General features: G+C 66.2%; 49 protein-coding genes, 1 tRNA gene and 4 pseudogenes (1 of these 54 only partly in view). 27 read left to right on the forward strand and 27 right to left on the reverse strand.

What is annotated here, in order from left to right; translation table 11 throughout:
* The 10 genes from GQ56_RS0116800 to GQ56_RS0116850 all read right to left on the reverse strand — a co-directional run.
* A partial coding sequence (locus GQ56_RS0116800) for an efflux RND transporter permease subunit (protein WP_031399759.1) occupies positions 1-2,546 on the reverse strand: 2,546 nt, incomplete at its 3' end.
* Between the two features lie 130 nt (positions 2,547-2,676).
* On the reverse strand, positions 2,677-3,837 hold the full coding sequence (locus GQ56_RS0116805; RefSeq protein WP_235212707.1) for an acyltransferase family protein: 1,161 nt from the start codon (positions 3,835-3,837) through the stop codon (positions 2,677-2,679).
* A 210-nt stretch (positions 3,838-4,047) separates the two neighbouring features.
* On the reverse strand, positions 4,048-5,211 hold the full coding sequence (locus tag GQ56_RS0116810) for an efflux RND transporter periplasmic adaptor subunit (RefSeq protein WP_031399761.1): 1,164 nt from the start codon (positions 5,209-5,211) through the stop codon (positions 4,048-4,050).
* A gap of 168 nt (positions 5,212-5,379) precedes the next feature.
* Positions 5,380-6,582: a serine hydrolase domain-containing protein gene (locus GQ56_RS0116815; RefSeq protein WP_200877989.1), complete on the reverse strand. Its 1,203-nt coding sequence runs from the start codon at positions 6,580-6,582 to the stop codon at positions 5,380-5,382.
* Positions 6,583-7,488: 906 nt separating this feature from the next.
* Positions 7,489-7,564: transfer RNA gene (locus GQ56_RS0116820), tRNA-Ile, on the reverse strand.
* Positions 7,565-7,693: 129 nt separating this feature from the next.
* On the reverse strand, positions 7,694-10,111 hold the full coding sequence (gene rpoD / locus GQ56_RS0116825; RefSeq protein WP_075122956.1) for an RNA polymerase sigma factor RpoD: 2,418 nt from the start codon (positions 10,109-10,111) through the stop codon (positions 7,694-7,696).
* An 89-nt stretch (positions 10,112-10,200) separates the two neighbouring features.
* Complete coding sequence (gene dnaG / locus GQ56_RS0116835) at positions 10,201-12,075, reverse strand: DNA primase (protein ID WP_031399764.1); 1,875 nt, start codon at positions 12,073-12,075, stop codon at positions 10,201-10,203.
* 70 nt (positions 12,076-12,145) lie between these two features.
* The gene (locus GQ56_RS0116840) at positions 12,146-12,592 is read right to left on the reverse strand and encodes a GatB/YqeY domain-containing protein (protein ID WP_031399765.1); all 447 of its coding nucleotides are present in this window, start codon (positions 12,590-12,592) and stop codon (positions 12,146-12,148) included.
* Positions 12,593-12,802: 210 nt separating this feature from the next.
* Positions 12,803-13,015 carry a 30S ribosomal protein S21 gene (rpsU, locus tag GQ56_RS0116845; protein WP_006479415.1) on the reverse strand — a complete coding sequence of 71 codons (213 nt, stop codon included), beginning with the start codon at positions 13,013-13,015 and terminating at the stop codon, positions 12,803-12,805.
* A 125-nt stretch (positions 13,016-13,140) separates the two neighbouring features.
* Entirely contained in the window at positions 13,141-14,361 is a 1,221-nt protein-coding gene (locus tag GQ56_RS0116850; RefSeq protein WP_031399766.1) for a BaiN/RdsA family NAD(P)/FAD-dependent oxidoreductase, read from the reverse strand.
* Between the two features lie 793 nt (positions 14,362-15,154).
* Here GQ56_RS0116850 and GQ56_RS0116855 point away from each other — a divergent pair.
* Positions 15,155-16,216 (forward strand): HoxN/HupN/NixA family nickel/cobalt transporter, encoded by a 1,062-nt coding sequence (locus tag GQ56_RS0116855; protein ID WP_031399767.1) that lies wholly within the window; start codon positions 15,155-15,157, stop codon positions 16,214-16,216.
* Positions 16,217-16,490: 274 nt separating this feature from the next.
* Complete coding sequence (tsaD, locus tag GQ56_RS0116860; protein ID WP_031399768.1) at positions 16,491-17,531, forward strand: tRNA (adenosine(37)-N6)-threonylcarbamoyltransferase complex transferase subunit TsaD; 1,041 nt, start codon at positions 16,491-16,493, stop codon at positions 17,529-17,531.
* Between the two features lie 104 nt (positions 17,532-17,635).
* Here tsaD and folE2 read toward each other — a convergent pair whose 3' ends face one another.
* The 4 genes from folE2 to GQ56_RS0116880 all read right to left on the reverse strand — a co-directional run bounded on the left by folE2 (position 17,636) and on the right by GQ56_RS0116880 (position 21,763).
* Positions 17,636-18,445, reverse strand: a complete 810-nt coding sequence (gene folE2, locus GQ56_RS0116865) for a GTP cyclohydrolase FolE2 (RefSeq protein WP_031399769.1) — start codon at positions 18,443-18,445, stop codon at positions 17,636-17,638.
* A gap of 153 nt (positions 18,446-18,598) precedes the next feature.
* Positions 18,599-20,503, reverse strand: coding sequence for a 1-deoxy-D-xylulose-5-phosphate synthase (gene dxs, locus GQ56_RS0116870; RefSeq protein ID WP_031399770.1), 1,905 nt, complete (start codon positions 20,501-20,503; stop codon positions 18,599-18,601).
* An 85-nt stretch (positions 20,504-20,588) separates the two neighbouring features.
* Positions 20,589-21,473, reverse strand: a complete 885-nt coding sequence (locus tag GQ56_RS0116875; protein ID WP_031399771.1) for a polyprenyl synthetase family protein — start codon at positions 21,471-21,473, stop codon at positions 20,589-20,591.
* Positions 21,470-21,763 carry an exodeoxyribonuclease VII small subunit gene (locus GQ56_RS0116880; protein ID WP_031399772.1) on the reverse strand — a complete coding sequence of 98 codons (294 nt, stop codon included), beginning with the start codon at positions 21,761-21,763 and terminating at the stop codon, positions 21,470-21,472. The genes GQ56_RS0116875 and GQ56_RS0116880 overlap by 4 nt, the downstream gene beginning before the upstream one ends.
* Positions 21,764-22,034: 271 nt before the next feature.
* Between GQ56_RS0116880 and GQ56_RS0116885 the strand changes: the two genes are divergently transcribed.
* Together GQ56_RS0116885 and GQ56_RS0116890 are read left to right on the forward strand one after the other, a co-directional pair.
* Entirely contained in the window at positions 22,035-23,141 is a 1,107-nt protein-coding gene (locus GQ56_RS0116885) for an aromatic ring-hydroxylating oxygenase subunit alpha (RefSeq protein ID WP_031399773.1), read from the forward strand.
* Between the two features lie 117 nt (positions 23,142-23,258).
* Complete coding sequence (locus GQ56_RS0116890; protein WP_031399774.1) at positions 23,259-24,128, forward strand: sulfurtransferase; 870 nt, start codon at positions 23,259-23,261, stop codon at positions 24,126-24,128.
* Between the two features lie 54 nt (positions 24,129-24,182).
* On the opposite strand, the gene GQ56_RS0116895 is transcribed toward GQ56_RS0116890, so the two are convergent.
* The 3 genes from GQ56_RS0116895 to polA all read right to left on the reverse strand — a co-directional run bounded on the left by GQ56_RS0116895 (position 24,183) and on the right by polA (position 29,859).
* Positions 24,183-25,058: a dienelactone hydrolase family protein gene (locus tag GQ56_RS0116895; RefSeq protein WP_031399775.1), complete on the reverse strand. Its 876-nt coding sequence runs from the start codon at positions 25,056-25,058 to the stop codon at positions 24,183-24,185.
* A 427-nt stretch (positions 25,059-25,485) separates the two neighbouring features.
* Complete coding sequence (locus tag GQ56_RS0116900; protein WP_031399776.1) at positions 25,486-26,826, reverse strand: NAD(P)/FAD-dependent oxidoreductase; 1,341 nt, start codon at positions 26,824-26,826, stop codon at positions 25,486-25,488.
* Positions 26,827-27,105: 279 nt separating this feature from the next.
* Positions 27,106-29,859, reverse strand: coding sequence for a DNA polymerase I (polA, locus tag GQ56_RS0116905; RefSeq protein WP_031399777.1), 2,754 nt, complete (start codon positions 29,857-29,859; stop codon positions 27,106-27,108).
* A 1-nt stretch (position 29,860) separates the two neighbouring features.
* Here polA and GQ56_RS0116910 point away from each other — a divergent pair, with 1 nt between their 5' ends.
* From GQ56_RS0116910 to GQ56_RS0116925, 4 genes are all read left to right on the forward strand, one after another.
* Complete coding sequence (locus GQ56_RS0116910) at positions 29,861-30,619, forward strand: LOG family protein (protein ID WP_031399778.1); 759 nt, start codon at positions 29,861-29,863, stop codon at positions 30,617-30,619.
* Positions 30,620-31,009: 390 nt separating this feature from the next.
* Positions 31,010-31,306 (forward strand): hypothetical protein, encoded by a 297-nt coding sequence (locus tag GQ56_RS0116915; protein WP_031399779.1) that lies wholly within the window; start codon positions 31,010-31,012, stop codon positions 31,304-31,306.
* A 159-nt stretch (positions 31,307-31,465) separates the two neighbouring features.
* Complete coding sequence (locus tag GQ56_RS0116920) at positions 31,466-32,458, forward strand: GlxA family transcriptional regulator (RefSeq protein ID WP_031399780.1); 993 nt, start codon at positions 31,466-31,468, stop codon at positions 32,456-32,458.
* A gap of 151 nt (positions 32,459-32,609) precedes the next feature.
* Positions 32,610-33,173: a tautomerase family protein gene (locus GQ56_RS0116925; RefSeq protein WP_031399781.1), complete on the forward strand. Its 564-nt coding sequence runs from the start codon at positions 32,610-32,612 to the stop codon at positions 33,171-33,173.
* A gap of 509 nt (positions 33,174-33,682) precedes the next feature.
* On the opposite strand, the gene GQ56_RS0116930 is transcribed toward GQ56_RS0116925, so the two are convergent.
* The 3 genes and pseudogenes from GQ56_RS0116930 to GQ56_RS0116940 all read right to left on the reverse strand — a co-directional run.
* On the reverse strand, positions 33,683-34,276 hold the full coding sequence (locus tag GQ56_RS0116930) for a hypothetical protein (protein WP_031399782.1): 594 nt from the start codon (positions 34,274-34,276) through the stop codon (positions 33,683-33,685).
* 446 nt (positions 34,277-34,722) lie between these two features.
* Positions 34,723-35,769 (reverse strand): annotated as a pseudogene (locus GQ56_RS39380) (phage portal protein).
* Positions 35,770-36,159, reverse strand: a pseudogene (locus GQ56_RS0116940) (phage terminase large subunit family protein); the annotation flags it as partial.
* 75 nt (positions 36,160-36,234) lie between these two features.
* Here GQ56_RS0116940 and GQ56_RS0116945 point away from each other — a divergent pair.
* The 5 genes and pseudogenes from GQ56_RS0116945 to GQ56_RS41375 all read left to right on the forward strand — a co-directional run.
* Positions 36,235-36,726, forward strand: coding sequence for a hypothetical protein (locus GQ56_RS0116945; RefSeq protein WP_031399784.1), 492 nt, complete (start codon positions 36,235-36,237; stop codon positions 36,724-36,726).
* Complete coding sequence (locus GQ56_RS0116950; protein WP_031399785.1) at positions 36,723-37,133, forward strand: phage tail protein; 411 nt, start codon at positions 36,723-36,725, stop codon at positions 37,131-37,133. The genes GQ56_RS0116945 and GQ56_RS0116950 overlap by 4 nt, the downstream gene beginning before the upstream one ends.
* Positions 37,133-37,604: pseudogene (locus GQ56_RS39385) on the forward strand (phage virion morphogenesis protein). Before GQ56_RS0116950 ends, GQ56_RS39385 begins: the two are co-directional and overlap by 1 nt.
* Positions 37,605-37,677: 73 nt before the next feature.
* Positions 37,678-38,235, forward strand: coding sequence for a hypothetical protein (locus GQ56_RS44350; protein WP_152601772.1), 558 nt, complete (start codon positions 37,678-37,680; stop codon positions 38,233-38,235).
* 162 nt (positions 38,236-38,397) lie between these two features.
* A pseudogene (locus GQ56_RS41375) lies at positions 38,398-38,576 on the forward strand (tyrosine-type recombinase/integrase); the annotation flags it as partial.
* Between the two features lie 69 nt (positions 38,577-38,645).
* Here the strand turns inward: GQ56_RS41375 and GQ56_RS0116960 are convergent.
* On the reverse strand, positions 38,646-40,172 hold the full coding sequence (locus tag GQ56_RS0116960) for an AMP nucleosidase (RefSeq protein ID WP_031399786.1): 1,527 nt from the start codon (positions 40,170-40,172) through the stop codon (positions 38,646-38,648).
* Between the two features lie 130 nt (positions 40,173-40,302).
* Between GQ56_RS0116960 and GQ56_RS0116965 the strand changes: the two genes are divergently transcribed.
* The 5 genes from GQ56_RS0116965 to GQ56_RS0116985 all read left to right on the forward strand — a co-directional run bounded on the left by GQ56_RS0116965 (position 40,303) and on the right by GQ56_RS0116985 (position 43,834).
* Positions 40,303-40,698, forward strand: coding sequence for a hypothetical protein (locus GQ56_RS0116965; protein ID WP_031399787.1), 396 nt, complete (start codon positions 40,303-40,305; stop codon positions 40,696-40,698).
* A gap of 101 nt (positions 40,699-40,799) precedes the next feature.
* Positions 40,800-41,798 (forward strand): homoserine kinase, encoded by a 999-nt coding sequence (locus tag GQ56_RS0116970; protein ID WP_031399788.1) that lies wholly within the window; start codon positions 40,800-40,802, stop codon positions 41,796-41,798.
* On the forward strand, positions 41,789-42,598 hold the full coding sequence (locus GQ56_RS0116975) for a BPSS1780 family membrane protein (RefSeq protein WP_031399789.1): 810 nt from the start codon (positions 41,789-41,791) through the stop codon (positions 42,596-42,598). The genes GQ56_RS0116970 and GQ56_RS0116975 overlap by 10 nt, the downstream gene beginning before the upstream one ends.
* Before the next feature lie 208 nt (positions 42,599-42,806).
* On the forward strand, positions 42,807-43,259 hold the full coding sequence (locus GQ56_RS0116980) for a MarR family winged helix-turn-helix transcriptional regulator (RefSeq protein ID WP_031399790.1): 453 nt from the start codon (positions 42,807-42,809) through the stop codon (positions 43,257-43,259).
* 155 nt (positions 43,260-43,414) lie between these two features.
* Positions 43,415-43,834 carry an organic hydroperoxide resistance protein gene (locus GQ56_RS0116985; RefSeq protein WP_031399791.1) on the forward strand — a complete coding sequence of 140 codons (420 nt, stop codon included), beginning with the start codon at positions 43,415-43,417 and terminating at the stop codon, positions 43,832-43,834.
* Between the two features lie 108 nt (positions 43,835-43,942).
* On the opposite strand, the gene GQ56_RS41380 is transcribed toward GQ56_RS0116985, so the two are convergent.
* Positions 43,943-44,119, reverse strand: a complete 177-nt coding sequence (locus GQ56_RS41380) for a DUF3563 family protein (RefSeq protein ID WP_075122957.1) — start codon at positions 44,117-44,119, stop codon at positions 43,943-43,945.
* A gap of 81 nt (positions 44,120-44,200) precedes the next feature.
* On the reverse strand, positions 44,201-45,310 hold the full coding sequence (locus tag GQ56_RS0116995; protein WP_031399792.1) for an extracellular catalytic domain type 1 short-chain-length polyhydroxyalkanoate depolymerase: 1,110 nt from the start codon (positions 45,308-45,310) through the stop codon (positions 44,201-44,203).
* Positions 45,311-45,558: 248 nt separating this feature from the next.
* Here GQ56_RS0116995 and GQ56_RS0117000 point away from each other — a divergent pair, with 248 nt between their 5' ends.
* From GQ56_RS0117000 to GQ56_RS0117015, 4 genes are all read left to right on the forward strand, one after another.
* The gene (locus GQ56_RS0117000; protein ID WP_031399793.1) at positions 45,559-46,257 is read left to right on the forward strand and encodes a phosphatase PAP2 family protein; all 699 of its coding nucleotides are present in this window, start codon (positions 45,559-45,561) and stop codon (positions 46,255-46,257) included.
* Positions 46,258-46,393: 136 nt separating this feature from the next.
* Positions 46,394-47,194, forward strand: coding sequence for a molybdate ABC transporter substrate-binding protein (gene modA, locus GQ56_RS0117005; protein ID WP_031399794.1), 801 nt, complete (start codon positions 46,394-46,396; stop codon positions 47,192-47,194).
* Between the two features lie 10 nt (positions 47,195-47,204).
* Positions 47,205-47,882, forward strand: coding sequence for a molybdate ABC transporter permease subunit (gene modB, locus GQ56_RS0117010; protein ID WP_031399795.1), 678 nt, complete (start codon positions 47,205-47,207; stop codon positions 47,880-47,882).
* A gap of 64 nt (positions 47,883-47,946) precedes the next feature.
* On the forward strand, positions 47,947-48,648 hold the full coding sequence (locus GQ56_RS0117015; RefSeq protein ID WP_031399796.1) for a sulfate/molybdate ABC transporter ATP-binding protein: 702 nt from the start codon (positions 47,947-47,949) through the stop codon (positions 48,646-48,648).
* A 151-nt stretch (positions 48,649-48,799) separates the two neighbouring features.
* Here GQ56_RS0117015 and GQ56_RS0117020 read toward each other — a convergent pair whose 3' ends face one another.
* From GQ56_RS0117020 to GQ56_RS0117030, 3 genes are all read right to left on the reverse strand, one after another.
* Positions 48,800-49,636, reverse strand: coding sequence for a TOBE domain-containing protein (locus tag GQ56_RS0117020; protein WP_031399797.1), 837 nt, complete (start codon positions 49,634-49,636; stop codon positions 48,800-48,802).
* Positions 49,637-49,684: 48 nt separating this feature from the next.
* Complete coding sequence (locus tag GQ56_RS0117025) at positions 49,685-51,319, reverse strand: CHAD domain-containing protein (protein WP_031399798.1); 1,635 nt, start codon at positions 51,317-51,319, stop codon at positions 49,685-49,687.
* Positions 51,320-51,445: 126 nt separating this feature from the next.
* Positions 51,446-51,829, reverse strand: coding sequence for a tautomerase family protein (locus tag GQ56_RS0117030; protein WP_031399799.1), 384 nt, complete (start codon positions 51,827-51,829; stop codon positions 51,446-51,448).
* A gap of 115 nt (positions 51,830-51,944) precedes the next feature.
* On the opposite strand from GQ56_RS0117030, the gene GQ56_RS0117035 reads away from it, so the two are divergent.
* The 5 genes from GQ56_RS0117035 to GQ56_RS0117055 all read left to right on the forward strand — a co-directional run bounded on the left by GQ56_RS0117035 (position 51,945) and on the right by GQ56_RS0117055 (position 56,641).
* Entirely contained in the window at positions 51,945-52,802 is an 858-nt protein-coding gene (locus tag GQ56_RS0117035) for a LysR family transcriptional regulator (protein ID WP_031399800.1), read from the forward strand.
* A gap of 41 nt (positions 52,803-52,843) precedes the next feature.
* On the forward strand, positions 52,844-53,767 hold the full coding sequence (locus tag GQ56_RS0117040) for a DMT family transporter (RefSeq protein WP_031399801.1): 924 nt from the start codon (positions 52,844-52,846) through the stop codon (positions 53,765-53,767).
* 67 nt (positions 53,768-53,834) lie between these two features.
* Positions 53,835-54,614 (forward strand): sensor histidine kinase, encoded by a 780-nt coding sequence (locus tag GQ56_RS0117045; RefSeq protein WP_031399802.1) that lies wholly within the window; start codon positions 53,835-53,837, stop codon positions 54,612-54,614.
* A 76-nt stretch (positions 54,615-54,690) separates the two neighbouring features.
* Positions 54,691-56,034 carry a hemolysin family protein gene (locus GQ56_RS0117050; RefSeq protein ID WP_031399803.1) on the forward strand — a complete coding sequence of 448 codons (1,344 nt, stop codon included), beginning with the start codon at positions 54,691-54,693 and terminating at the stop codon, positions 56,032-56,034.
* 22 nt (positions 56,035-56,056) lie between these two features.
* Positions 56,057-56,641, forward strand: coding sequence for a thiamine phosphate synthase (locus GQ56_RS0117055; RefSeq protein WP_031399804.1), 585 nt, complete (start codon positions 56,057-56,059; stop codon positions 56,639-56,641).
* A 71-nt stretch (positions 56,642-56,712) separates the two neighbouring features.
* On the opposite strand, the gene GQ56_RS0117060 is transcribed toward GQ56_RS0117055, so the two are convergent.
* On the reverse strand, positions 56,713-56,961 hold the end of the coding sequence (locus GQ56_RS0117060; RefSeq protein ID WP_031399805.1) for a DUF3459 domain-containing protein. 1,404 nt of this gene lie beyond the right edge of the window; 249 of the gene's 1,653 nt are visible here — the last part of the coding sequence; its start codon lies beyond the right edge, outside the window — the gene reads right to left on this strand; it ends in the stop codon at positions 56,713-56,715.

Genomic DNA, 56,961 nt, shown 5'->3' on the forward strand with positions numbered 1-56,961 from the left:
GCCTGCGCCTGGCCCGACGAGAAGCCCGGCGCCGGGCCGCCGTTGATGTCGGCCGCCGTGTAGCCGTTGTAGCGCACCACCATTTCCGGGCCGAACGTCGGCGTCACATTGACGATCGACGACAGCGGCACCATGTCGCCGTCGGCGTTGCGCGTCTTCAACTGACCGATATCCTCCGCGTAGGCCCGGAACGGCGCATCGGCCTGCACGCGCACCTGGTACACGCGCCCGAAGCGATTGAAGTCGTTCACGTACAGCGAGCCGAGGTAGATCTGCATCGTGTCGAACACGTCGGTGACCGACACGCCGAGCTGCTTCGCCTTCACGCGGTCGAGATCGACGTTGAGCTGCGGCACGTTGATCTGGTAGCTCGTGAACAACGGGCCGAGTTCAGGCGCCTGCTGCGCGTGCTTGATGAAGTCGTTGGTCGCTTCCGCCAGCTTCGCGTAGCCAAGCGCGCCGCGATCCTCGACCTGCATCTTGAACCCGCCGAGCGTGCCGAACCCTAGAATGGGCGGCGGCGGAAAGATCGCGACGAAGGATTCCTTGATGTCCGCGTACTTGCGATTCAGCGCGTCTGCGATCGCCTGCGCGGACAGCGCCTTGTCACCCCGCTTGTCGAACGGTTTCAGCGTGATGAATACCGTGCCCGCACTCGACGAATTCATCAGGCCGTTCACCGACATGCCCGGAAACTCGAGGATGCTTTCCACCCCGGGCTGCTTCAGCGCGATGTCGGCCATCGTATCGACCACCTTCCCGGTGCGGTCGAGCGACGCGCCGTTCGGCAGTTGCGCGAAGCCCACCAGGTACTCCTTGTCCTGCGCCGGCACGAACCCGGTCGGAACGATCCTGCCCACCAGGATGGTGATGCCGATCAGCACGGCGTAAATGCCCATGACCAGCGCCTTGCGGCCGATCAGCCCGTCGAGCCGCGTTCCATACGCCGTCGAGCCGCGCTTGAAAAGCCGGTTGAACGCGTCGAAGAATCCGCCGAGGTAACGCCGGATCACACGCGTCACGCCGTCTTCCGGTTCGTTATGCCCCTTCAACAACAGCGCGGACAACGCGGGCGACAGCGTGAGGGAGTTGAACGCGGAGATGATCGTCGAGATCGCAATGGTCAGCGCGAATTGCCGGTAGAACTCGCCGGACAGTCCCGGCATGAACGCCAGCGGGACGAACACGCTCGACAGCGTCAGCGCGATCGCGACGATCGGCGTGCTCACCTCCTTCATCGCGAGATAGGTCGCATCCTTCGGCGACAGCCCCTTGGCGATGTTCCGTTCGACGTTTTCCACCACCACGATCGCGTCGTCGACGACGATCCCGATCGCCAGCACCATTCCGAACAACGACAGCGCGTTGATCGAGAATCCGAACATGAGCAGCAGCGTGAAGGTGCCGACGATCGAAACCGGCACCGCCAGCAACGGAATGATGGACGCGCGCCACGTCTGCAGAAACAGGATGACGACGACCACGACCAGCGCAACGGCTTCGAGCAGCGTGGAAACCACGGCGGCGATGCTGGAGCGCACGAACTTGGTCGGATCGAAGACGATCCGGTAGTCGACGCCGGCGGGCATGTCCGCCTTGGCCTCCTCCATCGTGGCGCGCACCTGGTCGGAAATTGCCAGCGCGTTTCCGCCCGGCGCCTGAAAGATGCCGAACCCCACCGCGGGCTTGCCGTCAACCATCGATCTCAGGCCGTAGTCCGATGCACCGAGCTCGATGTGCGCGACATCGCGCAGATAGGTCACGCCGCCGGCTGGCGCCGTCTTGATCACGATGGCGCCGAATTCCTCCTCGGATTGCAGTCGACCTCGCGTATTGACGGACAGCTGCAACGGCACGTTGCCGCGCATCGGCTGCGACCCGATCACGCCGGCCGCGACCTGCACGTTCTGCTCGCGAATCGCATTGACCACGTCGGTCGCAGTCAGCCCGCGTGCCGCGATCTTCTGCGGATCGAGCCAGATCCGCATCGAATAGTCCCCTCCGCCCCAGATTCTGACTTCGCCGACCCCGGGAATACGCTCGAGCCGGCTTTTTATATTCAGAATTCCATAATTTCGAAGATAGTTGACGTCGTAGCGGTTGTCCGGTGAAACCAGATGCACGGCGATGGTCTGCGTGGTGGACGATTTGACGGTCGTCACGCCAAGCCTCTGCACGTCGGCGGGCAGCTTCGGGAATGCCTGTGAAACCCGGTTCTGCACGAGTTGCTGCGCCTTGTCCGGATCGGTGCCGACCTTGAAGGTGACCGTGAGCGCCAGGGTGCCGTCGCTGTTCGCCTGCGACTGCATATACAGCATGCCCTCGACGCCGTTGATCTGCTCCTCGAGCGGCGACGCAACCGTCTCCGCGATCACCTTCGGATTCGCGCCCGGGTATTGCGCATTGACGGCGATCACCGGCGGCACCACCTCGGGATACTCCGCGATCGGCAGGAAATACAGCGATATGACGCCGGCCAGCAGGATCAGCGTCGACAGGACGCCGGCGAAAATCGGCCGGTCGACGAAAAACCGCGAAACGTTCATGATCAAGGTTCCATCGTTCAGGATTGGTTCCCGCGACGCCCCGCTGCCGGAGTCAAGGCGTGCCGGCGGGACGCGCGGCTTCAGCCGCCTCGCCCCGCCCGGATGCGGTGCGCCGTCGTTCGACGGCGGGCTAGACTTCGGCGCCCATCAGCGCGGACTTCCCGGGTGCGACCTTCCCCCACCGGCGCATGACCGGACGCTCGATGCAGACGAAGAGCAGCCAGCCGCCAAGCACCGATGCGCCGAAAGCCGCCAGCACGAGGGCCGTTGCCGCCGGCGTACCCAGCAGGCGACCGTTCAGCCAGTTCGTCACCGCCGTCAGGATCACCAGATGGATCATGTACATCCCGAACGAGATGTCGCCGAGCCAGTTCATCGTTCGCCCGGCGAAGCCGGTCCTGCGCCCGGTCACGTCGGCCGACGCCACCGATGTAATCAGGAACGCGATCGGAACGACCGTCGCCGCATTGAAGCTGAATTGAAACGGCACGAACATCGCGAGGAGATAGCCGGCGATCATCAGCCCGAATGCGGGTACGAGCCCCAGGTCGATCCAGCGGCCCGCCATCAGGATGCGCGCCATCAGCATGCCCAGCACGAACTCGAACAGCCGGAACGGCGGGAAAAAGTAGGACAACCACCAGCGCTCCACCGAGATCGGCCATGCGTTCACCCACGGCGTGCCAGGCACCATCAGATTGACGGCCAACTGGAACGAGAACAGCCCGACCACCATGGCCGCGGCCCATATCCATAATCTATTTTCAGGAATCCTTTTTATATTGGGTAAAATAAAAGGGAAAATTACGTAGAAGAACAGTTCGCAACAGAGCGACCACGACGGCCCATTGACGCCGAGATAGACCTCGTCTTTCGGAACCCATGCATGAACCAGCAACAGGTTCGGCAACCAGACCGAAGCCGGCGTGACGGATGCGCCGAACAGGATCATCGTCAATGCCCAGGTCGCGAAGTGATTCGGATAGATTTTCAGCACGCGCCTGAAGATGAAGCTGCCGACCGTGTCGTCCGGCCTGGCCGACCACGTGATCACGAATCCGCTGAGCACGAAGAAAAACGAAACGCCGAGCCAGCCGCCCTCCCCGAACAGCACCTTGAACCCGTGCGAAACCTGGTGGTCGGCATATGGATTGAATCCGATGATCCTTGTCAACGATGCATGAAAGCCGAAGACGAGCGCAGCCGCGACGAAACGCAACCCGGTCAGCGACGGCAATTTCATCAAATGGTGATGAGGTAGAACGGACGAATTCCTGATCGCGTCATTCATAAAGCACTCCTTATTGAAAATGGCTCAATCACGACAGATCGATGCAATATTCGGTGGCACACCTTCCCGGCAGGCGGACGACCTCGGCCGGCGCTGTCGTTGCCGCGCGCGATGACGCCACGGCAACGCCAGCTTGCCTGAATGGCCCGCGATTTCCGCGACGTTGCGATCCTGGCGCCGAATCCTGCCGGGGTGGTGACGGGTGCTTCGCTAGCCGCTGACGCTGTCGGCGGCCATCGGAATCAGGTTGGGCTTCACGCTGGCGCCGGGACGAATGCGCTGCAGGCCGTTGACGACGATGCGTTCGCCAGGCTGCAAGCCGCGGGAGACGATGCGCAGCCCGTCCTGCAGGTGTCCCGGCAGGATCTCGCGATATTGCACGCGGTCTTGCGCATCGACCACCATGACGAACTTCTTTTCCTGATCGGTGCCGATCGCGCCGTCGCTGATCAGCACCGCGGGATGAGGCTCGCTGCCGCTGATCTTCACGCGGGCGTACAGCCCCGGCAGCAGCGTGCCATCGGGGTTGTCGAAGATTGCCCGCACACGAACGGTGCCCGACCCGCTATCGATGCGATTGTCGATCGACGAAACCCAACCCGGATGGGAATAACCGCTTTCGTCGGCCAGACCCAGCATGACGGGCATCGCGCCCTTGCCGTTTCGGCTCAGGTAGGTCAGGTAGGTCTGCTCGTCGACATCGAACGACGCGTAGATCGGCGAAAGCGACACCAGCGTCGTCAACGGCGGCGAAGATGCGCCGGGGAAAACGATGTTGCCCACGGTCATTTCGGCGCGAGACACCCGTCCCGCGAAGGGGGCAACGATCCGCGTATAGCCGAGATTGAGCCGGGCTGCCTCCAGGGCGGCCAGCGCGGCCTTCAGGTCCGCATCCGCCTCCCGCGACGCATTCTGCTTTTCGTCGAAATCCCGTTTGGCGATCGCATTGTCGACGATCAGGCGTTGCGCCCGCGCGAGGTCCGCGCCCGTGAAACTGCATCGGGCCTGTGCCGACGCCAGCCGCGCTTGCGCGCGATCGACCTCGACGGCATATGGCCGCGGGTCGATGGTAAAGAGCGGGTCGCCTTTCTTGACCAGCGCGCCGTCCTTGAAATGGACCGCGACGATCGTCCCCGATACCAGCGGCCGCACCTCGACCTTGTCGATGGCTTCGAGCCGGCCGGAATAGCTTTGCCAATCCACGATGCGCTTTGCCACCGCAGCCGCGACATCGACCTCCGCGGCCGGGGGCCGGGCTTCCGCATGAACCGGGGTGATCGCACCGCCGCGACCGAGCACGGCGGTCGCCGCGCCGGCAGCCGCGACGATCAGCAAGACGGCAATCGCAATCGGGTACTTTCGTTTGGGCGGCATGTCCGTCCCTTCGTTGAGTACGGCAGATCATGTCGGGCCGCTCGGCGCTCGCGCGGTCGAACGCGCGCTCCGCCATTGCGGCGCTGGACGCAGCACATGCGCGCTCCTCGCCGGAACGAGCGGCACCGGCGCCGCCGCGGCGAAGCGATCGACGTCGTGCGGAAGGCTTTATTCGACCGCGCTGAACTCCGGCACGTAAACGGCCTCGCACAATTCGGCGACGAAGGCGCCGGACATCCCTTCCAGGGCCGTATTCGTGAACGCCACCACGCTCAGCTGCCTGACCGGATCGACGAACCACGAATGGCCGTAGGTGCCGCCCATGCGCCAGGTTCCGGCGGATTCGGGCGTCTGCGCCGCGACGGGGTCCTTCAGCACCGTGATGCCGAGGCCGAAGCCCCGGCCGGGCCAGAAGGCCATCGGCAAATCGCCGATCTGGTTGGCCGTGAATTGCCGGACCAGCGACTCGGGCAGCAGCGGCGCCCCACCCGTGCGCAGCGTTTCCAGCAGGCGCAGGAAGTCCCCCGCGGAGCCGACCATGCCGGCGCCGCCGGACGGATAGGCGGCGGCATTCAATGCGCGACTCGGCGACAGGTCGAAACCGGCCGTGCCTTCGACGAACGGAACGAAATCGGGTTCGCCGAGCCGCCGGGGCGCCGACGGAGCATCGGCGTACGCGACGGCAAGCCGGCGTTCGTCCACCGCCGTGAAGGCCGTGTCGCGCAAGCCCAGCGGCCCTGTCACCAGTTCGGCGACGGCCTTGTCGAGCGGCAATTGCGTGACTTGCTCGATGACCGCGCCGAGGACGTCGGTCGCGATCGAGTACTTCCACTCGCTTCCCGGTCGATACAGCAACGGCGCGGCGGCGATGCGCCGTACGTTTTCCTGGAGGCTCACGTCGCTGCCGTCCATCCCGTCGGACACACCGGCGCGCGCGTACGGGCCGTTCTCCTCCTGGAAGAATTTGTAGGACAGGCCTGCGGTGTGGGTCATGAGGTGACGAATCGTGATGCGCGGCTGCGTGCCGTCGGGCAGCCGCGGCGTGAATTCCGGCAACCACCGGGTCACGTCCTCGTCGATCTGCAGCCGCCCCTGCGCGATCAATGCCAGCGCCGCGACCGACACGATCGGCTTCGACACGGAAGCCAACCTGAAAAGCGCATCTTCCTGCATCGGCTTGCCGGCTTCGCGATCCGCCATGCCGGCGGCCCGCCGGTAAACCACTTGCCCGGCCTGCGCAATCAGGATGACGGCGCCGACCAGGCGCTGCTCCGACAACGTGCGTTCGAGCACGCCGTCGACGCGCTGCGTCAAGGTCGATACATACGAATGATCAGCCGCCTGATTCGTCGAATTATCTTGAAAGGCCATCGTAATTACCTTTAAGTGAAGATTATTTTCGAGTCATAGTAAGTCAATGGCCAAACAAATTAAAAGCCGTCCGACCGTATTTTCATAGCGGACGAAAATGTCTCGAATCGGACCGTGCACAACTCAGCGCGAGCGGCGAACAGCTCCGACGCCACGGCTCCAGCGGGTTGCCGCTCCGGTCGTTTGATTGAAGTTCATGGCTCACCCGGACGCAAACAATTCAATCCCCCGAAGCTCGATCGCGTGATATTCGGTGAATCGGATATACGGGTTATCAGGCGAATTTCAGTTATGAATATCGATGAAAATGTGCGACCGGGAATATTGGCAAACCGATAGCAGCGCCGATACTGATCGCAGTCGTATCGATCGGTGTTTTGAAAAGCCATTCTGCTCCCCGGGCGACCATGACCGCGGTGGACGGTCCCCGCCGACCTGCTGCGACAGGTGTGAGGCAGCGCCCCGTTCCGCACGCGCCGGCTGGAGCAACCGAAGGCCGCACATCGGTTCGCCGATACGACAGGGGCGTGGCCTTCGAGTCAACACGTCCGGTGTGAAGACTCATGTCTTTGAGTAGCGCCAGTTTGGCAGGACCCTTCGCATCCCGATCGGCACGCCCGACGCCTGAAAGCGCGGGAACGGAGCGACGCTTCGTCGGCCGCAGGCTTCGTTACATCAAGGCGTTCGGACCTCGATGCCGAACGAGCGACTAGCGGTATCGATTGAAGCCATTGCACTGGTCCACGGGCAACAGGTGACAGCGGAAGATAGCTTGCCCCCGATACTGCCCGCCACGCCCCCTGGCGGCCCACGAAATCCCTTGGACGCGGCCAAAAACAAAAAACCCGCGAAGCCTTTCGGCATCGCGGGTTTCGCGGCTTCCTCGAACAACCCTGGAAGCGAATCTGGTGGGCCCGGCGGGGTTCGAACCCGCGACCAATCGATTATGAGTCGACTGCTCTAACCGCTGAGCTACAGGCCCTGATGAGAAGCGAAGCGTGTCACACGCCGCCCCGGCAACGAAGCCGGGCCGGCATTGTAACAACAAAGGAGACAAACGCCACCGGCATTGTGCAAATGCCGGCGGCGTTCGCAGGAGAGACGCTGGAAATCAGTTCCCTTCGAGGAACGACTTCAGCTTGTCGGAACGGCTCGGGTGACGCAGCTTGCGCAGCGCCTTGGCCTCGATCTGACGGATCCGCTCACGCGTGACGTCGAACTGCTTGCCGACTTCCTCGAGCGTGTGATCGGTGCTCATCTCGATGCCGAAACGCATCCGCAGCACCTTCGCCTCGCGCGGCGTCAGCGAATCGAGCACGTCCTTCACGACGTCGCGCATGCTCGCATGCAGCGCGGCATCCGCCGGCGCGACCGTGTTGGTGTCCTCGATGAAGTCGCCGAGATGGGAATCGTCGTCGTCGCCGATCGGCGTTTCCATCGAGATCGGCTCCTTCGCGATCTTCATGATCTTGCGGATCTTGTCTTCCGGCATCTCCATCTTCTCGGCGAGCGTAGCCGGATCCGGCTCGAGACCGGTTTCCTGCAGGATCTGCCGCGAGATGCGGTTCATCTTGTTGATCGTCTCGATCATGTGAACCGGGATACGGATCGTGCGCGCCTGATCGGCGATCGAACGCGTGATGGCCTGGCGGATCCACCACGTCGCATACGTCGAGAACTTGTAGCCGCGACGGTATTCGAACTTGTCCACCGCCTTCATCAGGCCGATGTTGCCTTCCTGGATCAGGTCGAGGAACTGCAGGCCGCGGTTCGTGTACTTCTTCGCGATCGAGATCACGAGACGCAGGTTCGCCTCGGTCATCTCGCGCTTCGCCTGACGCGCCTTCAGTTCGCCGGCCGCCATCTGGCGGTTGGTTTCCTTCAGGTCCTTCAGCGGCAGCACGACGCGCGCCTGCAGGTCGAGCAGGCGTTGCTGCTGTTCGCGGATCGCCGGGATGTTGCGCGACAGCACCGCGCTGTACGAATGACCTTCGTTCGTGATCTTGTCGGCCCAGTCGAGATCCGTCTCGCTACCCGGGAAGCGCGCGATGAACTCCGAACGCGGCATGCCGCACTTGTCGACGACGATGTGCAGGATCTGGCGTTCGACCTGACGCACTTCGTCCACCTGCGCACGCAGCGTGTCGCACAGACGCTCGACGGTACGCGCGGTGAAGCGGATCGTCATCAGCTCGGTCTGGATCGTTTCCTGCGCCTTCAGGTAGGACTTCGACTTGTAGCCTTCCTTCTCGAACGCGCGGCGCATCTTGTCGAACCACTCGCTGATCTGCGCGAACTTCTCGAGCGATGCGCGCTTGAGGGCTTCGAGCTGGGCGGCGTTGGCCGTCGCCTGTGCGGCGCCGTCATCGTCTTCCTCTTCCTCTTCTTCCTCTTCCTCTTCGGCGTCCTCGTCCTCGTTCTCGATGGCTTCCGCTTCCTTCGCGGAGAAGCCGTCGGTATCGGCAGAGTCCGAAGCGTTCGGATCGAGCAGGCCGTCGACGAGCTCGTCGACGCGGATCTCTTCGTTCGCGACGCGTTCGGCCATCGCGAGGATGTCGGCGATCGTCGTCGGGCATGCGGAAATCGCCATCACCATGTGGCGCAGGCCGTCCTCGATCCGCTTCGCGATCTCGATTTCGCCTTCGCGCGTGAGCAGCTCGACCGTCCCCATTTCGCGCATGTACATCCGGACCGGATCGGTCGTGCGGCCGAATTCCGAATCGACGGTGGACAGCGCGACTTCCGCTTCTTCCTCGACTTCATCGTCCGACGACGCGGCCGGCGCGTTGTCGTTCAGGAGCAGCGTTTCCGCGTCCGGCGCCTGCTCGTAGACCGCCACGCCCATGTCGTTGAACGTGCCGATGATGCCTTCGAGGGCTTCGGTCTCGGTGAAGTTGTCCGGCAGGTGGTCGTTGATTTCGGCGTACGTCAGGAAGCCGCGCTCCTTGCCGAGCTTGATCAGCGCGCGCAGTTTCACGCGGCGCTCTTCGAGCTCCTCGGCCGTGCCCGGCGTGCTCGTCGCGAACGCTTCCTTCAGCAGCGCCTTTTCCTTGGCGCGACGGTCGCGCACCTTGGATTTGCCCGGTGCAGCCGCCGCTGCGGGCTGCTCGTCGCTCTGATTTGCGTCGTCTTCGACGGATACTTCGTTCAGCTTTTTGGTCATGGAGTTCGCCGTACCGGCTATATCGACTCGCGGCTGCTGGACGACAGCCGGTTGAACCGTGGGTGCATGAGTAGTACGTACTGCCGTTTCGTCCGCGGCGGCAGTCGTGTCCCTTGCGCTTTTCGCACTTGCCCGCTTCGCCGCCGGCTTGGCCGGCCCGGAGTCGGGTCTGGCGGCAGCCCGTGTTCTGGCTGCCGGCGCCGGCGCAGCCTGAGCAGTGCCGGCCGCGGTTTTTTTTCCTGCAGGAGCTGACGTGGCTGAAGACGCTGTCCGGGCGGAAGAAGCAGACTTGGCCGCTGTGACCTTTTTGGTCGGCTCCGTCGAGCCCTTGCCTGCTGCTTTCTTTCCGCCTGTCGTCTTTGCCATCGCGATTCTCGCCTCTGCTTGGAAAACAAACCGCTGGAAACCTTATATTATAGCACGCTGGGGAACCCTCTCTAAGCTCCCCGGCCGCCCTACAGCCCGAGCCGACGCTTCATGTCGGTTCGCTGCTGGTTCAATTCCGTCAATTCGGCCAATTCCTCGGGTGTGAGGGTGGATTGCCGCGCCAGCCTGTCAAGCCGGTCGCAGCAGGCGTCGTAACGCATCTTGAGCACCGCGGCCTGCAACTCCTCCCCCGCGATCCGTTCCTGTTCACGCTGCCGCTCGGGCACCGTCTCGTCTTCCGGATTCTGTAACAGCAAATCGCGGACGTTTTCATCATAGTCCAGAATTTCGCGGAAGATTTCCTCGTAAGTCGCCCCGTTCGAGGACGTCCGCAGGACATCGGACAGCAGCCGGAACTCCGCGCCTTCGCCCAGCGCGCGCGCATGATCGACGACCTCCGCGAACAGTTCGCCGATGCGCGGCAACGCGCGCAGGGTCGCAAGCTGCTCGTCGTCGAGCTGCGACGCGATGCGCGGATGCATCACCAGTGTGCGCAGCGCGCGCTTTTCGCTGTCCGTCACACGGCGCCGCTCGCTGCGCGGGGGCGCCTGGCGCGGCGGCGCCGCGATCCGCGTATCGACGTCGGACAGCCCCGCCACCTCTTCGAACGGGATATCGAGGCGGTCGGCGAACATGTGCATGATCTGCGCGCGCAACGCGTTCGCGGGCAGCGCCTGCAGCATCGGCTTCGCATCGAACAGCGCCTTGGCGCGCCCTTCCGGCTGATCGAGCGCCTTGCCGGCGATTGCTTCGTTCAGCAGAAATTGCGACAGCGGCATCGCGCGCTCGACCTGCTCGGAGAACGCATCCGCGCCGAACTCGCGTACATAGCTGTCCGGATCGTGCTCGGCCGGCAGAAAAAGGAACCGGATCGTGCGGTTGTCTCCCGCATGCGGCAGGCATGCCTCGAGCGCACGCCGGGCCGCGCGCCGCCCGGCCGAATCGCCGTCGAAACTGAAAATGACCGTGTCGGTCTGGCGCAGCAGCTTCTGCACGTGAATCGGCGTGCACGCGGTGCCGAGCGTCGCGACCGCGTTCGGGAACCCGAGCTGCGCGAGCGCGACGACGTCCATGTAGCCCTCGACGACCAGCACGTACTTGCGCTCGCGAATCGCGAGCCGCGCCTCGAACAGGCCGTACAGTTCGCTGCCCTTGTTGAACAGCGGCGTCTCGGGCGAATTCAGGTACTTCGGCTCGCCGCTGCCGAGCACGCGGCCGCCGAAGCCGATCACCTGCCCCTTCACGTTGCGGATCGGGAACATGATCCGCTCGCGGAACCGGTCGTAGCGGCGCGCGACGCCCTGCGCATCGGTTTTCTCGCTGACGATCACGAGCCCCGACTCGACGAGCGACTCGTCGCGATAGTCGGGAAACGCAGCCTCGAGGTTCTGCCAGCCGTCGGGCGCATAGCCGAGCCCGAAGCGCGCGGCGATCTCGCCGGTCAGGCCCCGGTTCTTCAGATACTGGATCGCGACGGTCGCGCCGCGCAACTGCTTGCGGTAGTAGTCGCAGGCGGCGGTCATCGCATCGGACAACGCGGTCGCAACCGATTTCGACACCGGCGCCGGGTAGTCGCCGCCACCTCCGCCACCTCCGCCGCCACGCATCGACGGCTCGTGCGGCACGGTCAGCCCGACGGACTGCGCGAGCTCCTGCACGGCTTCCGGGAACGTGAGCCCCGCGTGTTCCATCAGGAAGCCGATCGCCGTGCCGTGCGCCCCGCAACCGAAGCAATGATAGAACTGCTTGGTGGGGCTGACGGTAAACGACGGGCTTTTCTCGTTATGAAACGGGCACAGCCCCATGAAGTTGGCGCCGCCCTTCTTGAGCTGCACGTAGCGGCCCACCACGTCGACGATATCGACGCGGTTCAGCAAATCCTGCAGGAACGAATGCGGAATCACCGTGGGATCGAGCGAAAAAAGACAATACGACGCCCGGCGCGCGCATCGCTGGGCGCGCCGGGCACGGAGGTTACTTCGTGAGCGCGGCCTTGACCTGCGCGGAAACGGCCGTCATGTCGGCGCGGCCGGCGAGCTTGCCCTTCAGCACGCCCATCACCTTGCCCATGTCCTGCGGGCCTGCCGCGCCGGTCTGCGCGACCGCCGCCTGCACTTCGGCCGCCACTTCGGCATCCGACAGCTGCACGGGCATGTAGGCGCCCAGCACGGCCAGCTCGGCCTGCTCCTTCTCGACGAGATCGTCGCGGCCGGCGGCCTGGAACTGGCTGATCGAATCCTTGCGCTGCTTGATCATCTTGTCGATCACGGCCGTGATGCCCGCGTCGTCGAGAGTGATCCGATCATCGACCTCGCGCTGCTTGATCGCGGCCATCAGCAGGCGAATCGTTGCCAGGCGCTCGCTTTCCTTCGCGCGCATCGCGGCCTTCATGTCTTCGCTGATCTGCTCTTTCAAACTCATCTTTCACCCGGAATGGAAACGTGAATCCGACGCCCGCAAGCGGACGTCAACACAAAAACCCGCTTGGGACAGTGTCTCAAGCGGGTTGCTCGAATCCGGCATCGGCGGCTCGCGCGACCGGCCGCGCAATGGCGCCGGTCGCCCGCGATCTCGCCGGATCGCGCGGGGCCGCCGGTGCGCCGCTCAGCGAACCGCGCGGCGCCCAATCGTTCAGTACAGCTTCTTCGGCAGCGTCTGGCTGCGGATACGCTTGTAATGACGCTTCACTGCAGCAGCCTTCTTGCGCTTGCGCTCCGCAGTCGGCTTCTCGTAGAACTCGCGCGCACGAAGCTCGGTCAGCAGACCGTTCTTCTCGATCGTGCGCTTGAAGCGACGCATTGCAACTTCGAACGGCTCGTTCTCTTTAACGCGAATGATCGTCATGATCCGACACGAATAAAGGTTTGCAGGGAAAGGCTACCGAGTATAGCAGAGCGATTGCCCAAAGGCACGGGGCCCGGCCCCGTCAAACCGGCGCCCGCCCCGCACATCAGGTCACGTCACTCACGTCACACGTCGCGCGAATACTCCGCCGCGGCCTGGCCGGCCGCCGTGCCGGACGCCCACGCCCACTGGAAGTTGTAGCCGCCGAGCCAGCCCGTCACGTCCACCGCCTCGCCGACGAAGAACAGCCCGGGCACGCGCGCGCTCATCATCGTCGCCGACGAAAGCTCCCGTGTATCGACCCCGCCTTTCGTCACCTCGGCCTTCTTGTAGCCCTCGGTGCCGTTCGGCGTCAGCGTCCAGCCGGACAACGCGTCGCCGACCTGGCGCAGCGTCTTGTCGGGCAGGTCCGCGAGCCGCGCGTCGGCGGCGACGCGATGGGTGTCGAGCCACGCATGCGCGAGGCGCGACGGCACCCAGTCCGCCAGCAGCGAGCCGATCTGGCGCTTCGACGTGCGTTTCGCTTCGAGCAGGTCGGCCACCGTGTCGCGCTGCGGCAGCAGGTCGACGCGGATCGGGTCGCCCGGCTGCCAGTAGCTCGAGATCTGCAGGATGCCGGGCCCGGACAGCCCGCGATGCGTCAGCAGCAGGTCCTCGACGAATTCGCCGCCGCGCTTCCTGTCGCCGGTCGACACGCGCACTTCGAGCGACACGCCCGACAGCGCCGCGAACGGCTCCCAGTCCTGCGGCGCGAACGTGAGCGGCACGAGCGCGGGCCGCGTATCGACGAGCTTGTGGCCGAACTGCTTCGCGAGCCGGTAGCCGAAGTCGGTCGCGCCGATCTTCGGGATCGACAGCCCGCCGGTCGCGACGATCAGCGCACGCGCGCCGATCTGCCCCGCCTGCTGCGTGTCGAGCGTGAAGCCGTCGGCCGGCGCGTGGCGCACCGCGTCGACGACGACGGGCCGGCGCCACGCGATGCCGCCCGCATCGCACTCGTGCTTCAGCACGTCGATGATCGCGTCGCTGCCGTGGTCGCAAAAGAGCTGGCCCTTGTGCTTTTCGTGCCAGGTCACGTGATGGCGCTTGAGCAGGCCGAGGAAGTCCCGCGGCGTATAGCGCGCCAGCGCGGAACGCGCGAAATGCGGATTCGCCGACAGATAGTTGTCGGGGCCGGCGTACAGGTTCGTGAAATTGCAGCGGCCGCCGCCCGAGATGCGGATCTTCTCGGCGAGCCGCGGCGCGTGGTCGATCAGCACGACGCGGCGACCGAGCTGCCCGGCAACGGCGGCGCTCATCATCCCGGCGGCGCCCGCGCCGATCACGGCGATGTCATAGGTTTCCATGGCGCGGATTGTTCAGGAGCTTTGCAAGAGTCAGGGAAATTTGCAGATTTATCAGCCACTTAGAGTCAGGCGGCGGATGAATGTCTTGAGGAACGGCGAATGATACATGCGATGGCGGAGAACGCAACGCCCGGATCGTCGCGCGGCGTCGATCCGCAGGCGGTGGCGTACGCGGAACGTGAGGCGGGCGGTCATGACGCAACGCCCGCCCCTCGGCTGGCCTCGCGAGCCGGGCGGGCACTCCGGTCATGCATTTTTCGCGGCGGGCGCAGCGTTGCGAGAGACCCCGCCTCGCATGCCGAATCGGGATCATGTGCGCGCATCGGGTGCTCACCCGATGCGCGCACAATCGCGCAACCTCGAAACGTGCGAACGCAATCCAGTCATCAGGACTACGATCGATCCGATCAGGCTGCCAACCTTGCGGAAACGAACGACGCGCATGACACAGAGAAACGATGACTCGGAAATGACGCTGCGCAATCACGTCACGCCGAATATCCAGTCGAGCGTCCCGAATGACACAGTAAGCCAATGCGAAATAAAAGAATGTGATTTGAAAGAAATGGAATTGGCCGCCGCGACAAACGGAATCGACTTTTCCTTTACTGCAAGGTATAAGCGGAGCTGGTTTTATTCGATGCGGGCACAACGGGAAACCGGTGAGAATCCGGTACGGTCGCGCCACTGTGTCGGGACGGCGCATGCCATTGCATGCCGATCCCGAAGCCAGACCTCGTTATGCCGCCTGCCCCGTCACCGTTCGGAACGCGTGCCTTCCGGGAGATTCACGATGCTTGACCGATTCACTCAGATTTTCAACGACTCGAACACGAGTGTGCGACGAAAGTTGCTGGGCATCTATGGCGTCCTGATCGCCATCAACGTGCTGGCGTGGGTGTGGGCGCTGGTGGCTTTCCACAACTATCCGGTACTGCTCGGCACCGCCATGCTCGCCTACGGCTTCGGGCTGCGTCACGCAGTCGACGCCGACCACATCGCCGCAATCGACAACGTCACGCGCAAGCTGATGCAGGAAAAGAAACGCCCGGTCGCGGTCGGCTTCTTCTTCTCGCTCGGCCATTCGACCGTCGTCGTGCTCGCGTCGATCGCCGTTGCGGTCGCGACCACGGCGATCCAGAGCCGCTTCGACAATTTCAAGGCAATCGGCGGCATCATCGGCACGGCGGTCTCGGCGTTTTTCCTGTTCGCGCTCGCGCTGATGAACTTCATGATCCTGCGCGGCATCTACCGCGCATGGCGCCACGTCCGCAGCGGCGGAGCCTACGTCGACGACGATTTCGACATGCTGCTCGCCGATCGCGGCTTCCTCGCGCGCCTCTTCCGGCCGCTGTTCCGGCTCGTGACGCGCAGCTGGCACATGTATCCGATCGGCTTCCTGTTCGGCCTCGGTTTCGACACGGCGACCGAGATCAGCCTGCTCGGCATCGCCGCGACCCAGGCCGCGAAGGGCTTGTCGCCGTGGGCCATCATGGTCTTTCCCGTGCTGTTCAGCGCCGGCATGTCGCTCGTCGACACGCTCGACGGCCACTTGATGCTCGGCGCCTACGGCTGGGCCTACCAGAAGCCGCTGCGCAAGATCTACTACAACATGACGATCACGCTCGTGTCGATCGTGGTCGCGCTCGTCATCGGCGGCATCGAGGCGCTGGGCCTGCTCGCCGATCAGCTGAACCTGAAGGGTTCGCCATGGGATGCGATCGGAACGCTCAACGACAACTTCGGCATGCTCGGCTACATCATCATCGGCATCTTCGCGGCCAGCTGGATCGTGTCGATCGTCATCTACCGGGTGAAGCGCTTCGATGAAGTGCCGTTGAACACGCCCACCTGACCGATCGACGGAACCGACGGGCGGCTTCCTCCGTCCGGTCCGCCAGCGACACATGCCTGCCAGGCGCGATGCGTCGCCACCCATCGGGCGCGCCTCGACCGGGCATCGACGGCCGGCGGCGGCCCCCGCTCCCCGCCTGGGCGCACCGCCCGCACCCGCGCCCGGCGGCTTCCGCCCGGGCCGCCGCCAGCGGCGGGCGGCCCTCGCCTGCTATACTTTCCTGTTACGTTGACCTTCCCGCGGCGCGTCCGACCCGGCGCGCCCGCCCGCACCCATGCTCGTTCTCGGCATAGAAAGCTCCTGCGACGAAACCGGCCTCGCGCTCTACGACACGCAGCGCGGCCTGCTCGCGCACGCGCTCCATTCGCAGATCGCGATGCACCGCGACTACGGCGGCGTCGTGCCCGAACTCGCGTCGCGCGACCACATCCGCCGCGCGCTGCCGCTGCTCGAGGAGGTGATGGCGCAAAGCGGCACGCGCCGCGACGACATCGACGCGATCGCGTTCACGCAGGGCCCCGGCCTCGCCGGCGCGCTGCTGGTCGGCGCGAGCATCGCGAATGCACTCGCGCTCGCCTGGAACAAGCCGACCGTCGGCATCCATCACCTCGAAGGCCACCTGTTGTCGCCGCTGCTCGTCGACGCGCCGCCGCCGTTCCCGTTCGTCGCGCTGCTGGTGTCCGGCGGCCACACGCAGCTGATGCGCGTGACCGACGTCGGCGTGTACGAAACGCTCGGCGAAACGCTCGACGATGCGGCCGGCGAGGCGTTCGACAAGACGGCCAAGCTGATCGGGCTCGGCTACCCGGGCGGCCCTGAAGTGTCGAAGCTCGCCGAAACGGGCACGCCGGGCGCGGTCGTGCTGCCGCGTCCGATGCTGCATTCGGGCGATCTCGACTTCAGTTTCAGCGGCCTGAAGACGGCCGTGCTCACGCAGATGAAGAAGTTCGAGGCGGCCGGGCTCGAAGGCGAAGCGCTCGACCGCGCAAAGGCCGACCTCGCACGCGGCTTCGTCGACGCGGCCGTCGACGTGCTGGTCGCGAAGTCGCTCGCCGCGCTGAAGAAAACGAAGCTCAAGCGCCTCGTGGTCGCGGGCGGCGTCGGCGCGAACCGCCAGTTGCGCACCGCGCTGTCGGCCGCCGCCGCGAAGCGCGGCTTCGACGTGCACTACCCCGATCTTGCACTCTGCACCGACAACGGCGCGATGATCGCGCTTGCGGGCGCCTTGCGGCTCGGCCGCTGGCCCGAGCAGGCGAATGCCGACTACGCGTTCACGGTGAAGCCGCGCTGGGATCTCGCGTCGCTCGCGCGCTGACCCGCGGCGCGCGCCCGCCCGCGCACGTAGCGGTCGGGCAAAAACAAAATGGCCGCTCGAAAACGAGCGGCCATTTTTCATCGGCGCGACAAAACGCCGCGGCGTTATGCCGCCTGCCGCTTGTCGCGTTCGATCAGCGCATACGCGCTGTGATTGTGGATCGACTCGAAGTTCTCGGCCTCGAGCACGTACGCGGCCACGCGCTCGTCCGCATCGAGACGCTGCGCGACGTCGCGCACGAGATCCTCGACGAACTTCGGGTTCTCGTACGCGCGCTCGGTGACGAACTTCTCGTCCGGACGCTTCAGCAGGCCCCACAGCTCGCACGACGCCTCTTCTTCCGCGATGCGGATCAGCGCCTCGACCGGCAGGTCGGCCGCCAGCTCCGCGTCGATCGTCACGTGCGAACGCTGGTTGTGCGCGCCGTATTGCGAGATCTTCTTCGAGCACGGGCACAGGCTCGTCACGGGCACGAGCACCTTCAGGAACAGGCGCGTCTCGCCGTTGCGGCTTTCGCCCGCGAGCGTCACTTCATAATCGAGCAGGCTCTGCACACCGGACACCGGCGCCGTCTTGTTCACGAAATACGGGAACGTGACCTCGATGCGGCCCGCCTCGGCCTCGAGCTTCTCGAGCATCGACGCCAGCATTGCGCGGAAGCGCTCGACCGTCAGCGGCGCGCGGTTTTCCTCGAGCAGCGCGACGAAGCGCGACATGTGCGTGCCCTTCTGGTCGGCCGGCAGGCGGACGTCGAGGTTCCAGACGCCGACGGTCGGCTGCACGTCGCCGCTTTCGGTACACACCGTCAACGGATGCCGGACCGCCTTCACGCCTACGCGCTGAATCGGAATCTGACGGGTATCCACCGTGCTCTGCACGTCGGGCATCACGAAGGCGGGATTCATCTGGTTCATCTTGTTCAATCCTTGTAAGCCGCGCGTCCGACGACGCGCACACCGCATATGCGGCAGCCGGAAAAGCAACATGGGCCCGCAGGCCCATGTTTTCCGCATCAATGAAGACCGGTTACGCCAGTCGCACCGGCGCCGCCCGCAGGCGGCGACGGCTTACGCGACGCGCTTGGCCTGATCGGCGACATCGGCCGCCGGGCTCAGGAAGCGTTCGCGAATCGATTTCGCGATACCCGCACCGTCGAGGCCGCATTGCGACAGCAGCTTCGCGGGATCGCCATGATCGATGAACAGGTCAGGGAGGCCCAATTGTAGTACGGGTCGGATAACCCCACTCTCCATCAGGGCTTCCACGCAGGCCGAGCCCGCGCCGCCCATCACGCAGCCTTCCTCGACCGTGACGAGGTAGTCGTGCGTCTCGGCGAGTTCGCGCACGAGCGCCGCGTCGACCGGCTTCACGAAGCGCATGTTCGCGACGGTGGCATCGAGCTCTTCGCCTGCGACGAGCGACGGAGCGACCATCGTGCCGAACGCGAGAATCGCGACACGCTTGCCTTCCGTCTGCGACGTGCGGCGACGCACTTCACCCTTGCCGAGCGGGATCTCGGTGAATTCCTTCACCGTCGGCACGCCCGTACCCGCGCCACGCGGATAACGCACCGCCGTCGGGTTCGGCTGTTGCAGCGCCGTGTGCAGCATCTGGCGGCATTCGTTCTCGTCGGACGCCGCCATGACCGTCATGTTCGGAATGCAGCGCATGAACGCGAGATCGTACGCGCCCGCGTGCGTCGCGCCGTCCGCGCCGACGAGGCCCGCGCGGTCGATCGCGAACACGACCGGCAGGTTCTGCAGCGCGACGTCGTGAATCAGTTGATCGTACGCACGCTGCAGGAACGTCGAGTAGATCGCGACGACGGGCTTGAGCCCTTCGGTCGCGAGGCCACCCGCGAACGTCACCGCGTGCTGCTCGGCGATGCCGACGTCGTAGTAGCGTTCCTTGAAGCGCTTCTCGAACTCGACCATGCCCGAGCCTTCGCGCATCGCGGGCGTAATGCCGACGACGCGCGTATCGCGCTCGGCTTCATCGCACAGCCACTCGCCGAACACCTGCGTGTACGACTTCTTCGCGGGCGTAGCGGACGGCTTGATGCCTTCGGCCGGATTGAACTTGCCGGGGCCGTGGTAGAGCACGGGATCGGCTTCGGCGAGCTTGTAGCCCTGGCCTTTCTTCGTCACCACGTGCAGGAACTGCGGGCCGCGCAGTTCGCGGATGTTCTGCAGCGTCGGGATCAGCGAATCGAGATCGTGACCGTCGATCGGGCCGATGTAGTTGAAGCCGAACTCTTCGAACAGCGTGGCCGGCACGACCATGCCCTTCGCGTGCTCCTCGAGCTTGCGCGCGAGTTCGAGCACCGGCGGCGCAACGCTCAGCACGCGCTCGACGCCCGCGCGCGCAGCCGCGTAGAAGCGGCCCGACATCAGGCGTGCGAGATGGCGATTCAGCGCGCCGACCGGCGGCGAGATCGACATGTCGTTGTCGTTCAGGATCACGAGCACCTTCGCGTCTTCCGACACGCCGGCGTTGTTCATCGCCTCGAACGCCATGCCGGCCGTCATCGCGCCGTCGCCGATCACGGCGATCGAGAAGCGATCGTCGCCGTTCAACTGGCTGCCGATCGCCATGCCGAGCGCGGCCGAGATCGACGTGCTCGAGTGCGCGGTGCCGAACGTGTCGTATTCGGACTCCGAACGGCGCGGGAAACCCGAAATGCCGTCCTGCTGACGCAGCGAGTGCATCTGGTCGCGGCGACCCGTCAGGATCTTGTGCGGGTAGGTCTGGTGGCCCACGTCCCAGACGATGCGATCGTTCGGCGTGTTGAACACGTAATGCAACGCGATCGTCAGCTCGACCGTCCCGAGGTTGGACGACAAATGGCCGCCCGTCTTCGATACGCTGTCGAGCACGAACGCGCGCAGTTCATCCGCGAGCGGTTGCAGTTGGCGACGATCGAGGCGGCGCAAATCCGCCGGGTCGTCGATGGTTTTCAGCAAGTCGTACATCGTCGTTCCATTGTAGGAAATCAAACGCGCCCGCATTCTGTTGCACGCACCATGCAGAGCGAGTGCGCGGCGGCGGGCTTTCGCGTCAGCTGACCCGGTTTACCACCAGGTCGGCAAGTTCGGCGAGACGCTGAGCGCGTGCGCCGAACGGTTTCAGCGCATCGTGCGCTTCGGCGCGCAGCTGCGCTGCCAGCTCGCGCGACGCCTCGAGTCCGAGGATCGATACATAGGTGGGCTTGTCGTTCGCCGCGTCCTTGCCGGCGGTCTTGCCGAGCGTCGCCGAATCGGTCGTGACGTCGAGAATATCGTCGACGACCTGGAAGGCCAGACCCACGGCCCCCGCGTAGACATCCAGCGCCGCCATCGTTTCCGCCGACGGCGTTTCGCCGGCCAGCGCGCCCATCCGCACGGCCGCGCGCAGCAGTGCGCCCGTCTTCATCCGGTGCATCGTTTCGAGCTGCTCGCGCGTCAGCTTGAGGCCGACGCTCGCCAGATCGATCGCCTGCCCGCCGGCCATGCCGATCGAGCCGCTCGCGAGCGCCAGCTCGCGCACGAGCGCCGCCTGTTGCACGGGCGACAGCGCGGCGGCGTCGGTCAGCGCCACGAAAGCCTGCGACTGCAGCGCGTCGCCGACGAGCAGCGCCGTGGGCTCGTCGTACTGCACGTGCACGGTCGGCTTGCCGCGACGCAGCGCGTCGTCGTCCATGCACGGCATGTCGTCGTGCACGAGCGAATAGACGTGGATCATCTCCAGTGCCGCGGCCGCCGCATTGCGCGCCGCTTCCGTCGCGCCGGTCAGTTCGCCCGCTGCATGGCACAGCAGCGGACGGACGCGTTTGCCGCCGCCGAGGACTGCGTAGCGCATCGCCTCGTGGAGTTGCGTCGGCACCGCGGTTTCAGCGGGCAGATAGTGGCCGAGAGCGTCCTCGACACGGTCCAGCACGGACCGCATCCATTGTTCGAATGTCATAGATCGTCGTCTTCGCCGTCCGTGGCGGCCGTTCCGGACGAAAGCGGCTTCAGCGTCGCGCCATCCAGCACGCGAACCTGTTGCTCCACTTTCTCAAGCTGCTGTTGGCAAAACGCAACGAGGGTCGCACCGCGGCGGTATGCCGTCAGTGAATCCTCGAGGCTCAACGCGCCGCCTTCCATCCGGGCAACCAGCGTCTCGAGTTCCGCGAGCGCCGTCTCGTAATTGTCCGGCAACGGTTCGGTGCCATTGTCGGGCGGCGCGGCGCCTGGGGATGCGGTTTTCGCCATGGACGAGGGTGTCAAATTTCAAAACAAGTCGGACATTCTACGGCAAAAGAGAATTTTCCGACCTGCCGTCGTGGGCACCCGGGTACATCTTCCGGCCCCATCTCCGCCATACATTGTGCGCCGCCCATGGGCCGCCCGACAAAAAATTGACACAAATCAGGCACTTAATCCTAGCCTTACGAGGCGATCCGGGTATAATTCCCCGTTTCCCTAAATCGATTTTTCGATGGTTGGGTTGTTCACTGCTTTCACGCTAACACCGGGAGTGGGAATGTCCAATCTGAGCGATGCGCTTCAGTTGAAGTCGGCTCACAGCCAGCTTCCAGTCACTGCATACTTCGATGAGGCGCTGCTCCAGCGCGAGATCGAAACCCTCTTCAAGAAAGGACCTCGTTACGTCGGGCACGAGTTGATGGTGCCCGAGGCGGGGGATTATTTTGCGCTGCCTTCCGAGCAGGAAGGCCGCGTGCTGGTCCGCAACCCGGCGAACCAGATCGAACTGCTGTCGAACGTCTGCCGCCACCGGCAGGCCATCATGCTCAACGGGCGCGGACACACGCAGAACATCGTGTGCCCGCTGCACCGCTGGACGTACGATCTGGAAGGCGAGTTGCTCGGGGCACCGCATTTCCCCGACAAGCCCTGCCTGAATCTCGGCAAGAGCCCGCTGCAGCACTGGCAGGGGCTGCTGTTCGAGGCCGAAGGCCGGAACGTCGCGCGCGACCTCGCCAACCTCGGCACGAAGCATCACTTCGACTTCTCCGAGTACCACTTCGATCACGTCGAAGTGCACGAGTGCGATTACAACTGGAAGACGTTCATCGAGGTCTACCTCGAGGATTACCACGTCGTCCCGTTCCACCCGGGCCTCGGCAGTTTCGTGTCGTGCGACGATCTCAAGTGGGAGTTCGGCGACTGGTACAGCGTGCAGACGGTCGGCGTGCACAACGCCCTCGCGAAACCGGGCAGCGCGACTTATCAGAAATGGCACGAGCAGGTGCTGAAGTTCCGCAACGGCGTGCCGCCGGAGTTCGGTGCGATCTGGATGGTCTATTACCCGGGCCTGATGATCGAGTGGTATCCGCACGTGCTCGTGGTGTCGTGGCTGATCCCGCGCGGCCCGCAGAAGACGACCAACATCGTCGAGTTCTATTACCCCGAGGAAATCGCGCTGTTCGAACGCGAATTCGTCGAGGCCGAGCGCGCCGCCTATATGGAAACGGCCATCGAGGACGACGAGATCGCCATGCGAATGGATGCAGGCCGCCGGGCGCTGATGGCGCGCGGCGAATCGCAGGTCGGGCCGTACCAGAGCCCGATGGAAGACGGCATGCAGCACTTCCACGAGTTCCTGCGCCGCCACCTCGGCGAGATCTGACGGCCGGTGCGGCATCTTGACGCCGCACCTCAACCGGCAGACGAAAAGACGGGCTTCGGCCCGTCTTTTTTTGTTTAGACTTGGAGTATCAGGCCAATTGCACTCCACGGAGCCGTCATGCCACACACCCACTACACCACGCTCATCTCCGCCGCCAATCTCGCCGAGCGCCTGGCGGCAGCGCCCGACAGCGTCGCGCTGTTCGACTGCCGCTTCGACCTCATCGATCCCACCACGGGCGAAGCCGCGTATGCGGCCGGTCATATTCCCGGCGCACAGTACCTTCATCTCGATCGCGACCTGTCCGGCCGCAAGACGGGCACCAACGGCCGCCATCCGCTGCCGACCCGCGACGCGCTCGCCACGCTTCTCGCCAGTCGCGGCCTCAAGCAAGGCCAACAGGTCGTCGCATACGACGCGCAAGGCGGCTCCTATGCGGCGCGCCTGTGGTGGATGCTGCGCTGGCTCGGCCACGATTCGGTCGCCGTACTCGACGGCGGCCTGCAAGCCTGGCAAGCGGCGGGCCACGCACTGTCGACCGACGTGCCGCAGCCGATCGCCGGCGACTTCCGCGCGGCCACGCCGCTCGAATCGACGGTCGACGCGGCAGCCGTGCTCGCGAACCTGAGCGCACCCACGCGCATCGTGATCGATGCGCGCGCACCGGATCGCTACCGCGGCGAAAACGAAATTGTCGATCCCGTGGGCGGCCACATCCCCGGCGCGCGCAATCGCTTCTTCAAGGACAACCTGGCCGCCGACGGCCGCTTCAAGACCGGCCATGAATTGCGCGAGGCGTTTTCCGCCGTGCTCGCGGGCATCGAACCGAATCGCGTGATCCTGCAATGCGGCTCCGGCGTCACCGCGTGCCACAACGCCCTCGCGCTGGAGATTGCGGGCCTGCACGGCGCGTCGCTGTATCCGGGCTCGTGGAGCGAATGGAGCGCCGATCCGTCGCGGCCGGTCGCAACCGGCCCGACGCCGTAAGCGCCGACGCGGCGCAGGCGCAACGAAGCGGCGGCATGTGCCGCCGCTTGTCGTTTACATCACGCCGTATTGGCGGAGCCACGCGATCGCGCGCTTCCAGCTCTCCTCCGCATCCGCCTTCACATAGCTCGGACGGTAGTCGGCAAAGAACGCGTGACCGGCATCCGGATACACGACGATCTCCGATTCGCGCGCGAGCTTCGAATCGCTCGCCTGGATTGCCCGCCGCATGTCGGCGAGCGACGCCTGCGTGATGTTCGCGTCCTTCTCGCCATACAGCCCGAGCACCGGCACCTTCAGCGACGCGGCATGATCGACCGGATTGAACGGGGTCATCTCGTCGGTCTTGCCTTCCACGAACCCATACCACGCGACGGCCGCGCGCACATGCGGATTGTGCTCGGCATACAGCCACGACTGACGGCCGCCCCAGCAGAACCCGACCACGCCGAGACGCGCCAGGTCGCCGCCGTTCCTGCCGGCCCATGCGACCGTCGCATCGAGATCCTCGGTGACCTGCCGGTCCGGCACCTTGCTGACGACGTTCTCGTACAGATCCTTGATCGTCGGATACTTCGCCGCATTGCCCTGCCGCGCATAAAGGTCGGGCGCGATCGCGAGATAGCCGAGCTTCGCGAAGCGGCGGCAGATATCGGCGATGTGCGCGTGCACGCCGAAGATTTCGTGGATCACGATGACGACGGGCAGGTTCGTCTTGTCCTTCGGTTGCGCGCGATACGCGGGCACGCTCGCGTCGCCCGAGCGGATCTCGACCGTGTCGACGTCCAGCCCGTCGCTGTCGGTCGTGACCGTCTGCGCCGACACGGGCAGCACGGCCGCCGCGAAGGTGCCGCCCAGCGCGGCCTGCATGAACTTGCGGCGCGTGAACGGAACGTGGGGGACCAGGCTGTCGACTTCGGGTTTCAACATGAATGCACTCCTCGATTGGGTGCCGCCGCCGCGATCTCCGACGCGGCATGGCGGGGCATCGCGCCGGCGCGCGGCGCGGATGTCGCGGCGGTTGGCCCCCCGCCGCGAACGGAAACCCGAACAAGATGCCCAATAATCCGTTGTCGCGTCAACTGTCGGATATGTAAGACTCGATTACGGCCCGTCGATCCGGCCGCGTCGGCCGTCGCGCACAAGCCCGCCGACAGCGGGCCGGCCGCGACGCGACCGGCCGCCTGCCGATCGCCCGCTGCGCGACCGAATGCTTGCGGACTGATACGGGAAACGCGCCATGGCTCCTGCCCGACCCGCGCGCGCATGGCCGCGCGGCCGCAAAAAACGCGGCGAGCGGCGACCATGCACGACGCGCGCCCGCCCTCGCCCTCGCCCGCTCCCCGCGTACGCGCGCTCAGTGCAGCTTGACGCGCGGCAGCGTCGTGCGCCGCAGCCAGTGCGCGACCGTGTCGAGCATCATCCGCGGATAGCCGTGCAGCGCCGCGATATGCAACCGGTAGAGCGACATGTACATGAAGCGCGCGAACAGCCCCTCGATCAGCATGTTGCCGCCGATCAGCCCGCCCATCAGGTTGCCGACCGCGCTGAAGTGGCCGAGCGACACGAGCGAACCGAAATCGCGATACGTGAACTCGGGCAGCGGACGCCCGTCGAGCCGGCAGCCGATCGCCTTCAGCAGGAAGCTCGCCTGCTGATGCGCGGCCTGCGCGCGCGGCGGCACGTTGCGCTCGTTGCCGGGCCACACGCATGCCGCGCAATCGCCGAGCGCGAACACGTTGTCGTCGGTGAAGGTCTGCAGCGTGCGGCGCACGTCGAGCTGGCCCAGCTTGTTGACCTGGAGACCGTCGAGATGCGCCAGCACGGACGGCGCCTTGATGCCGGCCGCCCATACCGTCAGGTCCGCGCGCACCGCCTTGCCGCTGGCGGTATGCACGACGCCCGGCGCGACCTCGGTCACGCGCTCGCCGAGCATCAGCCGCACGCCGAGCTTTTCGAGCAGTTCGGCCGTCGCCGACGACACGCGCTCCTGCAGCGCCGGCAGAATGCGCGGCCCCGATTCGATCAGCACGATGCCGACGTCGTGGCGCGGGTCGAGCTTGTGCAGGCCGTACACGGACAGCACCTGCGCCGTATTGCGCAGTTCGGCGGACAACTCGACGCCCGTCGCGCCGCCGCCGACGATCACCACCTGGATGCGCGGCTCGGCCGCTTCGCCCGGCGCGGCCTGCGCCGGCGCCGGCGCCTGGTGTTCGGCGCGCATGCACGCGGCGATCAGGCGCTTGCGGAACCGCTCGGCCTCGCCGACGGTATCGAGCGCGATCGCGTTTCCCGACGCGCCCTGCACGCCGAAGAAGTGGGTCGTGCTGCCGATCGCGATCACGAGCGTGTCATATTCCAGCTCGCGCGCCGGCAGCAGCGCCTCGCCGTCGCTGTCGTTGACGGGCGCGAGCGTCAGGCGCTTCGCCGCGCGGTCGAGCCCGGTCAGCTCGCCCTGCTGGAACTCGAAGCCGTGCCAGCGCGCCTGCGCCGCATACTCGAGTTCCTGCGTGAAGGGATCCATGCTGCCGGCCGCGACCTCGTGCAGCAGCGGTTTCCAGATGTGCGTCGGATTGCGGTCGACAAGCGTGACGAGCGCACGCGCGGGACGATTGCCGCGTGCACCGTAACGGTCGCCGAGCCGCGTCGCCAGTTCCAGGCCGCCCGCGCCTCCGCCTACGATGATGATCCGGTGCATCTGTTCCCCCCTTTGCGATTCGAAACTGCCATCGCCGGACGATGCGTACGCGATGCATGCGCGCCGCCCGGTGGATTAACCGGTTAGGACATCATCGATGTGCAGTTCGAAGCACTTCGATACGTCCGCCCCGGAACGCGGGGCGTGCCGCCCCCGCATCAATGACATGGTTGACATGCATTGTCCGGGAGCTTGCACGCTGACCACAAGCAAACCATCTCGATATTCAGCATCCCTGCAACAATATGCCGCAGGAATCGGGAGCCGTGCGGCGGTGCGTCAGTGCGCCTCCTCCCAGTTCGCACCGGCGCCCACTTCGGCGACGAGCGGCACCTTCAGCTTCGCCACGCCGCACATCATTTCCGGCAGCTTTTCGCGCACCAGCGACAACTCGCTTTCGGGCACCTCGAGCACCAGTTCATCGTGCACCTGCATGATCATCCGCGACGCCAGCCGGTCGCGCGTGAGCCAGCCGTCCACCGCGATCATCGACAGCTTGATCAGGTCGGCGGCCGTGCCCTGCATCGGCGCGTTGATCGCCGCGCGCTCGGCCGCCTGGCGGCGCGGACCGTTGCCGCCGTTGATCTCGGGCAGCCACAGGCGGCGGCCGAACACGGTTTCGACGTAGCCCTTCTCCTTCGCGAGCGCACGCGTGTCTTCCATGTACTGCGCGACGCCCGGATAGCGGGCGAAATAACGGTCGATATAGAGCTTCGCCGCATCGCGCGTAATGCCGAGGTTCGACGCGAGACCGAACGCGCTCATCCCGTAGATGAGCCCGAAGTTGATCACCTTCGCGATCCGGCGCTGATCGGAATTGACCTCCAGCGGCGTCACGCCGAACACCTCGGCGGCCGTCGCGCGATGGATGTCCTCGCCCTGCGAGAACGCGCGCAGCAGCGACGCGTCGCCCGAAATGTGCGCCATGATCCGCAGTTCGATCTGCGAATAATCGGCCGACACGATCCGGTGGCCCGGCGATGCGATGAACGCTTCGCGGATCCGCCGGCCTTCGGCCGTGCGCACCGGAATGTTCTGAAGATTCGGATCGTTCGACGCCAGGCGGCCGGTGACGGCCACCGCCTGCGCGTAGTTCGTGTGCACGCGGCCCGTCGCGGGGTTCACCATGCGCGGCAGCTTGTCGGTATAGGTCGACTTCAGCTTCGACAGCCCGCGATGCTCGAGCAGCAGCTTCGGCAGCGGGTAATCCTCGGCCAGCTTCTGCAGCACTTCCTCGTCGGTCGACGGCGCGCCGCTCGGCGTCTTCTTCACGACCGGCAACTGCAGCTTCTCGAAGAAGATCTGCCCGATCTGCTTCGGCGAGCCGAGATTGAATTCGCCGCCCGCCAGTTCGTACGCCTGCGCCTCCAGCTCGATCAGGCGCGTCGCGATCTCGGTGCTCTGCGCCTGCAGGCGCGCATCGTCGATCAGCACGCCCGTGCGCTCCATCTTGCGCAGCACGAGCGACACCGGCATCTCGATCTCGCGATACACGCGCTCGAGGCCCGGCTCGCGCGCGACCTGCGGATACAGCGCGTGATGAAGCTGCAGCGTGATGTCCGCATCCTCGGCCGCGTATTCGGCGGCCTGCTCGAGCGCGACTTCGTCGAAACCGATCTGCTTCGCGCCCTTGCCCGCCACGTCCTCGTACTTGATCGTCTTGACGCCCAGATGACGCAGCGCGAGGCTGTCCATGTCGTGCGTGCGGTGCGATTCGAGCACGTACGATTCGAGCAGCGTGTCGTGCTCGATGCCGTTCAGCTCGATGTCGTAGTTCGCGAGCACCTGCGCGTCGTACTTCAGGTGCTGCCCGACCTTCTTGCGATCGGCCGATTCGAGCCACGGCTTCAGGCGCGCGAGCACTTCGTCGAGCGGAAGCTGCTCGGGCATGTCGGGGCCGCGGTGCGCGACCGGCAGGTACGCGGCCTTGCCCAGCTCGACCGAGAACGACAGGCCGACGAGCCGCGCGAGCATCGGGTCGAGCGAGGTCGTCTCGGTGTCGAACGCGGTCAGCGCGGCCGCGTCGATCTTCGCGAACCACGCGTCGAACTGCGCCCAGGTCTGGATCGTCTCGTATTCGCGGACGAGGTCGGCCGCCACCACCGGCGCCGGCTCGCCTTCCGGCGCATCGGCGCCGCCGCCTTCCGCCGGCGCGCTGTCGACTTCGCGCAGCCAGGTCTTGAAACCGTAGCGCGCGAAGATGTCGCGCAGCAGATCGCGCGCTTCGCCGTCGGTCTTCAGCGACGCCTCGATCGATTCGAGATGCGGCGCGAGATCGCAGGCCGTCTCGACGGTCACGAGCGTGCGGCCGAGCGGCAGGAAGTCGAGCGCGCGGCGCAGGTTGTCGCCGACCACGCCCTTGATGTCGCCCGCATGCGCGATGACGCCGTCGAGGCTGTCGTACTGCGACAGCCATTTCACGGCCGTCTTCGGCCCGCACTTCTCGACGCCCGGCACGTTGTCGACGGTGTCGCCGATCAGTGCGAGGTAGTCGATGATCCGCTCCGGCGGCACGCCGAACTTCGCGATCACGCCGTCGCGGTCGAGCGTCTCGTTGGTCATCGTGTTGACGAGCGTGACGTGGTCGGTCACGAGCTGCGCGAGATCCTTGTCGCCCGTCGACACGATCACGTTCATCCCGTGCCGCTCGGCTTCGCGCGCGAGCGTGCCGATCACGTCGTCGGCCTCGACGCCCTCGACCATCAGCAGCGGCCAGCCGAGCGCACGCACGGCGCCGTGGATCGGCTCGACCTGCAATGCGAGATCGGGCGGCATCGACGGGCGGTTTGCCTTATAGTCGGCATAGAGGTCGTCGCGGAACGTCTTGCCCTTTGCATCGAACACGCAAGCGCTATACTCTGCACTGACTTCCTTGCGCATACGGCGCAGCATGTTGATGATTCCGTAGAGCGCTCCGGTCGGCTCCCCGCCAGGGCCACGCAAATCAGGCATCGCATGGTAAGCCCGATAGAGATAGCTCGAACCGTCAACCAATAGCAGGGTCTTACCTTCCAGATTTCGTTCTTCAGGCATTATGAACAAGAGAAAAGTGATTCCGAGTCTGCGTTCGCTCGCAGATCAAGAACGCGCGACGGCCAAGAAGGCGCGCGCATCGTGGCAGATGTTCACGATTATGGCAGAGTTTATCGAGGCGACCGAGTACCTGTCGGAGATCCGCCCGGCCGTCAGCATCTACGGTTCCGCCCGCCTCAAGCCCGACACGCCGCACTACAAGCTCGCCGTGCAGATCGCGCGCAAGCTGTCCGACGCCGGCTTCGCGGTGATCTCCGGCGGCGGCCCCGGCATCATGGAAGCCGCGAACAAGGGCGCGCACGCCGGCAAGGCGCCGTCGGTCGGCCTGAACATCGAGCTGCCGCACGAACAGGCCGGCAACCACTACCAGGACATCTCGCTGCGCTTCCGCCACTTCTTCACGCGCAAGGTCACGTTCGTGAAGAATTCGGATGCGGTGATCGTGATGCCGGGCGGCTTCGGCACGCTCGACGAACTGTCCGAAGTGCTCACGCTGATCCAGACGAAGAAGTCGCGCCTCGTGCCGATCATTCTCGTCGGCAGCGAGTTCTGGAAGGGGCTGCTGCAATGGTTCCGCGACCAGTTGATTCCGATGGGCCTCATCAATCCGGAAGACATGGACCTGATGCAGGTGATCGACGATCCCGACCAGGTGCTCGATGCTGTGCTCGCGTTCTACGAGGACAGCGGCGAGGAAGAAGGTTCGGACGAAGAAGGCCGCCCGCCGCGGCCCGAAGAAGACCGGATGTTCTATCTTTAAGCCCTCCGGAGCGACAGCCGGCCCGCTGGCCGGCGCACCGCTTCCCGCGCGGCAGGCACGGCTGTCCGGCCGCCTGCCGCGCATCACTTTGTAACGCGCCGTTAATCCCGCTTCGCGGCCGCGCGCCGTCGAATGTCAAATCCGCGCAGCCGTTGCCGCGCGATGCACACGCCATCCTCTGCACCCGTGTTCCGCCATTGTCAAATGACGCGGCTCGATGCCCGCGCACCACGCGCGCCGGCCGCCAACCCGGCGTAATAAACCCGCCTCGCGTTTTCCGTCCCTCGCCAGCACACTGAACGGGTCGGTGCGGCGATCCCCCGGTGGAGCGGTCCCCGTCGCTTCCATCGCGTCGCGCCGGCCTTTTGCAACGACATCACGGAAAACAACATGAAGCGCTCATTGATCGCTCTCGCCTTCACCGGCCTCGGCCTTTCGCTCTCCAGCCTCGCTCACGCCGTCAACGTCGACGTCAACATCGGCACGCCCGCGCCGGTCGTCGTCGCGCCCGCCCCCGTCGCGGTCGCCCCGGCGCCCGCGGTGATCGTCGGCTGGCATGGCGATCGCTACTGGGACGGCCACCGCTACTGGGAGCGCCGCGAGTGGGAAGATCACCAGCGGCACCGCGGTCATGACGATCACGGCTATCGCTGCCCGCCGGGACACCCCAAGAACGGCGAGTGCTGAGCGGCACCGCGGCCGTTCGACGCATGCAAGACCGCCCGTGCGCTTCGGCGCCGGGCGGTTTTTTATTTGCCGACTGCCGGCCGCCCACATCGGCGACCGGTTCGACCGGCAAACGCCCGATGGTAGTATTGCCATTGTCCGAGGCCAATCCCGCCACCCATGCCGCTCATCCGAATCTGGGCTGTCGAACATGCCCTTGCATCCGGCGTCGCCGCGCCGACCGACATCCTCACGGCGGCCAACCATCTCGCATCGAGCGCTCCCCAGGGCCGCGCGACCGCGCCGTTTCGCTGGCGCGTCGAATCGATCGGCGGACGGCCGGTACGCGCGGCCTCCGGCCAGATCATCCCGGTCGACGGCGCGATCGACGGCGGCAGCCCCGCCGATGCGATCTGGCTGACGAGCCCGTTCGTTGCGGATCTCGAGCGGCTGCTCGACCGCCCCGCGTCGCTCGCGCCGCTGTTCGACGCTTTGCGCCGGCAACACGCACGCGGCACGCTGATCGCGACGTACTGCACCGGCGCATTCCTCCTCGCGGAAGCCGGCCTGCTCGACGGCCGCGTCGCCACGACGCACTGGTCGAAGGCATCGAGCTTCCGCGCACGCTATCCGGACGTGGCCTTGCGTGCGTCGGACATCCTCACCGAGCAGGACGGGATCCTGTGCGGCGGCGCCGTCACCTCGTATCAGAATCTCGCGCTGCGCGTCGTCGACAAGCTGGCGAATGCGCGCCTCGCCACGTCGGTCGCCAGGCTCATGCTGATCGACATGAACCGCGAATCGCAGGATGCGTTCATCGATCTCGACCGGACGGGCCATCGCGGCCATGACGACGCGACCATCGCACGCGCGCAGCGCTGGATGGAAAAGCATCTGCGCGAACCCTTCAGCCTCGCCCGGCTGAGCGAGCACGTCGCAATGAGCGAACGCACGCTCCATCGCCGCTTCAGGGACGCGGTGGGCGCGCCGCCGCTCAGGTATCTGCAGACGCTCAGGATCGAGGTCGCGAAGCGGCTGCTCGCGGACACGAAGCTCGCGATCGACACGGTGTGCGAGCGCGTCGGCTATGCGGACATCAGCGGGTTTCGGCAATTGTTCAAGCGCGAGACCGGCATCTCCCCCGGCGAGTATCGGCGTCGCTTCACGCCATGATCGCGCGCGGCAAGCGTCGCGCATGATGTCCGGAATGGCATTGCGGAATGGCAGTTTCGCCACTGCGCGTATCGGTATGCGGTCCATACACTGGATTCACGTCGCCCGGCACCGGAGCGACGCCATCTCCAACGAACCAGGACTTCACACCATGCCGATGATCGACGTCTACATCCCCGAAGGTGCGCTCGCGCCGCAAGCCGAAACACAACTGATGGCGGAGCTGACCGACACGCTGATCCGTCACGAGGGGCTCGATCCCGACAATCCGCGCGTACGGGACGTAACCTGGATCTTCGTCCACCGGCCGGCGGCCGTGTATCGCGCCGGCGCGGTCGCGCCCGCGCCGATCTACCGGATCGTGCCGACCGTACCGGAAGGACAGTACACGGACGCCGCACGCGCCGGGCTGATCGCGGACGTAACCGCCGCCGTCGCGCGTGCGGAAGGCGTGCCGGTCGACGCCGTCGCGACGCGCGTGTGGGTCTTGCCAACGGAAATCGACGACGGCTGCTGGGGCAGCCGCGGCGTCGTGCGCCGCCTGCCGGACATCATGGATTACTTCGGCGGCGCGCCGCTGCGGGCACTCGGCGAACAGCGGCTGGCGATCAAGCGGCGCACGGATGCGTTGAAGCTCGTCGATGCGGTGCGCAATTCGCTGCATGAGACGGACCCGGGCGCGTCGCACGAACCGGGCAACGGCGCGGTGCGCTAACGTCGATCGCCGTATCCGGGCTGGATGGGCGCGGCGGGAGAACAGCCGGCGCGCCCCGGCAGGCGATACGTCGCACAACGCGATGTGCGACGTATCCAGGGCCGCGGCCGGTATTACTGAAACGCCACTTCCGCAAAGCTCCGCAGCTTGCAGACACAAAGACAATAACAATCAATGAGTTGCGAAATTTCCTCTAACACTTCATCGAAATATCGAGGGGCATCCTAAGCGGATCTCATTCAGCTTTCTGGCACAAGTTAGACAAATCTTCTGGCTTGTAAACGATCAAGCCATCATGTGCTCGCTTAGCTCGCTGGAAGCATCACTTAGTTGATTACAAAGCAGTCGAAATTATCAACGATTCAACGACTTAGCGCGTTTCTGCGTTTCCAAAATACACACTTCCTTTGCCTTCCCAGCCTTATCTGGCAAGGATCGAATTCGGATTGTAAACGCCTCGAAACTCACGACTGATTCGAAGCGAAATCAAAGCGTACAGCATCCCCTGTTCAATGCCACTCTTCGAAATTCAGGTACACGCCGAACCGCTGCTTGACGCCTTCCAGCGCCTCGTTAGCGAACCATTCCATGAGTTCAGTGTGCGTGTCCACATGTTGCGCCGGCATGATGCCGTGGTTCGCTCTTGTGGCCGTTAGGATGGCCCATAGCGAAGCGTGCTGCGCACTAAGTTTGCGCACGTAGTCCGCAATATCCTTGCCGAACAGGAATTCGATCTTGGGTAACAGGTTCGTCATCTCGATGCGCTCCTTCGCTGTAAGCGTGTCAGCTCCCCCCTGAATGACAGACGATGCAAACGCCCAAACGATCATGAAGAGCTCGTAACGCTTTTCGAACAGGTCGAGATTCAACTTCGCCCTCGCGACGCGATATTGCCGCCACGCAATTAGCCCGGCGACGATGCCAACCAGCAGTGCCACCACCGCCGCCGGCACCCCCTTCACCAGTTCAAACCAGATGGATTGCGTCCCAGACATTCCCGCCCCGCTGACGTCAGAGTGAACGATGGGCAATGTGACCGCCGCCGCAGGTGCACGCCCCGTCAATGCAAAGTAAATGGCTTGCGCCTCGCACGCTGCCAACATAGCCCCCCCGCGTGTATTCGAATGGCTGGAGGGTACAGGAAGTTGGCAAATGCGTGAGACTGCATAACCAAGGCGCATAAAGGTGCATAGAAGAATCGGCCCACCGATCGCCGCGCGGCCCGTGCTGGCCGGCCCTGAGCAGCCCCTGCACGGGCGCATAAAAAACACTCGTTTTTGCGGGCAGGTGGGGCGGGGTCACAACTGCGCGCGCCGGGTCTGAATCGTCATCTCAGGGGCAGGGTCCGGCCCTTGGGATACCGCCCCCGACGCGTCAGGCGGCCCGCCACGGCCCTGCGGCGGCCGGGTCCGGACTTGAGGTGCATCGAGGCTGCGGCCCGCTCAGAGACGCCCTAATCCGCCGAGGCGTCGCCCAGGCGACGGACGCAAAAAAGCCGCCGGCACCGAAGTGCCCGGCGGCTTTGCTTTGCCGGTTGCGCGGTCGGGCGTCAGCCCTTCGGCATTTCGAAGTTCCTGAACCGCACGACCTCGATCCCGATCCAGTCGTTCACCTCCCGCAGCCTCGCCTTCAGCGGTTCGATCTCGAGGCCGTTGAATACCCCGGCCGCCTTCTCCACGTCACCGAACCCGCCCGCGTTCGACGGGATGATCCCCATGAGCTGCGGCGGCACGCGGTGCGCCGCAAGCTGATCCTCGACCGTCACCTTCTTGATGTTCCAGAACTCGTCCTTCGCCGCGACCTCGCCGATCGGCAGGAGCTGGATGCCGTCCTTCTTGCCTTCGGCGCGTACATGAACAGGTTCCGGAAGTTACCCGGCCCCTTCGCGTTTTTCAGTGCCGATCGCAGGTTGTCGACGTCTTCCTGCTTGTCAGCCGGGTCGGTCATGTACAGGATGAAGCCGGCGTGACTGCCGTTCTTGTAGTAGCGCCGGCGGAACAGCGTCGCGCTTTCGTTCAGCCAGGTCGAGTTCAGCGGCGACATGTATTCGGGCAGCCCGTAAATTTCCCGGTTCAGGTCCGGCTCGAACAGGTGATAGACCGCGCCCTTCGGAAACGCGTGCGGCTCGCGCACGTTCGTCACGAACCAGAACTGATCCGGCTCGACGCCAACTCGCGTGTATTTCGCGAGCGACGACTTCAGCGCCATCGGCCTGCCGAGCCGGTTCGTGCGCAGCTCGAGGTAGCTGTTCGCAAAGACCAGGTACTCGAGCACGAACCGGCTGAAGTCCGCACGCGATAGCAGCGGATGCTCGATGTACGCCTGGACGAGGATGTTGCGTTTCACGTAGATGGCCGAGCTGTGATGGGGCGCGGAACGAGCGGGCGAGCCCGTCGAGCGGCAGCGGCGGTTCATACCAGTTCCCCATGCGCATGCATTCAACATAGTCGAGCAGCTCGCGCCGATCCAGCACTTCGATCGGATCACCGAACGAGAACACTTCCGCGCGCGTGGCCGGCGCCGGCGTCGAGACGGCCGCCGTCTCTGCGCGGCCGTGCGTGCGGCGCCCGGCGCCGCGTCGATACTTGCGTGTCATTCAAAAAATCTCCATGAATCCGGAATTGGTGTCTGTTGCGCCCTCGAGCGGCTCGTTCCCAAGCGCGTGCATGCACGCCCAGGCCAGGTCGCCGTGGCTCGCCTCTTCCGAGCGCGTTGCCGTGTACGTCACCTGCAGACCGCTGGGCGTGATCGTCTTCTTGATCGCCATGAACGATGCGGTCAGGTCGGTCCAGCCGGCGTCGTACTCGAGCCGGCCCTTGCGGATCACGTTCTGCGCCTTCATCACCAACATGCCTTTCACCTCGACCGAGTAGCGGATCGGCGTCGCGGCCGGAAAGAACTTGGTCACCAGCTCGTAGACACCCTGGCCCATGCCGGTTGTGTCGATACCGATGTAGGTGACGCGGTAGCGCCTGGTCAACGCCTCGGCGCGGTACTACGCCCAGAACCTGTATGACGTGAAGCTCGAGCGTGCATACAACCGCTACAGCCCGGCGGGCGGGTGACAGCCGGCGCCCGCATCCTCGTCGCCGGCGCGATCGCGCTTGCCGTTACCGGCGTCGTCATCGCGGTCCAGCATGCGCGCCTCGTCGGCGCCGACCAGCGCGTCGACGATCTTGCGCGTGATGTGCGCGAGCGGACAGCCGAGCGCGACGCGGCACGCCGCGACGTGAAGGTCGTCACGCAGTACGTCGACCGAATCCAGATCGTCCGCGAAAAGGGCGACGCCATCATCAAAGAGGCACCCGTTTATGTGGATCGCGAAGCTGATCGCGCCTGCGTTGTTCCTGTCGGGTTTGTGCGCGTGCACGACGCCGCCGTCGCCAACCTGCCGGTGGGCGATCCCGGAGACACTGATGCGGCCCCCTCGGGCATTGCACGCTCTGCCGTCGCCGCAACCGTCGCTGGCAACTACACCACCTGTCACGAAAACGCCGAGCAACTGATCGCGCTGCAGGCGCGCGTGCGTGACACGGAGGAACCAGCGCCATGAATAAACCGAACAGCCTTCGCGCGGCGCTCACTGCTGCCCTGCCCGAGTTCGCGCGTGACCCCGACCGGCTGCACATCTTCATCGAACACGGGTCGATTGCCGTCACTGCAGCGAAGTCGCTGTCGTTCGAATATGCGTACACGCTGGACATCGTCGTGACCGAATACGCCGGCCATTCGGATCACCTGATGGTGCCAATCATTGCCTGGCTGAAGATCCACCAGCCCGAGCTGCTGCTCAATCGCGACCTCTACCGCGACGGGTTCAAGTTCCAGGCCGAGATGCTCGACAACGACAAGTCCGACGTCGAGGTCCTGCTGAAGTTGACCGAGCGCGTCGGCGTGGTCGAGCAACCGGACGGTTGTGAGGTTCACCACTTCGGCGAGCCGACGATCGCGGGGACCTGATGGTCGATCGCCTGTCCCGTGCCGAAGACTGGGCGGCCGGCCTGCGTGGCCAGCTCACGTCCGCGCAGCGCGTCGTCCTGGCGAAAGGGCTGGCTATCGAGCTGCGCCGGCGCCATTCGCGGCGCATCGCCGAATCCCGCAACCCGCAACCCGGACGGTAGCCGCTTCGCGCCGCGCAAGCCGCAGGCCCGGCGTAAGAAAGGCCGCATCCGGCGCGCGATGTTCGCGAAGCTGCGCACCGCGCGTTTCCTCAAAACCGCCGCGACCGCCGACGCGTCGGTACTTCATTTCACGCGGCAGGTCGAGCGCATCGCACGCGTCCACCAGGAGGGCCTGCGCGATCGCGACGAACGCAACGGCCCGGTCGTCCAGTATCCGGCGCGCGAGCTGCTCGGTTTAGCTGACGACGACATTACTGCTATTGCCGATCTAATTCTGGATCCTCTATCCAGACCGCCGCTATCACATTAATCATTCGACGCGCGACAAAAGATCGGGAACAATAGTTCCAACAATTGGTTTATCACCGCTCGCTCGCACACTCATGCGTAAACTCTCATTGCTTCTGGTCTTGGCGTTGTCATGCTTTAACGCAACAGCGCAACAGCCCTCAGTTCCTTTGCTTTTTTCTGCATATGTGCGCGGCCTTGATCGCGCGGGATTTGCCCCTACCGGCGACGATCCCCCACTTGTTTCCCCCGACCAGTCGCCCAATGACGCACGTGAATATTGCATGCAAGAGGCAGCATCTCAATTGATTCAATTTGACGATGGCGTTGCCATCAAGATGGCGTCGATTCTTCCGAAGTCACCCACTGCGTTACCTTGGTTACAACGCGCCACCCTCTATCCCTCGCCTGTAGCTCTAGTGCGATACAACTTGCGAAGGAACGCATGTGTACGAGGCATGGAACGCTATTACACAGCACCCGCCGAATTGCCCACGCTGAAGGAGGTGCATTTTCGTGAAGTGGCGGTCAGCATGCCTTTATTCGAGCACCTCTATAGTGCCTTGACGACGTGTGAGCAGATGTATGGGCGAGAACAAATCAATCGGCACGCACAGTGCATCAAAACAATTGCCGAGCATCTAGATCGATAGTCCGGCCACCGGCTATACGAAGAAATTCCATCCAGCGAAACAGTACGCAAAGTTTGCGTTGTCTTTCGCATTCGTACAACCGTTTTGAAGTGACCCTTGAGCTTCCCCTGAAATTTCGCCTTCCAAGAGGTCGTGTATAAACTCGACGGAAAGGAAGGTAACCTGATCGGCATGCACTTCCACGATTTGCGGGCGAAGGCGCTGACCGATCTGAAGCGTCAGCGGGGGCCGCGGCAGCGCAATCACTGGCTGGCCACACGACCGAAAGCATGACGGCGCACTACACGAAATCACGTGAAGTAGAACGCGTCCAACCACTTCCATTGACGCGTGCAAGTTAGACACCGACGCTCATGTTAGACACGAAGGCTCCCCGAACCGGTCGGGGAGCCTCATACAGCAAGGGTTTTTTACTGAAACGCCACTTCCGCAAAGCTCCGCAGCTTGCGGCTATGCAGCTTGTCGAGCCCGTTCGTGCGCAGGATCTCCATCGCCTTCACGCCGATCTGCAGATGCTGGTCGACCTGCCCGCGATAGAACGTGTCGGCCATGCCCGGCAGCTTCAGCTCGCCGTGCAGCGGCTTGTCCGACACGCACAGCAGCGTGCCGTACGGCACGCGGAAGCGGAAGCCGTTCGCGGCGATCGTCGCGCTTTCCATGTCGAGCGCGACCGCGCGGCTCTGCGACAGCCGCAGCACCGGTTCGCGATGATCGCGCAGTTCCCAGTTGCGGTTGTCGACGCTCGCGACGGTGCCCGTGCGCATCACGCGCTTCAGTTCGACGCCTTCGAGCTTCGTGACGTCGGCCACCCCACGCTCGAGCGCGAGCTGCACTTCGGCGAGCGCCGGGATCGGCACCCACAGCGGCAGGTCGTCATCGAGCACGTGATCCTCGCGCACGTAACCGTGCGCAAGCACGTAGTCGCCGAGGCGCTGCGTGTTGCGCAGCCCCGCGCAGTGACCGAGCATCACCCACGCGTGCGGACGCAGCACCGCGATGTGATCGGTAATCGTCTTCGCGTTCGACGGACCGACGCCGATGTTGACCATCGTGATCCCGCTGCCGTCCGCGCGCTTCAGGTGATACGCGGGCATCTGCGGCAGGCGCGGCGGCGCGGCGCCCTCGGCCGGCTCGCTGCCGAGGTTCGCGTTGTAGGTCACGACATCGCCCGGCTCGACGAACGAGCTGTACTGGCTGCGATACGCGCGCACCTCCGGATCGTCGCTCTCCGTCATCACCGTGCGGCCCAGCTTCACGAACTCGTCGATGTAGAACTGGTAGTTCGTGTAGAGCACGTAGTTCTGGAAATGCGTGGGCGACGTCGCCGTGTAGTGGCGCAACCGGTGCAGCGAGAAGTCGACCCGCGCGGCCGTGAACAGCGCGAGCGGATACGGCTCGCCCGGCGCCGGCTCGAACGTGCCGTTGACGATGCGGTCGTCGAGATACGACAGGTCGGGCGTGTCGAAGATGTCGCGCATCGCGAGCAGGCGGTCGCGGTCGAGCTCGCCCTCGAGGTGGATGCCTTCCGGAAACGCGAAATGGATCGGGATCGGCTGCGACGACACGCCGATCTCGATCTTCACATGGTGGTTCTTCGCGAGCAGGCGCAACTGCTCGCGATAGTAGTTCGCGAAGAGATCGGGGCGCGTGACCGTGGTCTCGAACACGCCGGGGCCCGCGACGAAACCGTACGAGCGGCGCGAATCGACGTGCGTGTTGACGTCGGTGCGGATCCGCACGAACGGGTAGCACGCGCGCACGTGCTCGGTGATCGGCTCGTGGCGGCGATAGCGCGCGAATGCGTCGCGCAGGAAGCCCGTGTTCGTGTCGTAAATGGCGGACAGCCGCGCGACGGCGGCGATCGGATCGTCGAAAGCCTCGACCGACGGGCTTTCGGGGGTCAGCACGCGGTGCCGGCGGCTCAAATCGTTCTTCATTGTCATACCCTCGTCTGATCCGACGACATTACCACGGAACCCTGTCGCCCTCATGGCCGCCGCATCCGCACGCGGAGGCCGGAAGGGGCGCAGTATTTGCTAAAATCGCCAGGTTCACTGGAGACTCATCATGAAGCCGCTCATTCTCGTCGCCGCTGCCGCCGCGTTTGCCGCCGCCAGCGTCGCTTACGCCGCCGGCAGCACGCCTGACGCCGACGCGCAGGCCCGGGCCGACGCCAACGAGGCCGCCGGCCTGCCCGATCTCCGCCAGATCAACCGGCCGGGCGCCGAAGTCACGTCGAAAGTCGACTTCGCCGACATCCGCCGCACGCCGAGCTTCCACGAAAAGAGCAAGAGCGGCACCGAAGTCACCGAGTACCGCGACCGCGGCAAACCGGTCGAGATCGACGTGAAGTCGAACTTCGGCACGCGCTATCAGATGAGTTCGACGCCCGACACGTCGCCGAAGCCGCACGACGCGGGCGTCCCGATCACGCGCCTGCCGTCGCTGAACCTGCGCTACTGATTCCGTGGCGCGCGGCGCCGGGCGCCGCGCGCCGCCCCCCTTCACCTGCTGTCGCGACGCACGCCGCCCGCGTGCCGACACCCTGACCTGACGCATCCCGCATGGCCGTTTTCACCGCTGTTTCCGACTCCGATCTCGCGCAATGGATGCGCCACTACGAACTGGGCGACGTGCTCGCGTTCCGCGGCATTCCGTCCGGTATCGAAAACAGCAACTTCTTCCTGACGACGACGCGCGGCGAGTACGTCTTCACGATCTTCGAAAAGCTCACGGCGCAGCAACTGCCGTTCTACCTCGACCTGATGAGCCACCTGGCCGGCCACGGCGTGCCGGTGCCGGATCCGATCCCGCGTGACGACGGCGCGCTGTTCGGCGAGCTGCACGGCAAGCCGGCCGCGATCGTCACGAAGCTCGACGGCGCGGCCGAACTCGCGCCCGGGGTCGAACACTGCATCGAGGTCGGGCAGATGCTCGCGCGCATGCACCTCGCCGGGCGCGACTATCCGCGCAACCAGCCGAACCTGCGCAGCCTGCCGTGGTGGCAGGAGAACGTGCCGGCGATCGCGCCGTTCGTCACGGACGCGCAGCGCGCGCTGCTGGAAGGCGAGCTCGCGCATCAGGCAAGCTTCTTCGCGTCTGACGATTACGCGGCGCTGCCGTCGGGGCCGTGCCATTGCGACCTGTTCCGCGACAACGTGCTGTTCGCGCACGCGGCGCCCGGCACCGGCCACGACGTGCGGCTCGGCGGCTTCTTCGACTTCTATTTCGCGGGCTGCGACAAGTGGCTGTTCGACGTCGCGGTGACGGTCAACGACTGGTGCGTCGACCTCGCCACCGGCGTACTCGACGTCGCGCGCGCCGATGCGCTGCTGCGCGCGTACCAGACCGTGCGGCCGTTTACGGCCGAGGAGCGCCGCCACTGGAGCGACATGCTGCGCGCGGGCGCGTACCGCTTCTGGGTGTCGCGCCTGTACGACTTCTACCTGCCGCGCGCGGCCGAGATGCTCAAGCCGCACGACCCAGGCCATTTCGAACGCATCCTGCGCGAGCGTATCGCGCATACGCCCGCGCTTCCCGAGATCCAAACCGCATGCAACTGATCGAAGTGCCCGCCAAAACGGGCTATGTCTGGTTCCGACAAGGCATCTGGCTGTTCCGCCGGAATCCGCTCGCGTTCATCACGCTGTTCTTCACGTACCTGCTGGCGATCACGCTGGTGTCGATGGTGCCGGTGATCGGCTCCGCGCTGCCGCTGGTGTTCATTCCCGGCATCGCGGTGGGCTTCATGGCCGCCTGCCGCGACACCGTGGCCGGCAAGACCGTGATGCCGACGATCCTCATCGACGGCTTCCGTTCGTACGGCACCGTCGCGACCCAGCGGCTGCTCGTGCTCGGCGTGATCTACGTCGTGTCGATGGTGCTCGTGTTCGCGGCGTCGTCCTTCGTGGACGGCGGCGCCCTGTTCCACGTGATGATGGGCGCGGCGGACGAAGCGAGCACGACGCCGGAGGCGCTCGCCGCGCAAGGCACGCTCGGCGCGCTGTTCTTCGCGACGCTGCTCTATCTGCCGGTCGCGATGCTGTTCTGGTTCGCGCCCGTGCTGGTCGCATGGCACGACGTCCCGCCCGCCAAGGCGCTGTTCTTCAGCGTCGTCAGCTGCTGGCGCAATCGCGGCGCGTTCATCGTGTACGGCATGCTGTGGTTCAGCGTCGCGCTCGGCACGTCGCTCGCACTGTCGCTGCTGCTGCAGGCGCTCGGCGCCGGCGCCTATGCGCTGACGATCATGATGCCGGTGACGATCATCATCGTCACGATGCTGTACTGCTCGTTCTACGCGACCTATCGCGGCTGCTTCGGCATTCAGGAACCGGGCGCGACGCCCCCCGCCACGAGCCGTTGACGCGCGGCGCGGCCGGCGCCCGCCGGCGGCTGTCACGCCGCACCCCGCGTCGGGCCGCCGCCCGGCGCAGCCTTCCCGCTCATGCCCCCCTCTGGCCCGGCATCCGTCGCCGGTCGCGTGTCGCAGCGCGCCCCTGTTCATCCCGATCTTTTGCGCGCAAAATAATTTGCGTGCAAATTTTTCGCGCGTTCGCCGCGCCCCCCGAATCATGGATCGCCTGCCCCCGCTCCCCCAGACGCTCGACGAGCAACTGTGCTTCGCGCTCTATTCCACCTCGCACGCGATGACGAAGGCGTACAAGCCGCTGCTCGACAAGCTGTCGCTGACCTATCCCCAATATCTCGCGATGCTGGTGCTGTGGGAGCGCGACGACATGGCGGTCAAGGACATCGCCGCGCGGCTGGACCTCGATCCGGCCACGGTCACGCCGCTGCTGAAGCGGCTGGAGGCGCTCGGCTACGTCGAACGCGTGCGCAGCGCGGCCGACGAACGTGTCGTCAACGTGCGCGTGACGCCGGAAGGCCGCGCGCTGAAGGATCGCGCGCGCTCGGTGCCCGCCGACCTCTTCTGCGCGATGCAGCAGACGCCGGATTTCCTGGTCAGGCTGCGCGCCGATCTCCAGCAGTTGCGCGACGCGCTGTCGGCCGCCAACGGCCGCTGACAGCCGGCCTCGGACAACCGGCCCGGCATCGCCGGGCTTTTTCTTCAAAATTTCATTTGCACGCTAATGATTTGTGTTCTATATTTTCTCCGTGGCAGGCGACATCCCGTTCGATCCGGCCGCTTTTCTCCCCTTTTTCCGACAGGAGCTGCACGATGAACATTCTGTACAAGACCAGCGCTACGAGCACGGGCGGCCGCGACGGTCGCGCGGTTTCCGCCGACAACAAGCTGGAAGTAAAGCTGGCCGCACCGCGCGAACTCGGCGGCACGGGCGCGGAAGGCACCAATCCGGAGCAGCTGTTTGCCGCAGGTTACTCGGCCTGCTTCCTGAGCGCGATGAAATTCGTCGCCGGCCAGAACAAGCAGGCGCTGCCGGCCGATACGCAGGTCACGGCGGAAGTGGGCATCGGCCCGAACGACGCAGGCGGCTTCGGGCTCGACATCGAGCTGCGCGTGTCGCTGCCGGGGCTCGACAAGGCCGATGCGCAGGCGCTGGTCGACAAGGCGCACCACGTGTGCCCGTACTCGAACGCGACGCGCAACAACGTGCCGGTGCGCCTGACGGTCGTCTGACGCAACGCAGCGCGGCGAATGCAAAAAGGGCGCGTGCGGCATGTAGCCGCACGCGCCCTTCTGCGTGACTCGCCGGATCGGCGGACCGGCCGGCCCGCCCCGCGCTGCTTAGCGTGCGCCGATCGAATACGGGCGGTTCATCGCCGCTTCGCGATCGATCTTGCGCATGCGGAATTCGAGATCGTGGATGTCGGTGGCTTCGGCCAGGTACGCCTCGGCGCGCTCTTTACGGGCCGTTTCAGCGTTCTTGGTCAGCATCAGGAAGAGGTGGCTCAGCAGGTACATGTTCGATCTCGCAATCCAAGGGTTCTTTGACTAGGGTTTTCCCGAATTATAGGGAAAACCCTAGCTCTTGGCCAGCGTCGATCAGACGATGCGTCGTTCGCTCGCCACAGCCCGACGCTGCGCCTCGAAAAAGGCCCAGATCATCGCGCTCGCATCGGGGCCGACCGCCGCATGAAACGGCACGGCTTCGTCGCCACCGGACCACGCGTGATCAAGCCCTTTCACATGGCAGAGCCGCACCACCGGCTCGCCGTCGCGGCACACGTCCGTGATCTGCGCCCCTTCGTCGTGCGTCTCGACCCGCTCGCCGCCGCGCAGCGCGCCGCGGCTGTCGGCCAGCCCGTTCAGGCGCATGAACTGCACCGCCAGTTGATCGGCATTTTTCGGCGCGACGACGTGGTCGCCGTCGCCCTGGACGATCAGCGCGGGCATGCCGGGATAGGCGCCGGCATCGACCAGCGCGTCGATCGCCGCCGCCGGATTCTGCCGCAGGCCGCGCCGCATCACGTCCATCGCGGTGATGCCGGAGTTCGCCTCGCCGAGCGCGGGGCCCGAATGCAGCGCCACCGCCGCGAAACGGTCCGGATGGTGCAGTGCGAGAAGCGACGCGAGCCCCGCGCCGGCCGACAGCCCAGCGACGTAGACGCGCGACGCGTCGAAACCGCGCTCGTCGACGAGCGCGTCGACGAGCGACGCCACCGCATTCGCCTCGCCACGGCCCGCGCGGTCGGTGTCCTCATACCAGTGCCAGCAGCCGTGCGCATGCGCGCGCAGCGACTGCTCCGGATACAGCACCGCGAAGCCGTGCTTGTCGGCCAGCAGGTTCATGCGCGTACCCTGCACGAATTCGTCGACGGACTGCTGGCAGCCGTGCAGCATCACGACCAGCGGCATCGCGCCGCGCCGGCGGCCGGGCGGCACGTAGAGGCCGTACGCGAGATGCTGGACGAGGCGCCCGAGCGCAGGCGCCATCGGATGTTCGCCGCGCGTCCACTCGCCCGCCGCCCATGCGGCGGCGCGCGGCCGCACGCGCGATTCGCGCGGCGGCGACAACTCGGATACGGCGGACGCAACCGCAACCTCGAGCGCGTCGCGCGTAATCCGTTGCGCATCGCGCGTCGCGCGCTTGGCGGCCGGGGACAGCATGCGTTTCACACCGCCCAGCCACACCTTGGTCAGACTTTTGGTCATCGATCGGGCTCGCAGTCAGGAAAAATAGGGGCACCACAACAGGTGCATCGCTCGTCTTTGTGCAATGCACCATAACATTGTTTCTGGGATTTTTCCTGCATGCGGATAGTTCCCGGCGCCGCAAAATGCGGGCCTTATGCACACGCGGCGCTATACTGAGACTTCGCCGCTTGTATCCGTTGTAGTCGTTCTTTCCGGCTCGCGCGTTGATTTAAGCATCTTCCCCGCCTTCGTTCGTCCCCTTCCCGATGTTCGACCTGTCGTCTCACCTGTGGATCAAGATCACCGCGTTCGGCGGCGCCGGCCTGACCTTGCCGCTTGCGATCACGATCGCCGTCTGGCTCGCGCTCGGCTACTCGTGGCGGCGCGCCGCCGCGTGGCTCGGCGTGCTCGCCGCCGCGATCGGCGTGGTCGCGCTCACGAAGATCGCCTTTCTCGGCTGGGGGATCGGCATCCGTGCGTGGGATTTCACGGGATTCAGCGGCCATGCGATGCTGTCGACGTCGGTTTATCCGGTCGCGATTTTCCTCGCGCTGATCCGCACGCGTGCGCCGCTGCGGATCGCCGGCATCGCGCTCGGGCTCGCCGCCGGCATCGCGGTCGGCGTATCGCGCGTCGCGCTCGACGCACATTCGCCGTCCGAATCGATCACCGGCTGCATCGTCGGCGCGATCGCCGCGCTCGTGTTCATCGCCGGCTCGTGGCGCGCGGTGCCGCACCGCTGGTCGGTGCCGGCGGTCGTCACGAGCCTCGCGCTCGTCACCGTCGCGCTGCACGGCATCACGGTGCCGTCGCATCGCTGGGTCACCAAGGTTGCGCTGCAGTTGTCGGGCCACGAGCGCCCGTTCGTCCGCGCACGCTGGAAAGCCAACCCGAACTACCGTCCGGCGTCGCAGCCGTCGCCGCTGCAGCGCACCGAATCGTCGCTGCACACGCTGCGCACGTGACGGGCCGCCCGGCCGTCACGCCTGTCCGCTTTCACGTCTGACATGACCATGCGCGCCGTCGCATGAGCGGTATGTCGAGCGTTATAACCCGCCCTATATTACGATTACGGTTTCCATCCAATCGAACGAACCTGCCATGCGCTCCTCGACCGTCCGTCCGCTTCGCCGCACCCTGCTTCGCCTGTTGCCGATCGTCACGCTTGCCGCCGGGGTCGGGTTCAGCGCGCCCGCTTCCGCCGCCGACGAACTCGTCGTGTCGGCCGCCGCCAGCCTGACGAACGCATTCAAGGCCGTCGGCGATGCATACGAGAAGCAGCACCCGGATACCAAGGTGCTGTTCAACTTCGGCGCGTCGGACGTGCTGATGCAGCAGATCGCCAAGGGCGCACCGGCCGACGTGTTCGCATCGGCCGACCAGAAGGCGATGGATCGCGCGGCCGACGAAAAGGTGATCGTGCCCGGCACGCGGCGCGATTTCGCGGCGAACTCGCTCGTGCTGATCGTGCCGGCGGACAGCCGCGCGGCCGCGCCGACGTCGCTGAACGACCTGACCGCGCCCGGCGTGAAGCGCATCGCGTACGGCGATCCGGCGTCGGTGCCGGTCGGCCGCTACACCGAAGGCGCGCTGCGGGCAGCCGGCGTGTGGGACGCCATCAGCGCGAAGGGCGTGCTGGCCGCGAACGTGCGCCAGAGCCTCGACTATGTCGCGCGCGGCGAAGTCGACGCGGGCTTCGTGTTCGGCACCGACGCCGCGGTCATGCCGGGCCGCGTGAAAATCGCGCTGACGGTGCCGACGAAGACGGCCATCACCTACCCGATCGCCGTGGTCAAGGACAGCCGCCACGCCGCACAGGCGCAATCGTTCGTCGATTTCGTGACGTCGCCGCAAGGCCAGGCCGTGCTGTCGACGTTCGGCTTCAAGCCCGCGAGCAAGTGAGCGTATCGCGATGCAAGGCGCCTGGGTCCCGTTGCTGCTGTCGCTGAAGGTTGCCGGCTGGGCAACCGCGCTCGACCTCGTGCTGGGCGTCGCGGCCGCGTTCGCGCTCGCGCGCTGGCGCTCGCCGCTGCGCGACGTCGTCGATTCGCTGCTGACGCTGCCGCTCGTGCTGCCGCCGACGGTACTCGGCTATTACCTGCTCGTGCTGCTCGGCCGGCGCGGCGTATTCGGCGCGTGGCTCGACCGGCTCGGCATCGAGCTCGTCTTCACGTGGCAGGGCGCGGTGATCGCATCGATGGTCGTCGCGTTCCCGCTGATCCTGAAATCGGCGCGGGCCGCGTTCGAAGGCGTCGATCCGCATCTCGAACGCGCGGCGCGCACGCTCGGGCTCGGCGAAGCCGCCATCTTCTTTCGCGTGACGCTGCCGCTCGCGACACGCGGGATTCTCGCGGGCGCCCTGCTCGCGTTCGCGCGCGCACTCGGCGAGTTCGGCGCGACGCTGATGATCGCGGGCAACCTGCCCGGCCGCACGCAGACGCTGTCGGTCGCGATCTATGCGGCCGTGCAGGCCGGCGACGACAGCACGGCCAACTTCCTCGTGCTGGTGACGTCGATCACCTGCATCCTCGTGCTGCTCTCGGCCGGCTGGCTCGTGCCGTCGCGAGCGCGACGGAGCCAGCTCACATGACGCGCCGCGCCCATCCGCACGGCCGGCCCCGTCCGGCAGCCCCGCGGCTTCGACGGAGGTCCGCATGAGCCTCGTCGTCGACATCCGCAAGACCTACGCGAACGCCGAGCGCCGCTTCACGCTCGACATGTCGTTCACGGCGACGACGCAGCGGGTCGTGCTGTTCGGGCCGTCCGGCGCCGGCAAGAGCATGACGCTGCAGGCGATCGCCGGCCTGCTGTCGCCCGACGAAGGCACGATCGTGCTGAACGGCGAACCGCTGTTCGACGCCGCGCGCCGCATCGACGTGCCGACCCGCGAACGCCGCGTCGCATACCTGTTCCAGGACTACGCGCTGTTTCCGCACCTGAACGTGCGCCAGAACATCGCGTTCGGGCTCACGCCCGGGCTGCGCAACCCGCGCGCGAAAACGGTGCCGCCGGAAGTCGCGTACTGGCTGCGCGCATTCGACCTCGAGGCGCTCGCGGGGCAGTATCCGGCGCAACTGTCGGGCGGGCAGAAGCAGCGCGTCGCGCTTGCGCGCGCACTGGTCGCGCAACCGCGGATCCTGCTGCTCGACGAGCCGTTCTCGGCGCTCGACGGCGCGATGCGCCAGCGCATGCGCCATGAGCTCGCCGAACTGCAGGCGCGGCTCGATATCCCGATGGTGCTGATCTCGCACGATCCCGACGACGTCGCCGCGTTCGGCGACCAGGTCGTGCAGTTGAGCGAAGGACGCGTGCAGGCGGCCCCGCCGCACGCCGAGTGGCCGACGCACGTTGCGTGAACGCGTAGGTTTGAGGGAGCCTGAGAGAGAGGCCGCGCGTAGCGGCACCTGCTGAAAACGGAAACGGAGCCGGCGTCGGGCGCACGCCGTGCGACGCCGGCTTCGTTCCGCCCCTCGCACGCTCGCGCCGGCGCCGCGCGGCCCTCCTTCGTCAGCCCGTCACCGCGAGGATCACGCTCGACGCCTTGAACAGCGCGATCACCCGCCGGCCGGCGTCGAGCTGCAGCGCGTCGACGCTGTCGTGGGTGACAACGGCCGTCAGCGTCCCGCCGCCGTCGAGCGCCAGCGTCACCTCGCTGTTCACGGCGCCCGCCGCGACGGTTTCCACGCAACCGCGCAGCCGGTTCCGCGCCGAGACCTTCGGCTCGGGCCCGCCCTCGTCGATCGCGAGCACGACCCACGACGCCTTCACCAGCGCGCACGCGTCCGTGCCGGCCCGCAGGCCGAGCGCATCGGCGCTTTCGTGGGTGAGCACCGCGACGACCGGCTGCCCGCCGGGCAGCGTGAGCGTGACCTCGTCGTTAACCGCGCCGCGCACGATCGACGCGACCTTGCCGAACAACTGGTTGCGCGCGCTGGTTTTCATTCCGATCCGGCCGATCAGCGCCCAGTCGACGTCGAACCCGGCCACCGCCGCACTCGCGGCCTCGATGAAACGGCGATGTTCGCGCTCGATCGTGCGGAACGCGGCGATCAGCGACGTCGCGCGCGGCGTCAGCGTCGTGCCGCCGCCGCCCTTGCCGCCCGTCGAGCGCACGACGAGCGGTTCGCCGGCGAGATTGTTCATCGTGTCGACCGCATCCCACGCGGCCTTGTAACTGAGGCCGACGGCCTTCGCCGCGCGCGTGATCGAACCGGTGTCGCCGATCGCCGCGAGCAGCGCGATGCGCGTCGCGCCGCCGAGCGTCTGCTCGCCCGCGCGCAGCCATAGCTCGCCGCCCAGTTCGAGCGGCTCGGCGGACGGGGAAACATGCGGGGCGTCGGTCATCGGGATGCGTGCGAAAAACGGTCGGCCATTATAGTCAGCGTGCGCCGCTCAACCCGGCTTGCCGTCGAGCTTCGGCGGACGCAGGCCGGTCAGCAGCGCCTCGGCGTCGCGCGCCGCGCGCTGCTCGAGCGCCGCGCCGTAGCCGCGCACGAAGCCGAGCTGGTACGGCGGCGCCGCCAGCTTGTCGAGATGGTGGAGCGCGACCATCGTGTCGTTCGCCTCGCCCAGCACGCCCTGCACGCGGGTAAGCGTCTTGACCGTCTCGGTGCGCGTGCGGCGCGACGCCAGCGACGCGAAGAATTCGAGCGCATAGCGCAACCGCTTGGCGTCGATCCGAACCTGATGGCGCGCGGCCGTGTCCAGCGACGTGAGCGCCGGTGTTGCGTAGAGATGGCCGAACAGCCGCCGCACGCGCTTCGTCGCGTGGCGCCGCAGCGAGGGGGCGTCGCCGTCGTCGGCCTGCGGCAGCGCGAGCGTGCCCAGCCATTCGAGCCAGCCGAGCGACAGCCGCGCGTAGCGGGCCGAATGCAGCGCCTGCCGCAACTCGACGCGCGCGGCCGCGCACTGCGCGCGCGCGGCGTCGAGCGTTCCGTTCCATTCGCCGTCGCCGCCGTCGGCCGCGATCAGCGCGGGCAGGCTCTCGGTCGTGAACACGTCCCAGTCGCGCACCGTGCCGAGCAGCGCGGCGAGCCAGCGCAGGTCGACGCCGAGCGTGTCCCGCCACTGGCGGTCGGCAAAGCTCGGAAAGAACCGCATCAGCGTGCGCAGGCGGCGCAGCGCGACACGCATCTGGTGCACGAATTCGGGATCGTCGTGTTCGAGTACGCCGCCCTCGTTGCCGAGCCATTGCGCGGTGATGTCGCCGGACAGCGCAAACAGCGCGGCGCGCTGCGTGCGCACGCCGGCCAGATCGACGGGCTGCGCCTTGACCGGCCCGACGGCGGGCGGCTCGCCCGCGCACGCGCGATCGAGCACGCTCGTCAGTTGCACGAATGCGGGCCACGCGCCGCTCAGTTCGCGCGCCGCGGCAAACAACGCGTGCAGCGCGGCCGTGCGCGCAGCCTGGGTTTCCCAGTCGGGCGCGGCGAGGCGCAGCTCGACGTAGCGGCGCGGCGGCGCGCCGCCGTCGTGCAGCGTGACGTCGTCTAGCGTCATCTCGACCACGACGCCGCTATCGTCGGCCCAGCGCCCGCGACGCCGGTCGCTGACGAGGCGCAACGCCGACGATTCCGGCTGCACGCCGGCGTCCGAAGGCGCGGCAGCCTCCGGCGCCGTGCCGTCGACGTCGCCGACCGGCACATCGGCATCGGCCGCAGCGGCGGTCGCGGTCGCAGGCGACGGCGTCGCGACGGCGATGCCCGCATGTTCCGCGTCGAACCGTTCGCGCTGCGTGACGCCGGGCGCGAACGCCTCGGTGCGGGACGCGACGACCCGCCGCCCCTGCGCGCCCGATTCGACCCAGGTCCACCAGCTTGCGCCGGGACTCGGCTCGGCCTCCTCGACCTGGCACGGCTCGATCGTCACGCACTCGTGGCCGCGGCGCATCCGGACCTGCGGGCAGATCCGCCATGCACGCACGAGTTCGGCGCCGAAATCGCGCTGTGCGCCACGGGCGCGGCTTGCGGCCTTGACGGGCCAACCTTCCAGCGACAGCGACAACACGATTTCCAGCACACGCGACATGGAAGCTCCTTCACATGAGAAAGCGCCGGCGCATCGACCGCGCCGGCGTAGCCTGCGAACCGGCTTCCATAGTACACGCCGCAAAAACGCGCCGTCGATGATCCGGCCCTGTCGACGTGTCGTGCGTCAAACGGCGTATTGCGCGAGGCCGTTGCCGAACGACCAGTCCTCCTTCAACACCTCGACCAGGCCGATGAAGACATCCTCCTTCCGTACGCCGGGCCGCTGCGCGAGGTTTTCCGCGATCGTCCGGTACAGCGCCCGCTTCTGCTCGAGCGTACGCGTGTTGTTCGCGGTGATCTGGATCATCACGAGATCGTCGCTGCGCTCGATATCGAGGTAATGGCGGCCAAACACGAAGTTCTCGGCCGCATGCTCGGTCACGACCATGAAGATGTCGTCCTCGGGCACGTTGAACGTCTGCATCAGCGCGCGATGCACGCCGTCGACGAGCGCCGCGCGATACGCGGCCGGTTTGCCTTCGCGCACGGCGATACGGGTGAATGGCATGGTGCTGCTCCTGTCGGTGAGGTTGACGTTGAAGAACGGAAACGCAAGATCAGGTTAGGCGCATCGATCTATAATGAACAGTCATCGATGAATATTTCATCCATTTATATTTGAAATGAAAGTACTCGACCTCGATGCGGTGCGCGCGTTCGTGCTGGTTGCCGATCTCGCCAGCTTCACGCGCGCCGCCGACGCGCTCGGCATCACGCAGTCGGCCGTCAGCCTGAAGCTGAAGCGGCTGGAGACGCATCTGGGCAAGCCGCTGCTCGCGCGCACGCCGCGCGTCGTCAAGCTGGCCGCCGACGGCGAGAACTTCCTGCCGGCCGCGCGTGCGCTGCTCGACGCGCACGACCATGCGCTCGGCGCGATTTCGGCCGGCACGCACCGCCTGTCGCTCGGCGTCAGCGAACACGTCGCGGTGCCCGACCTTCCGGCCGTGCTCACGAGCCTGCACCGGCAGGACCCGGGGCTGTCGCTGGAAATGCATCTCGGCACGTCGACGAACCTGCTCGCGCAATACGACGAACGCCGGTTCGACGCGGCGATCGTGCGGCACGAACCCGGCGAGGACCCGCCGCGCGACGATGGCACGCTGCTGTTTGCCGAACCGCTGGCCTGGCTCGCGGCGCCGGACTGGGCGCCGCGCGCGGGCGAACCGCTGCCGCTCGCGGTGCTGGCCGGCCCGTGCGGGGTGCGGGCGGCCGCGCTGCGGGCGCTCGACCGTGCCGGCCAGCCATGGCGCGAGCGCTTTACCGGCGGCGGCGTCGCGGCGGTCACCGCGGCGGCGGCGGCGGGGCTCGCCGTCTGCCCGCTGGCGCGGCGTGTCGCGCCGCGCACGCTGGTCGACGTCGGCGCGAAATTCGGGCTGCCGCCGCTGCCGTTGTCACAGGTCGTGCTGTATTCGCGGGTGCGCGACGCTCGCGCGGCCGCCGCGTTGCGCAGGTTTGCCGACAGCCTTGCAATCTCGGCGTAAAGTATCGGGTTCCGCCGCCCGCAATCTCCAGAAGAATTCCGATGAAGCCCGACGCCCGCAAGCACCTCCGCGCCAACCTGCTGATGCTCGCCGCCGCCGCGATATGGGGCTCGGCTTTCGTTGCGCAGCGATTGAGCCTCGACGTGATCGGGCCGTTCCTGTTCACCGGGCTGCGCTTCCTGCTCGGCGCGCTGGTGCTCGTGCCGCTGCTGAACTTCAACGCGGCATCGCGCGCCCAGCTCGCGGCGATCCGCCGCGAGCCGGCGCTGCTGCTGCCGGGCCTCGCGCTCGGCGGGCTGCTGGCGGTATCGATTTCGCTGCAGCAGATCGGCCTGCAGTACACGCGCATCGCCAACGCGGGCTTCATCAGCTCGCTGTACGTCGTGATCGTGCCGCTGATGGGCGTATTCGCGCGACACCGGATCGGCGCCGGCACGTGGTTCGGCGCGCTGCTCGCGGCGATCGGCCTGTATTTCCTCAGCATCGACGAGCACTTCTCGGTGCTGTACGGCGACTGGTTCCAGCTCGCCGGCGCCGTGATCATCGCCGCGCACGTGATGGCCGTCGGTCATTTCGCGAAGCGCCACGATCCGCTCGTGCTGGCCTTCCTGCAGTTCGTCGTGTGCGGCGCGCTGTGCCTCGCGATCGGCCTCGCCGTCGAGCCGGTCAGCGTCGCGATGCTGCGCGGCGCGCTGCCGACGCTGCTGTACGGCGGACTGCTGTCGGTCGGCGTCGGCTATACGCTGCAGGTCGTCGCGCAACGCGACGCGGCGCCCGCGCATGCGGCCGTGATCTTCAGCATGGAAGGCGTATTCGCGGCGATCGCCGGCTGGGCCGCGCTCGGCGAAACGCTGACGCTGCGCGCGCTCGTGGGTTGCGCGCTGATGCTGGCCGGCCTGCTCGCGTGCCAGTTGCTGCCGAACGGCGACGCACGGAAAAAGGACGAGGACGCGCTGCCGGCGTGACACGCACCGTCCCTATAATGGCGGTTCGCGTGACTGCCACGCCAACCGCTTCCGACAGGCCAGCTCCGTGACGTCCACTTCCGTCGATCCCGCCGCCGACCTGCTGCGCGAACGCGCAGCGCACTACGCCGCCCAGGCGGCGCTGTTCCTGCGCGACCACGCGCTCTCCACCGCGTCGCACGACCTGCGCAGCCCGCTCAACGCCATGCACAGCTGGGCCTACGTGCTCGAGCGCCAGCTCGCCAACGCCGACCCCAACCTGCAGCGCGCGCTCGCGGGCATCCGGACCGGGATCGACCAGCAGGTCGCGCTGATCGACGACGTGCTCGACGCGCCGCGCGCGGAAACCCGCATGCTTGCCCTCGCGCGGCAGTCGTTCGCGCTGCGCGAGTTGCTCGACAACACGATCGCGCTCGTCCGCTTCGCGCTCGCCGATGCGCGTCAGGTCGCGCTCGACGCAACGCTGCCGGACGGCGAACCGGTGCTGACGGCCGATCGCGAACGCATCGCACAGGCGCTCTGGACGATGCTGACGGCCGCCGTCGAGGCCAGCGCCGCCGGAAGCCGCGTGACGTTCGCGTGCACGCGCGACGGCGCGCGGTTCACCGCACGCGCCGCCTGCTTCGTGAACGCCGACGCGCTCGCCGATCCCGCACAACCGCACGCGTTCGAACCGTTCGCCCGGCGCGAGATGCTGCGCGAGCGCGACGCGAAGCGGATCGCCTGGACGCTCGCGCTCTGCCAGCGCGTCGCGCTCGCCCACGGCGGCGCGTTCTCGCACGACGCGTTCGCCGACGGCGCAACGGCCGCCATCGCGTTCTCCATCCCGGGCGAGGCGCCGGTGTAAGCAATCGGCCGCCCAATACATTACGAATACCTTTCTGGCTCTATACTGATGAGCCTGTCATAACCGGAGCGATTCTTTGTTACAGATCTTCGCGCTCATCGGCGCGTTGTTCCTGGTGGCCCTGAACGGGTTCTTCGTCGCGGCCGAATTCGGCCTCGTCAAACTGCGCGCCACGCGCGTCAAGACACTGGCCCGCAAGCACGGCCTGCGCGGCCGCATCCTCGGCATCGTGCACGGCCGGCTCGACGCGTATCTTTCCGCGTGCCAGCTCGGCATCACGCTTGCGTCGCTCGGCCTCGGCTGGGTCGGCGAACCGGCGTTCGCGCAACTGCTCGGCCCGCTGCTCGACCTGATCGGCGTGCAGTCCGAACGCGTCGTGCACCTGATCTCGCTCGTGTTCGCGTTCTCGCTGATCTCGTTCCTGCACATCGTCGTCGGCGAGCTGGCGCCGAAATCGATGGCGATCCGCCAGTCCGAGAAGGTCGGCCTGTGGGTCGCGCTGCCGCTGTATGCGTTCTACTGGGCGATGTACCCGGCGATCTGGGTGCTCAACAACAGCGCCAACGCCGTGCTGCGGCTCGCGGGGCTGTCCGCCGACCACGGCAGCGACGCGCACTACTCGACCGACGAGCTGAAGCTGATCCTGCGCAGCCGCCGCAGCACGGCCGGCAGTGCCGCCCAGCCGGCGCGCGGCACGTACAGCAACGACGAGTGGAACACGCTTGCGCATTCGCTCGATTTCTCGTCGATGACCGTGTCGGACCTGATGCGGCCGGCCCATGAAATGATCGGCCTGCGGCGCGACCTGCCGCTGCCCGACAACATGGAGATCGTCGCGCGGCACCGCTTCAGCCGCTATCCGCTGTTCGAGAATGCGTCGCGCGAACAGGTAAGCGGGCTGATCCACCTGAAGGACCTGCTGCTCGCGCGTCACGCCGGCGCGGCGCTCGAGGACCTGTCCGACTACGTGCGCCCCGTGCAGTACGTGAAACCCGACACCCCGGCGCTCGACCTGTTCCGCCGCTTCCGCAAGGGCGCGCCGCACTTCGCGCTGGTCGGCAACAAGGGCGAGAAGCCGATCGGCTTCCTGACGCTCGACAACCTGCTCGGCGCGCTGGTCGGCCAGATCCACGACGAGTTCCGCCAGGGCGACGCCGACTGGAGCCGCCTCGACGACGGCACGCTGATGGGCAAGGGCAGCCTGCCCGTCGTGTCGCTCGAACAGGCGCTCGGCATCGACATCGACGAAGGCCGCGCGGAATCGGTCGGCGGCCTCGTGATCCAGGCGCTCAACGACCTGCCGACCGAAGGGCAGCGCGTGTCGTTCGACCGCTTCGACGTCGTCGTGAAGAAGATGAACGGGCCGCGCATCGTGCTCGTGCGCGTCTATCCGAAGATCGCGAAAGAGGCCGACGAATGACGGCCCCGCTTCGCCGCGTGCGATGACCGCCGCGCTGCCGCGCTGCTGCGTGATCACGCCGGAGCCAGCTTCCGCGTCGGCGGCCGATTGCGCGGCGTTCCTCGACCGGCTGGCCGACGTGCTCGCGCGCGGCGAGACGCTCGTGCAACTGCGCGTGAAATCACTCGACGCGGCCGCGTTCGCGGCGATCGCCGTCGCGGCACTCGCGCGCTGCCGCGCGGCCGGCGCCCACCTGATGCTGAACGGCCCGGTCGACGCGGCAGGCGTGATGCGGCTCGACGGCGCCGGCTGGCATCTCGACGGCACCGCGTTGCGCGCCGCCGCGCAGCGGCCGTTGCCGGCCGGACGATGGGTGTCCGCCGCATGCCATACAAGCGACGACCTGCTGCTGGCCGCGCGCGCCGGCGCGGACTTCGTCACGCTGTCGCCCGTGTTGCCGACGCTCAGCCATCCCGGCGCGCCGACGCTCGGCTGGACGCAATTCGACACGCTGGCCGCCCGGGCCGCGATGCCCGTCTTCGCGCTCGGCGGCATGACGCGCGCCCACCTCGACGACGCACGCCGTCACGGCGCATACGGCATCGCGGGCATTCGCGGGTTCTGGTAGCCAGGGGCTTTCGCGCGACGCGGCGGGAGACAGGCGCGCCCGACCGTCCGGACGCCTGCCCGCTCATCCCCTCATGCGTTCAGGTTCGGACGCGCCCCGCGCCACGCCCCGTCGTCGATGCGCCGCACATCGTGCGTGAGCGCATACCGGTTGACGTCGCCCGTCAGCCACGCAACGAGCGAATACGCCGGCAACGCGCCTTCGTCGACCCGGTCGCGCGCACGCGCCGGCGTCTCGAAGACGACCCGCCCACCCGGCGCGTCGAACGGCACCGCATCGGGCGACAGGTTCAACGCGATCGTCAGCGTCTCGTCGTCGGC

Source organism: Burkholderia paludis, assembly GCF_000732615.1.
Classification (GTDB): Bacteria; Pseudomonadota; Gammaproteobacteria; order Burkholderiales; family Burkholderiaceae; genus Burkholderia; species Burkholderia paludis.

What these genes read in the sequence shown, in the direction of transcription:
- GQ56_RS0117020 (WP_031399797.1), bottom strand. Translation starts at nt 49,636, where the DNA reads ATGACCGACGCCCCGCATGTTTCCCCGTCCGCCGAGCCGCTCGAACTG.
- GQ56_RS0116815 (WP_200877989.1), bottom strand. Translation starts at nt 6,582, where the DNA reads ATGGCCTTTCAAGATAATTCGACGAATCAGGCGGCTGATCATTCGTAT.
- GQ56_RS0117015 (WP_031399796.1), top strand. Translation starts at nt 47,947, where the DNA reads ATGAGCCTCGTCGTCGACATCCGCAAGACCTACGCGAACGCCGAGCGC.
- GQ56_RS0116975 (WP_031399789.1), top strand. Translation starts at nt 41,789, where the DNA reads ATGCAACTGATCGAAGTGCCCGCCAAAACGGGCTATGTCTGGTTCCGA.
- GQ56_RS0116970 (WP_031399788.1), top strand. Translation starts at nt 40,800, where the DNA reads ATGGCCGTTTTCACCGCTGTTTCCGACTCCGATCTCGCGCAATGGATG.
- GQ56_RS0116965 (WP_031399787.1), top strand. Translation starts at nt 40,303, where the DNA reads ATGAAGCCGCTCATTCTCGTCGCCGCTGCCGCCGCGTTTGCCGCCGCC.
- rpsU (WP_006479415.1), bottom strand. Translation starts at nt 13,015, where the DNA reads ATGACGATCATTCGCGTTAAAGAGAACGAGCCGTTCGAAGTTGCAATG.
- GQ56_RS0116850 (WP_031399766.1), bottom strand. Translation starts at nt 14,361, where the DNA reads ATGGAAACCTATGACATCGCCGTGATCGGCGCGGGCGCCGCCGGGATG.
- GQ56_RS0116885 (WP_031399773.1), top strand. Translation starts at nt 22,035, where the DNA reads ATGTCCAATCTGAGCGATGCGCTTCAGTTGAAGTCGGCTCACAGCCAG.
- GQ56_RS0116880 (WP_031399772.1), bottom strand. Translation starts at nt 21,763, where the DNA reads ATGGCGAAAACCGCATCCCCAGGCGCCGCGCCGCCCGACAATGGCACC.
- GQ56_RS0117025 (WP_031399798.1), bottom strand. Translation starts at nt 51,319, where the DNA reads ATGTCGCGTGTGCTGGAAATCGTGTTGTCGCTGTCGCTGGAAGGTTGG.
- GQ56_RS0116900 (WP_031399776.1), bottom strand. Translation starts at nt 26,826, where the DNA reads ATGCACCGGATCATCATCGTAGGCGGAGGCGCGGGCGGCCTGGAACTG.
- GQ56_RS0116805 (WP_235212707.1), bottom strand. Translation starts at nt 3,837, where the DNA reads ATGAATGACGCGATCAGGAATTCGTCCGTTCTACCTCATCACCATTTG.
- GQ56_RS0116960 (WP_031399786.1), bottom strand. Translation starts at nt 40,172, where the DNA reads ATGAAGAACGATTTGAGCCGCCGGCACCGCGTGCTGACCCCCGAAAGC.
- GQ56_RS0117000 (WP_031399793.1), top strand. Translation starts at nt 45,559, where the DNA reads ATGTTCGACCTGTCGTCTCACCTGTGGATCAAGATCACCGCGTTCGGC.
- GQ56_RS0117040 (WP_031399801.1), top strand. Translation starts at nt 52,844, where the DNA reads ATGAAGCCCGACGCCCGCAAGCACCTCCGCGCCAACCTGCTGATGCTC.
- GQ56_RS0116810 (WP_031399761.1), bottom strand. Translation starts at nt 5,211, where the DNA reads ATGCCGCCCAAACGAAAGTACCCGATTGCGATTGCCGTCTTGCTGATC.
- GQ56_RS0116915 (WP_031399779.1), top strand. Translation starts at nt 31,010, where the DNA reads ATGAAGCGCTCATTGATCGCTCTCGCCTTCACCGGCCTCGGCCTTTCG.
- GQ56_RS0116910 (WP_031399778.1), top strand. Translation starts at nt 29,861, where the DNA reads ATGAACAAGAGAAAAGTGATTCCGAGTCTGCGTTCGCTCGCAGATCAA.
- GQ56_RS0116920 (WP_031399780.1), top strand. Translation starts at nt 31,466, where the DNA reads ATGCCGCTCATCCGAATCTGGGCTGTCGAACATGCCCTTGCATCCGGC.
- GQ56_RS0117030 (WP_031399799.1), bottom strand. Translation starts at nt 51,829, where the DNA reads ATGCCATTCACCCGTATCGCCGTGCGCGAAGGCAAACCGGCCGCGTAT.
- rpoD (WP_075122956.1), bottom strand. Translation starts at nt 10,111, where the DNA reads ATGGCAAAGACGACAGGCGGAAAGAAAGCAGCAGGCAAGGGCTCGACG.
- GQ56_RS0116895 (WP_031399775.1), bottom strand. Translation starts at nt 25,058, where the DNA reads ATGTTGAAACCCGAAGTCGACAGCCTGGTCCCCCACGTTCCGTTCACG.
- GQ56_RS0116930 (WP_031399782.1), bottom strand. Translation starts at nt 34,276, where the DNA reads ATGTTGGCAGCGTGCGAGGCGCAAGCCATTTACTTTGCATTGACGGGG.
- modB (WP_031399795.1), top strand. Translation starts at nt 47,205, where the DNA reads ATGCAAGGCGCCTGGGTCCCGTTGCTGCTGTCGCTGAAGGTTGCCGGC.
- GQ56_RS41380 (WP_075122957.1), bottom strand. Translation starts at nt 44,119, where the DNA reads ATGTACCTGCTGAGCCACCTCTTCCTGATGCTGACCAAGAACGCTGAA.
- GQ56_RS0116875 (WP_031399771.1), bottom strand. Translation starts at nt 21,473, where the DNA reads ATGACATTCGAACAATGGATGCGGTCCGTGCTGGACCGTGTCGAGGAC.
- dxs (WP_031399770.1), bottom strand. Translation starts at nt 20,503, where the DNA reads ATGTACGACTTGCTGAAAACCATCGACGACCCGGCGGATTTGCGCCGC.
- GQ56_RS0116950 (WP_031399785.1), top strand. Translation starts at nt 36,723, where the DNA reads ATGAATAAACCGAACAGCCTTCGCGCGGCGCTCACTGCTGCCCTGCCC.
- GQ56_RS0116995 (WP_031399792.1), bottom strand. Translation starts at nt 45,310, where the DNA reads ATGACCAAAAGTCTGACCAAGGTGTGGCTGGGCGGTGTGAAACGCATG.
- polA (WP_031399777.1), bottom strand. Translation starts at nt 29,859, where the DNA reads ATGCCTGAAGAACGAAATCTGGAAGGTAAGACCCTGCTATTGGTTGAC.
- GQ56_RS0117035 (WP_031399800.1), top strand. Translation starts at nt 51,945, where the DNA reads ATGAAAGTACTCGACCTCGATGCGGTGCGCGCGTTCGTGCTGGTTGCC.
- GQ56_RS0116980 (WP_031399790.1), top strand. Translation starts at nt 42,807, where the DNA reads ATGGATCGCCTGCCCCCGCTCCCCCAGACGCTCGACGAGCAACTGTGC.
- GQ56_RS0117055 (WP_031399804.1), top strand. Translation starts at nt 56,057, where the DNA reads ATGACCGCCGCGCTGCCGCGCTGCTGCGTGATCACGCCGGAGCCAGCT.
- GQ56_RS0116855 (WP_031399767.1), top strand. Translation starts at nt 15,155, where the DNA reads ATGCTTGACCGATTCACTCAGATTTTCAACGACTCGAACACGAGTGTG.
- GQ56_RS44350 (WP_152601772.1), top strand. Translation starts at nt 37,678, where the DNA reads ATGCGTAAACTCTCATTGCTTCTGGTCTTGGCGTTGTCATGCTTTAAC.
- modA (WP_031399794.1), top strand. Translation starts at nt 46,394, where the DNA reads ATGCGCTCCTCGACCGTCCGTCCGCTTCGCCGCACCCTGCTTCGCCTG.
- GQ56_RS0116890 (WP_031399774.1), top strand. Translation starts at nt 23,259, where the DNA reads ATGCCACACACCCACTACACCACGCTCATCTCCGCCGCCAATCTCGCC.
- GQ56_RS0116985 (WP_031399791.1), top strand. Translation starts at nt 43,415, where the DNA reads ATGAACATTCTGTACAAGACCAGCGCTACGAGCACGGGCGGCCGCGAC.
- tsaD (WP_031399768.1), top strand. Translation starts at nt 16,491, where the DNA reads ATGCTCGTTCTCGGCATAGAAAGCTCCTGCGACGAAACCGGCCTCGCG.
- GQ56_RS0116840 (WP_031399765.1), bottom strand. Translation starts at nt 12,592, where the DNA reads ATGAGTTTGAAAGAGCAGATCAGCGAAGACATGAAGGCCGCGATGCGC.
- folE2 (WP_031399769.1), bottom strand. Translation starts at nt 18,445, where the DNA reads ATGAACCAGATGAATCCCGCCTTCGTGATGCCCGACGTGCAGAGCACG.
- GQ56_RS0116925 (WP_031399781.1), top strand. Translation starts at nt 32,610, where the DNA reads ATGCCGATGATCGACGTCTACATCCCCGAAGGTGCGCTCGCGCCGCAA.